The organism is Pseudomonas sp. BF-R-24 (assembly GCF_019947335.1).
Classification (GTDB): domain Bacteria; phylum Pseudomonadota; class Gammaproteobacteria; order Pseudomonadales; family Pseudomonadaceae; genus Aquipseudomonas; species Aquipseudomonas jessenii.
This window is the reverse complement of record NZ_JAGYGG010000014.1, coordinates 57,672-114,114: the sequence shown is the minus strand read 5'-3', so window position 1 is coordinate 114,114 and position 56,443 is coordinate 57,672. Positions and strand designations below refer to the sequence as shown.

At 59.8% G+C, this 56,443-nt stretch carries 54 protein-coding genes and 2 pseudogenes (2 of these 56 only partly in view); 21 read left to right on the top strand and 35 right to left on the bottom strand.

Annotated elements, in window-relative coordinates; translation table 11 throughout:
- Together KGA98_RS13825 and KGA98_RS13820 are read right to left on the bottom strand one after the other, a co-directional pair.
- On the bottom strand, positions 1-921 hold the 5' portion of the coding sequence (locus KGA98_RS13825; RefSeq protein WP_223502579.1) for a phosphoethanolamine transferase CptA. It extends 816 nt beyond the left edge of the window; only the first 921 of its 1,737 coding nucleotides appear in the window; it begins with the start codon at positions 919-921; its stop codon lies beyond the left edge, outside the window.
- A gap of 198 nt (positions 922-1,119) precedes the next feature.
- Complete coding sequence (locus KGA98_RS13820) at positions 1,120-1,302, bottom strand: DUF6026 family protein (RefSeq protein ID WP_057714730.1); 183 nt, start codon at positions 1,300-1,302, stop codon at positions 1,120-1,122.
- 272 nt (positions 1,303-1,574) lie between these two features.
- Here KGA98_RS13820 and gnd point away from each other — a divergent pair, with 272 nt between their 5' ends.
- A complete protein-coding gene (gene gnd, locus KGA98_RS13815; RefSeq protein WP_090455366.1) occupies positions 1,575-2,555 on the top strand; it encodes a phosphogluconate dehydrogenase (NAD(+)-dependent, decarboxylating) in 981 nt (326 codons plus the stop codon).
- Positions 2,552-4,075: a glucose-6-phosphate dehydrogenase gene (zwf, locus tag KGA98_RS13810; protein ID WP_223502578.1), complete on the top strand. Its 1,524-nt coding sequence runs from the start codon at positions 2,552-2,554 to the stop codon at positions 4,073-4,075. Before gnd ends, zwf begins: the two co-directional genes overlap by 4 nt.
- A gap of 110 nt (positions 4,076-4,185) precedes the next feature.
- Here zwf and nhaB read toward each other — a convergent pair whose 3' ends face one another.
- The 3 genes from nhaB to KGA98_RS13795 form a co-directional block, all read right to left on the bottom strand.
- Positions 4,186-5,688 (bottom strand): sodium/proton antiporter NhaB, encoded by a 1,503-nt coding sequence (nhaB, locus tag KGA98_RS13805; protein ID WP_223502577.1) that lies wholly within the window; start codon positions 5,686-5,688, stop codon positions 4,186-4,188.
- A 78-nt stretch (positions 5,689-5,766) separates the two neighbouring features.
- Complete coding sequence (locus KGA98_RS13800; RefSeq protein WP_223502576.1) at positions 5,767-7,056, bottom strand: hypothetical protein; 1,290 nt, start codon at positions 7,054-7,056, stop codon at positions 5,767-5,769.
- A gap of 286 nt (positions 7,057-7,342) precedes the next feature.
- A complete protein-coding gene (locus KGA98_RS13795; RefSeq protein WP_090455359.1) occupies positions 7,343-7,609 on the bottom strand; it encodes a hypothetical protein in 267 nt (88 codons plus the stop codon).
- Between the two features lie 343 nt (positions 7,610-7,952).
- Here KGA98_RS13795 and KGA98_RS13790 point away from each other — a divergent pair, with 343 nt between their 5' ends.
- Entirely contained in the window at positions 7,953-9,278 is a 1,326-nt protein-coding gene (locus tag KGA98_RS13790; RefSeq protein WP_223502575.1) for a sigma-54 dependent transcriptional regulator, read from the top strand.
- A 60-nt stretch (positions 9,279-9,338) separates the two neighbouring features.
- On the opposite strand, the gene KGA98_RS13785 is transcribed toward KGA98_RS13790, so the two are convergent.
- The 6 genes from KGA98_RS13785 to KGA98_RS13760 all read right to left on the bottom strand — a co-directional run bounded on the left by KGA98_RS13785 (position 9,339) and on the right by KGA98_RS13760 (position 14,146).
- Positions 9,339-10,628: a hypothetical protein gene (locus tag KGA98_RS13785; protein ID WP_223502574.1), complete on the bottom strand. Its 1,290-nt coding sequence runs from the start codon at positions 10,626-10,628 to the stop codon at positions 9,339-9,341.
- 46 nt (positions 10,629-10,674) lie between these two features.
- Positions 10,675-11,436 carry a hypothetical protein gene (locus KGA98_RS13780; protein ID WP_223502573.1) on the bottom strand — a complete coding sequence of 254 codons (762 nt, stop codon included), beginning with the start codon at positions 11,434-11,436 and terminating at the stop codon, positions 10,675-10,677.
- Between the two features lie 26 nt (positions 11,437-11,462).
- Complete coding sequence (locus tag KGA98_RS13775) at positions 11,463-12,143, bottom strand: C39 family peptidase (RefSeq protein WP_090455354.1); 681 nt, start codon at positions 12,141-12,143, stop codon at positions 11,463-11,465.
- 61 nt (positions 12,144-12,204) lie between these two features.
- On the bottom strand, positions 12,205-13,071 hold the full coding sequence (locus KGA98_RS13770; protein WP_223502572.1) for a heme utilization protein: 867 nt from the start codon (positions 13,069-13,071) through the stop codon (positions 12,205-12,207).
- Positions 13,072-13,134: 63 nt separating this feature from the next.
- Positions 13,135-13,713 carry an adhesin gene (locus KGA98_RS13765; protein WP_223502571.1) on the bottom strand — a complete coding sequence of 193 codons (579 nt, stop codon included), beginning with the start codon at positions 13,711-13,713 and terminating at the stop codon, positions 13,135-13,137.
- A gap of 1 nt (position 13,714) precedes the next feature.
- Positions 13,715-14,146: a hypothetical protein gene (locus tag KGA98_RS13760; RefSeq protein WP_223502589.1), complete on the bottom strand. Its 432-nt coding sequence runs from the start codon at positions 14,144-14,146 to the stop codon at positions 13,715-13,717.
- On the opposite strand from KGA98_RS13760, the gene KGA98_RS13755 reads away from it, so the two are divergent.
- Entirely contained in the window at positions 14,027-14,377 is a 351-nt protein-coding gene (locus KGA98_RS13755; RefSeq protein ID WP_223502590.1) for a hypothetical protein, read from the top strand. The two genes, KGA98_RS13760 and KGA98_RS13755, sit on opposite strands and share 120 nt — an antisense overlap.
- Positions 14,378-14,509: 132 nt before the next feature.
- Here the strand turns inward: KGA98_RS13755 and KGA98_RS13750 are convergent, their stop codons facing one another.
- Positions 14,510-15,034 (bottom strand): AAA family ATPase, encoded by a 525-nt coding sequence (locus KGA98_RS13750; protein ID WP_057714743.1) that lies wholly within the window; start codon positions 15,032-15,034, stop codon positions 14,510-14,512.
- The gene (pnuC, locus tag KGA98_RS13745; RefSeq protein ID WP_154859887.1) at positions 15,031-15,594 is read right to left on the bottom strand and encodes a nicotinamide riboside transporter PnuC; all 564 of its coding nucleotides are present in this window, start codon (positions 15,592-15,594) and stop codon (positions 15,031-15,033) included. Before pnuC ends, KGA98_RS13750 begins: the two co-directional genes overlap by 4 nt.
- A 295-nt stretch (positions 15,595-15,889) precedes the next feature.
- On the opposite strand from pnuC, the gene KGA98_RS13740 reads away from it, so the two are divergent.
- Both KGA98_RS13740 and KGA98_RS13735 read left to right on the top strand, forming a co-directional pair.
- Entirely contained in the window at positions 15,890-16,720 is an 831-nt protein-coding gene (locus KGA98_RS13740) for an undecaprenyl-diphosphate phosphatase (RefSeq protein ID WP_150815222.1), read from the top strand.
- Complete coding sequence (locus tag KGA98_RS13735) at positions 16,717-17,145, top strand: DUF1294 domain-containing protein (RefSeq protein WP_090455345.1); 429 nt, start codon at positions 16,717-16,719, stop codon at positions 17,143-17,145. Before KGA98_RS13740 ends, KGA98_RS13735 begins: the two co-directional genes overlap by 4 nt.
- 11 nt (positions 17,146-17,156) lie before the next feature.
- Here the strand turns inward: KGA98_RS13735 and KGA98_RS13730 are convergent, their stop codons facing one another.
- A complete protein-coding gene (locus KGA98_RS13730; RefSeq protein ID WP_057714747.1) occupies positions 17,157-17,516 on the bottom strand; it encodes an MmcQ/YjbR family DNA-binding protein in 360 nt (119 codons plus the stop codon).
- A complete protein-coding gene (locus KGA98_RS13725; RefSeq protein ID WP_090455344.1) occupies positions 17,513-18,421 on the bottom strand; it encodes a LysR substrate-binding domain-containing protein in 909 nt (302 codons plus the stop codon). The genes KGA98_RS13730 and KGA98_RS13725 overlap by 4 nt, the downstream gene beginning before the upstream one ends.
- A gap of 131 nt (positions 18,422-18,552) precedes the next feature.
- Between KGA98_RS13725 and KGA98_RS13720 the strand changes: the two genes are divergently transcribed.
- Both KGA98_RS13720 and KGA98_RS13715 read left to right on the top strand, forming a co-directional pair.
- Positions 18,553-19,164, top strand: coding sequence for an FMN-dependent NADH-azoreductase (locus KGA98_RS13720; RefSeq protein ID WP_223502570.1), 612 nt, complete (start codon positions 18,553-18,555; stop codon positions 19,162-19,164).
- A 167-nt stretch (positions 19,165-19,331) separates the two neighbouring features.
- Positions 19,332-20,369, top strand: a complete 1,038-nt coding sequence (locus KGA98_RS13715; RefSeq protein WP_090455340.1) for an alpha/beta hydrolase family protein — start codon at positions 19,332-19,334, stop codon at positions 20,367-20,369.
- Between the two features lie 104 nt (positions 20,370-20,473).
- Here KGA98_RS13715 and KGA98_RS13710 read toward each other — a convergent pair whose 3' ends face one another.
- Positions 20,474-21,661, bottom strand: a complete 1,188-nt coding sequence (locus KGA98_RS13710) for an MFS transporter (protein ID WP_223502569.1) — start codon at positions 21,659-21,661, stop codon at positions 20,474-20,476.
- A 296-nt stretch (positions 21,662-21,957) separates the two neighbouring features.
- The gene (locus KGA98_RS13705; RefSeq protein WP_223502568.1) at positions 21,958-23,544 is read right to left on the bottom strand and encodes an ABC-F family ATPase; all 1,587 of its coding nucleotides are present in this window, start codon (positions 23,542-23,544) and stop codon (positions 21,958-21,960) included.
- A gap of 488 nt (positions 23,545-24,032) precedes the next feature.
- On the opposite strand from KGA98_RS13705, the gene lpxO reads away from it, so the two are divergent.
- Positions 24,033-24,932, top strand: a complete 900-nt coding sequence (gene lpxO, locus KGA98_RS13700) for a lipid A hydroxylase LpxO (RefSeq protein WP_150815283.1) — start codon at positions 24,033-24,035, stop codon at positions 24,930-24,932.
- A 226-nt stretch (positions 24,933-25,158) separates the two neighbouring features.
- Here the strand turns inward: lpxO and KGA98_RS13695 are convergent.
- Positions 25,159-25,437 (bottom strand): annotated as a pseudogene (locus KGA98_RS13695) (Ku protein); the annotation flags it as partial.
- A 192-nt stretch (positions 25,438-25,629) separates the two neighbouring features.
- Between KGA98_RS13695 and KGA98_RS13690 the strand changes: the two are divergent.
- On the top strand, positions 25,630-25,977 hold the full coding sequence (locus KGA98_RS13690; protein ID WP_057714754.1) for a hypothetical protein: 348 nt from the start codon (positions 25,630-25,632) through the stop codon (positions 25,975-25,977).
- A gap of 67 nt (positions 25,978-26,044) precedes the next feature.
- Positions 26,045-27,196 carry a PQQ-dependent sugar dehydrogenase gene (locus KGA98_RS13685; RefSeq protein ID WP_223502567.1) on the top strand — a complete coding sequence of 384 codons (1,152 nt, stop codon included), beginning with the start codon at positions 26,045-26,047 and terminating at the stop codon, positions 27,194-27,196.
- A gap of 140 nt (positions 27,197-27,336) precedes the next feature.
- Here KGA98_RS13685 and KGA98_RS13680 read toward each other — a convergent pair whose 3' ends face one another.
- Complete coding sequence (locus KGA98_RS13680) at positions 27,337-27,672, bottom strand: DUF2834 domain-containing protein (protein ID WP_223502566.1); 336 nt, start codon at positions 27,670-27,672, stop codon at positions 27,337-27,339.
- A gap of 247 nt (positions 27,673-27,919) precedes the next feature.
- On the opposite strand from KGA98_RS13680, the gene ilvA reads away from it, so the two are divergent.
- The gene (gene ilvA / locus KGA98_RS13675) at positions 27,920-28,933 is read left to right on the top strand and encodes a threonine ammonia-lyase, biosynthetic (protein WP_223502565.1); all 1,014 of its coding nucleotides are present in this window, start codon (positions 27,920-27,922) and stop codon (positions 28,931-28,933) included.
- A 64-nt stretch (positions 28,934-28,997) separates the two neighbouring features.
- Here ilvA and eco read toward each other — a convergent pair whose 3' ends face one another.
- Positions 28,998-29,480 (bottom strand): serine protease inhibitor ecotin, encoded by a 483-nt coding sequence (gene eco, locus KGA98_RS13670; protein WP_154859892.1) that lies wholly within the window; start codon positions 29,478-29,480, stop codon positions 28,998-29,000.
- A 278-nt stretch (positions 29,481-29,758) separates the two neighbouring features.
- On the opposite strand from eco, the gene KGA98_RS13665 reads away from it, so the two are divergent.
- On the top strand, positions 29,759-30,025 hold the full coding sequence (locus KGA98_RS13665) for a DUF1652 domain-containing protein (RefSeq protein ID WP_223502564.1): 267 nt from the start codon (positions 29,759-29,761) through the stop codon (positions 30,023-30,025).
- Here the strand turns inward: KGA98_RS13665 and KGA98_RS13660 are convergent.
- The 12 genes from KGA98_RS13660 to KGA98_RS13605 form a co-directional block, all read right to left on the bottom strand.
- Positions 30,022-30,417: a hypothetical protein gene (locus KGA98_RS13660; RefSeq protein ID WP_223502563.1), complete on the bottom strand. Its 396-nt coding sequence runs from the start codon at positions 30,415-30,417 to the stop codon at positions 30,022-30,024. The genes KGA98_RS13665 and KGA98_RS13660 overlap by 4 nt on opposite strands.
- Positions 30,418-30,508: 91 nt before the next feature.
- Complete coding sequence (locus tag KGA98_RS13655) at positions 30,509-30,775, bottom strand: DUF2790 domain-containing protein (RefSeq protein ID WP_223502562.1); 267 nt, start codon at positions 30,773-30,775, stop codon at positions 30,509-30,511.
- A gap of 311 nt (positions 30,776-31,086) precedes the next feature.
- Complete coding sequence (locus KGA98_RS13650; RefSeq protein WP_223502561.1) at positions 31,087-32,031, bottom strand: carbohydrate kinase family protein; 945 nt, start codon at positions 32,029-32,031, stop codon at positions 31,087-31,089.
- A 13-nt stretch (positions 32,032-32,044) separates the two neighbouring features.
- A complete protein-coding gene (gene xylB, locus KGA98_RS13645) occupies positions 32,045-33,541 on the bottom strand; it encodes a xylulokinase (RefSeq protein ID WP_223502560.1) in 1,497 nt (498 codons plus the stop codon).
- A 153-nt stretch (positions 33,542-33,694) separates the two neighbouring features.
- Positions 33,695-35,167 carry a mannitol dehydrogenase family protein gene (locus KGA98_RS13640; protein WP_223502559.1) on the bottom strand — a complete coding sequence of 491 codons (1,473 nt, stop codon included), beginning with the start codon at positions 35,165-35,167 and terminating at the stop codon, positions 33,695-33,697.
- Positions 35,168-35,183: 16 nt separating this feature from the next.
- Positions 35,184-36,287 (bottom strand): ABC transporter ATP-binding protein, encoded by a 1,104-nt coding sequence (locus tag KGA98_RS13635; RefSeq protein ID WP_223502558.1) that lies wholly within the window; start codon positions 36,285-36,287, stop codon positions 35,184-35,186.
- 164 nt (positions 36,288-36,451) lie between these two features.
- Entirely contained in the window at positions 36,452-37,282 is an 831-nt protein-coding gene (locus KGA98_RS13630) for a carbohydrate ABC transporter permease (protein WP_223502557.1), read from the bottom strand.
- 8 nt (positions 37,283-37,290) lie between these two features.
- On the bottom strand, positions 37,291-38,217 hold the full coding sequence (locus KGA98_RS13625) for a carbohydrate ABC transporter permease (RefSeq protein WP_411736665.1): 927 nt from the start codon (positions 38,215-38,217) through the stop codon (positions 37,291-37,293).
- 145 nt (positions 38,218-38,362) lie between these two features.
- A complete protein-coding gene (locus KGA98_RS13620) occupies positions 38,363-39,673 on the bottom strand; it encodes an ABC transporter substrate-binding protein (protein WP_223502555.1) in 1,311 nt (436 codons plus the stop codon).
- A 360-nt stretch (positions 39,674-40,033) separates the two neighbouring features.
- Positions 40,034-40,939: an AraC family transcriptional regulator gene (locus KGA98_RS13615; RefSeq protein WP_223502554.1), complete on the bottom strand. Its 906-nt coding sequence runs from the start codon at positions 40,937-40,939 to the stop codon at positions 40,034-40,036.
- 109 nt (positions 40,940-41,048) lie between these two features.
- Complete coding sequence (locus tag KGA98_RS13610) at positions 41,049-42,347, bottom strand: glycosyltransferase (protein WP_223502553.1); 1,299 nt, start codon at positions 42,345-42,347, stop codon at positions 41,049-41,051.
- A gap of 74 nt (positions 42,348-42,421) precedes the next feature.
- Positions 42,422-42,784 carry a response regulator gene (locus KGA98_RS13605; RefSeq protein ID WP_223502552.1) on the bottom strand — a complete coding sequence of 121 codons (363 nt, stop codon included), beginning with the start codon at positions 42,782-42,784 and terminating at the stop codon, positions 42,422-42,424.
- A gap of 247 nt (positions 42,785-43,031) precedes the next feature.
- On the opposite strand from KGA98_RS13605, the gene KGA98_RS13600 reads away from it, so the two are divergent.
- From KGA98_RS13600 to KGA98_RS13580, 5 genes and pseudogenes are all read left to right on the top strand, one after another.
- Positions 43,032-46,523, top strand: coding sequence for a response regulator (locus KGA98_RS13600; RefSeq protein ID WP_223502551.1), 3,492 nt, complete (start codon positions 43,032-43,034; stop codon positions 46,521-46,523).
- On the top strand, positions 46,523-47,356 hold the full coding sequence (locus tag KGA98_RS13595) for a CheR family methyltransferase (RefSeq protein ID WP_057714771.1): 834 nt from the start codon (positions 46,523-46,525) through the stop codon (positions 47,354-47,356). The genes KGA98_RS13600 and KGA98_RS13595 overlap by 1 nt, the downstream gene beginning before the upstream one ends.
- Positions 47,353-47,481 (top strand): annotated as a pseudogene (locus tag KGA98_RS13590) (chemotaxis protein CheB); the annotation flags it as partial. The gene KGA98_RS13595 and the pseudogene KGA98_RS13590, both read left to right, overlap by 4 nt.
- 41 nt (positions 47,482-47,522) lie before the next feature.
- Positions 47,523-48,704 carry a hybrid sensor histidine kinase/response regulator gene (locus KGA98_RS13585; RefSeq protein ID WP_223502550.1) on the top strand — a complete coding sequence of 394 codons (1,182 nt, stop codon included), beginning with the start codon at positions 47,523-47,525 and terminating at the stop codon, positions 48,702-48,704.
- Positions 48,705-48,780: 76 nt separating this feature from the next.
- Positions 48,781-49,158 carry a response regulator gene (locus tag KGA98_RS13580; RefSeq protein ID WP_223502549.1) on the top strand — a complete coding sequence of 126 codons (378 nt, stop codon included), beginning with the start codon at positions 48,781-48,783 and terminating at the stop codon, positions 49,156-49,158.
- A gap of 4 nt (positions 49,159-49,162) precedes the next feature.
- On the opposite strand, the gene KGA98_RS13575 is transcribed toward KGA98_RS13580, so the two are convergent.
- The 3 genes from KGA98_RS13575 to KGA98_RS13565 all read right to left on the bottom strand — a co-directional run bounded on the left by KGA98_RS13575 (position 49,163) and on the right by KGA98_RS13565 (position 53,504).
- Entirely contained in the window at positions 49,163-50,833 is a 1,671-nt protein-coding gene (locus KGA98_RS13575) for a response regulator (protein ID WP_223502548.1), read from the bottom strand.
- Entirely contained in the window at positions 50,830-52,332 is a 1,503-nt protein-coding gene (locus tag KGA98_RS13570) for an ATPase domain-containing protein (RefSeq protein ID WP_223502547.1), read from the bottom strand. The genes KGA98_RS13575 and KGA98_RS13570 overlap by 4 nt, the downstream gene beginning before the upstream one ends.
- A 116-nt stretch (positions 52,333-52,448) precedes the next feature.
- Positions 52,449-53,504 carry a tetratricopeptide repeat protein gene (locus tag KGA98_RS13565; protein ID WP_223502546.1) on the bottom strand — a complete coding sequence of 352 codons (1,056 nt, stop codon included), beginning with the start codon at positions 53,502-53,504 and terminating at the stop codon, positions 52,449-52,451.
- A 215-nt stretch (positions 53,505-53,719) separates the two neighbouring features.
- On the opposite strand from KGA98_RS13565, the gene KGA98_RS13560 reads away from it, so the two are divergent.
- The 3 genes in view from KGA98_RS13560 to KGA98_RS13550 are tightly spaced (at most 4 nt apart) and all read left to right on the top strand, a layout consistent with a single transcriptional unit that may run on beyond the window.
- Complete coding sequence (locus KGA98_RS13560; RefSeq protein ID WP_223502545.1) at positions 53,720-55,855, top strand: FUSC family protein; 2,136 nt, start codon at positions 53,720-53,722, stop codon at positions 55,853-55,855.
- Entirely contained in the window at positions 55,845-56,045 is a 201-nt protein-coding gene (locus KGA98_RS13555; protein WP_032829912.1) for a DUF1656 domain-containing protein, read from the top strand. Before KGA98_RS13560 ends, KGA98_RS13555 begins: the two co-directional genes overlap by 11 nt.
- 4 nt (positions 56,046-56,049) lie before the next feature.
- Positions 56,050-56,443, top strand: the 5' portion of a protein-coding gene (locus KGA98_RS13550; RefSeq protein WP_223502544.1) for an HlyD family secretion protein. Its footprint extends 554 nt past the window's final position; 394 of the gene's 948 nt are visible here — the first part of the coding sequence; the start codon lies at positions 56,050-56,052; its stop codon lies beyond the right edge, outside the window.

Here is a 56,443-nt window from a genome sequence, read left to right as displayed (position 1 = left end):
CGACAGGTACAGGTCGGGGTTTTCTTCGTCGGCGAAGGTCAGGACCTGCTGCAGCGCCTCAATGGTGTAGGGGCGCGGCGTAATGACGTTGTCGAAAACGTCCAGTTGATCCTTGAGCTTGTCCAGTTCCGGCGTGGTTGCCCGGGGGTAGCCGTACAGGCTCATGCGCTGACGGTTGGTGGACTCACCGATCACCAGCACCAGGGTCGCAGGCGTGTTGGCCATTGCGTCCTTCAGGTTGTGCAGCGGTGGAATCTTGCTGGCGTTATTGAGCATGTCCTGCATGCCGGCCAGGGTTTCCAGGTAGCGGTGATAGGCCACGGCCATCTGCCATGGCACCGCCGGCTCGATGCGGGTTTCGAACTTGTCGAAGCCTTCGGCGAAACTGCCGGTGCGTGCGGTTTGCTTGATCAGCGGATAACCGACTACCGCGACGACAATGGCCACCGCGGCCACGATGGCCTTGCCACGGGGCAGGTACACCGGGCGCAGGCGTGTCCACAGGAACCAGGAAAAAGCGGTGTGTGCCAGGAACGCCGGCACCATCCACCAGGCAAAGTACTGGGTCATGTATTCGCCGGCTTCAGCCACGTTCGACTCAAACATGATGAAGATGACGCTCTGGGAAAACTCCTGCTGATAAATGAAGAAGTAACCCAGGCTCGCCATGGAGCACGCCCACAGTACGACGCCGATCACGGCAGCCATGACGCGGGTTTGCCGGGGGAAGAGCAACATCGGCGCCAGCCAGAAGGCGCTCATGACGAAGGCCTGGCGGAATCCGCTAAAGCCGGAGGTGCCAGTCAACTGGATGAGTAGTTGGGTGATGCCGGAAAAGTACCAGAAGAATACAAACAGCCAGACAAATCCGGCCCAATCAAAACCTGCCGCAGTCGTGTTGCTGCGTTTAAACAAAGACATTCAGCGCTCCAGCCGAGAGTTCACTACCACCGCCGGGACTTGGATATCACGGACGACGAACGAGGGCCGCGCGGAATCGGGCGACCTAAACGAGTAATTGTCGTGTAACAATTGTGAAAATTTTGTGAGTTGCCAGGGGTGGCAAGGCGTGAGCCGGTGCGGAAGCAGTGCAGACTGCTCCCGCTTCAAAGGAGGGAGTCAGGCGAATGGGGTGTGTTGCACCACAGCCAGGGGCTGCACTTGATTGGTTTGCAGCAGCAGCCGCAATTGCGCCAGTTCCTGCTTCAACTGATCGCGTTCGTCTTTCAACTGGCGCAATTCGTCGCGACGGATTGTGACGTAAAGGGTTTGTGCTGGCAGTGCGGTATGTACTGTGCCCATTGCTCACCTCGCAAATGGCGTGTCTCAACTGTAGGTACGCCTCGAAATCCGGGGCTGACCTACTATCGGCGCCAATTTTGATTTCTTTTGCCCCAGAAGGGAACTTTTTTATTTTTCATGGTCGTTGTGTCTTCGGTTTGATTCCCGACGTTATCCATCAGGATCGGGCACAATGCCCGGAAACTTCGTGCCAACGCTCTGGACTAACCTCATGAGTCGCGTTGGGCTATAACCTTTGACACACTTTAATTTGTAGTAGGGAGCATCAGCACATGCAACTCGGGATTATTGGACTGGGCCGCATGGGCGGCAATATTGCGCGGCGCCTGATGCTCAACGGGCACACCACCGTTGTTTACGACCGCAATACCGCCTTTGTCGAAGCCTTGGCTACAGAGGGCTCCACGGGCGTCACCGATCTGCCGGCGCTGGTCGCCGGCCTGGCCAGGCCGCGTGCTGTCTGGGTCATGCTGCCAGCTGGCGCGCCGACCGAAGAAACCATCGACACCCTGAGCACCTTGCTCGACGCCGGCGATACCATCATCGACGGCGGCAACACCTTCTATAAAGACGATATCCGCCGGGCGAAGACCCTGTCGGAAAAAGGCCTGCACTACATCGACGTCGGTACCTCCGGCGGTGTCTGGGGCCTGGAGCGCGGTTACTGCATGATGATCGGCGGCGATGCCGAGACGGTTAAGCGCCTCGACCCGCTGTTCGCAACCCTGGCCCCTGGCCTGGGCGACATCCCGCGCACCAAGGACCGCAAGTCCGACGACGATCGTGCCGAGCGTGGTTACATTCATGCAGGTCCGGCCGGTTCCGGGCACTTCGTGAAGATGATCCACAACGGCATCGAATACGGAATGATGCAGGCGTTCGCAGAAGGCTTCGACATCCTCAAGACAAAAAACAGCGAGAACCTGCCGCAAGACCAGCGTTTCGACCTGAACGTCGCCGATATCGCCGAAGTGTGGCGCCGTGGCAGCGTGGTGTCCTCGTGGTTGCTGGACCTGACTGCCGACGCCCTGGCCAGCGATCCGAAACTCGACGGTTTCTCCGGGTCCGTGGCCGACAGCGGTGAAGGTCAATGGACCATCGAAGCTGCCATGGAACAAGCGGTGCCGGTGCCGGTGCTGTCGAACTCGCTGTTCTCGCGCTACCGTTCCCGTGGGCAAGGCACCTTTGGCGACAAGATTCTCTCGGCCCAGCGCTTCGGCTTCGGCGGCCATGTGGAGACCTCGAAAAAATGACCCACGCGATCCGCAGAAAATCCAAGGCTGAACCCGCGCCGCCGACCACGCTGTTCCTGTTCGGCGCCCACGGCGATCTGGTCAAGCGCCTGCTGATGCCGGCGCTGTACAATCTCAGCCGTGACGGTTTACTCGGGAATGGACTGCGGATCATCGGCGTTGACCACAATGCCATCAGCGATGAAGGCTTCGCGAAAAAACTCGAAGACTTCATCCGCAACGAGGTGGCCACCAGGACCGGCAAGGGCGATCAAGCCCTTGACCCGGCGCTGTGGGCCAAACTCGCCAAAGGCATCAGCTACGTCCAGGGCGATTTCCTGGACGACAGCACTTATCAAGCGCTGGCGGCAAAAATCGCCGACAGCGGTACTGGCAATGCGGTGTTCTATCTGGCCACCGCGCCGCGTTTCTTCAGTGAAGTGGTGCGCCGTCTTGGCTCGGCCGGCTTGCTGGAAGAAACCCCCGAGGCCTTCAGAAGGGTGGTGGTCGAAAAACCCTTCGGCTCCGACCTGCATACGGCCGAAGCCTTGAACGCTTGCCTGCTCAAGGTGATGACGGAAAAGCAGATCTACCGCATCGACCATTACCTGGGCAAGGAGACCGTACAGAACATCTTGGTCAGCCGGTTCTCCAACAGCCTGTTCGAAGCGTTCTGGAACAATCACTACATCGACCACGTGCAGATCACCGCCGCCGAAACCGTGGGCGTGGAAACCCGTGGCAGTTTCTATGAGCACACCGGCGCGCTGCGGGACATGGTGCCCAATCACCTGTTCCAGTTACTGGCGATGGTGGCGATGGAACCGCCCGCCGCGTTCGGCGCCGATGCGGTGCGCGGCGAGAAAGCCAAGGTCGTTGGCGCGATCAGGCCCTGGACGGTGGAGGAAGCCCGCGCCAATTCGGTACGGGGCCAATACGCCGCGGGTGAGATCGACGGCAAGGCACTGCCGGGCTACCGCCAGGAAAACAACGTCGCACCCGACAGCAATACCGAAACCTATGTGGCCCTCAAGGTCATGATCGATAACTGGCGATGGGTCGGCGTGCCGTTCTATCTGCGAACCGGCAAGCGCATGAGTGTGCGTGACACCGAGATCGTGATCTGCTTCAAGCCGGCGCCCTATGCGCAGTTCCGCGATACCGAGGTCGATGAGCTGCAGCCGACCTATTTGCGCATTCAGATCCAGCCGAACGAAGGCATGTGGTTCGACCTGCTGGCCAAGCGTCCCGGTCAGGCCTTGAAAATGGACAACATCGAGCTGGGGTTCGCCTACAAGGACTTCTTCGAGATGCAGCCGTCCACCGGCTACGAAACCCTGATCTACGATTGCCTGACGGGTGACCAGACGCTGTTCCAGCGCGCCGATAACATCGAAAACGGCTGGCGCGCCGTGCAGCCGTTCCTGGATGCCTGGCAGCAGGATTCCAGTGTGCAGAGCTACGCTGCCGGGGAAAACGGCCCCAAGGCCGGCGAAGAACTGCTCACCCGTGACGGTCGCGTCTGGCACCGCCTCGGATAACACGGATCTTCTGTGGGAGCGAGCTTGCTCGCGATGGCGGCGGCACATTCAACATCCCTGTGTCTGACAGACTGCTATCGCGAGCAAGCTCGCTCCCACAGGGTCGGGGGTTACAGCCAGTAGCTCACCGCATACCACCCGAGCAAGCCCATCACCACGGTGTACGGAAGCGCCATCCAGACCATCCGCCCATAAGACAGACGCACCAGCGGTGCAATTGCCGAGGTCAGCAGGAACAGGAACGCCGCCTGACCGTTGGGCGTCGCCACGCTCGGCAGGTTGGTACCGGTATTGATCGCAATGGCCAGGGTTTCGAAGTGCTCACGGGTCATCTCACCCGCCATGAACGCGCGCTTCACTTCGGTGATGTAAATGGTTGCCACGAACACGTTGTCGCTGATGGCGGACAGCAGCCCGTTGGCAATGAACAGCATGCCCGGTTGTTGGTCTGCCGGGAGCGTCAGCACCCAGTGGATCAGTGGGGCGAACAGTTGCTGGTCGTGAATCACCGCGACAACGGCGAAAAAAACCACCAACAATGAGGTGAACGGCATGGCGTCCTTGAACGCTGTACCCAGGCGGTGTTCGTCGGTGATGCCGGTAAAGGCGGTAATCAACACGATCACCATCAAACCGATCAAACCCACTTCGGCGATGTGGAACGCCAGCCCGGCAATCAGAATCAATGCGGCAAAGCCTTGCACCAGTAGCGCTGCACCTTGGCGCGTGGTGCGCTCGGCATTGTCTTCGGCGGCGTAGTTGGCCAGCACCGCACGAACGTTATCCGGCAGCAGCGTGCCGTATCCGAACCAGCGCAGCTTTTCCAGCAGGACGCAGGTTACCAGCCCGGCAACCAGTACCGGCAGGGATACCGGCGCAACCCGGGTGAAGAACTCAGCGAAGTGCCAGCCCATTTCATGGCCGATCAGCAGGTTCTGCGGTTCACCGACCAGCGTACAGACACCGCCCAGCGCGGTGCCCACGGCGCCGTGCATCAGCAGGCTGCGCAGAAAGGCGCGGAACTGTTCCAGATCACCGTGATGCAGGGTGGGCAGATGTTGGTCGTCGCTGAACTCGCTGTCCTGGCGCGGATCGTTGCCCGAGGCGACGCGGTGATACACCGAGTAAAAACCTACGGCGGCACTGATGATCACGGCGGTCACAGTCAAGGCATCGAGGAACGCCGACAGAAAGGCCGACAGAAAGCAGAACATCAGGGACAGCAGGGCTTTGGAGCGGACCCCGAGCAGCAGGCGCGAGAACAGGTAAAGCAACAGGTCCTTCATGAAATAGATACCCGCTACCATGAACATCAGCAGCAGGATCACCGGGAAGTTGTGCAGCAACTCGTCGTACAGCGCCTGGGGCGTGGTCATCTTCAGCAGCAGGGCTTCAATCAACAACAGGCCGCCGGGCATCAGCGGATAGCATTTGAGGGCCATGGCCAGGGTGAAGATGAACTCCAGCACCAGTAGCCAGCCGGCAGCCACCGGGCCTGCGGTCCAAAGCACCAGGGCATTGAGGATGAGAAAGCCGACGATGCAGGCCTTGTACCAACGGGGCGAGTGCCCGAGAAAGTTGTGCGCGAACGCCTGGGCCATTGAACCGGACATCGGCTGCTCCTTGTCTTGAGAAGCGCGCAAGTTGCCGCAAGCGCGCGAGAAGATCAAGCGCAGGAAAAATGCCGGTGTTTATCCCTGGAAGCGAGCGATGACCGCCTTGTAGTTTCCGTGCAGCGAATAGCCTCCCACTACAATGTTTCCATCGGCGTGCGCGGCGACACAGGTGGCGGTATCCAGGCTTGGGCCCAGGCGCGTACGTGTATAGCCGCTGCCTTTGCCAAAACGGCGATCGGGAAGGCCGTTGGCCAGGTATCGCCCGAGAATGAAGTCTGCTTCGACGCCGCCGATGGTGGCGCCCGCCGTGAGCACACTGCCATCAGGCTGTAACTGCGCGGCGGTCCACTGGCACCCGCTGTAACCGATTTCCCGCCGCTGCGGATGTCCTCCGTTGCAATGACTGTCGGGGCGGCCGTTGCTGTGCATTTTAAATGTCAGGCAGTGCATCGGCTCGCGACTGCTGCCAAAACACAGGATTTCGCCTTCGTTTTGCTGGACCACCCGACAGACCCGGGCGCCATGCCCTTGGGCCTTGAAGGTCATGAATCCATCCACGGCAAATCGGTCGTCGAGGCGCCCGTCCGGGTGATAGCGTGCCAGCAAGCCTTCCTCGGGAAAATTGATCGATCCACCGACCAGGATTCGGCCATCACGTTGTACCGTCAGGCTGCTGAGCCAGGTATTCATCAGCAGGTGCCTGACCATCACGAAGCCGCGGTCGTTGAACGAGCAGTCCAGCGAGCCTTCGACATCCAGGCGTATCAGCATGCCGACGTGATCGGCCAGTTCGTAGTGATGGTTGGCCAGGATCAGGATCCGGCCGTCTTGCTGTATGGCCACATCGCAGGCTTCTGCGCCCGGCACACCGAGAGGCAGCCGGATATCGCGCATGCCCAGGGACAGATCGCCAGGTAATCGCACGACACGGTGGCCATTATCGCCAAAGCCTTGCACCAGGCGGCCATCTTGATCCAGCAATGCCAGGGCCGGGAGCGTGCGGTGCGCGTTTACGTATTGCAGGCCAGCCAACAGGATGTTGCCGTCGGGCAGGATCAGGACCTTGGTGCCCATGGCTTCGAACCCCGGTTCGAATTGCCCGATGACACTGCCTTGTTTGCCGAACGTCAGGTCTGCGCAACCATCCGCCAGCAAGCGGGCCAGGCCAAAGCGGGTGCCATCGGCCATGCCGACTTTTGCGGCTACCAGCAAGCGACCTTGCGCATCGATCGCAACGTCATTGGCCAGGCTGAAAAGGCTGTCGGCGAAATAGACCTGGGTTTTGCCGTTGACGGCAAACGTCGTATCGAGGGCCCCGGCGTTTTTCCGGGTCGCGGAGTAGGCAAAAGCGGACTGGCTTGACATGCACCGCATCTCCTTGCGAGTCGTCCTGATCCGGAAGTTTGGGTGGCGACTTGATAGGGAGATTATTCAATCCCTGAATGAAGGGATGCACAACAGTAAGAACTAACAGACGGAGGGTCGCTGTGTGCCACAACAGTGTCTTTTCGAACCAATGGCGAGCCTGCAAAGTATCAGGCGTATGTAAAGTTCGAATTAAACAGTGTCACGTAGTGTGCGCGGCCAGAAAAAACTGCGAACTAAAGACAGGGAAAGGGCGCGGATTACCCCGGAGTAATCCGCAAAACGATTAGTGCGGCATCGACCACGACTGCAGTGTGTAACCTTCCTCGCTCAATTCGGCGCGAGCCTGTTCCAGCAGCCGTTCGAGTTGCGCGGGATCGGAATAGGCGCTGCTTGGGATCTGCTTGCGGCCAATGTTGGTGCTGGTGCGGTCGATAACGGTCAGGCTGAGTTCGCCATTGCCGTCTTGTGGAGCCCAGGCCACGCATTTGAATGGTTTAAATGCGCAGTCGGCAATCAGAAGTGCTTCGTTGATACGGAGCGGGGCGTTCATAGGGTCTTCTCTCTGTATGCCCAATCAAGTGATAGGCCGACGGTTGGGCTTACCGTTCAGCTGGTTACTTGTACTGATGCCCGCAACCGGGGTTCGGGTCACACACAATCAAAAGAAATTTCCACTTTATTTTCACTGATTCAAGGAAGAGCCTGACATTGAAAGCTGAATGAAAGGAAACAGTCGTTAGGTGACTAACATAATCGCAACTTATAACTGGTTTTGTGACATCCCTATAGTCAAACAGTACAAGGCCCTGTCAAATTCTTGCTAATGTTACAGCCAGGCCTGCCAAATGACTGTTTTTATTAAATTTTCATAAATTTGGCGCCAAGGATCAGTCATGAATGATGCGCCTGCCTTACGACGTTTGTTAGTGGTGGACCCCTGTGACGATTGCTATCGCCTGCTCCCTGGATTGCGCGCCATCGGTTGGGACGTTGACAGCTGCACGCTGGAGAACGCCGTTGACCGAACCTGTGACGTGGGCTTGCTGCGCTTGCAGCCTTATCACCTTGAGCACCCGGAGGCCGTCAAAGAGCTGATCAGCCGCAGCGGCACCGAGTGGATAGCCGTACTCAACCAGGATGTACTGCGGCTGCAAAATGTCGGCGACTTCGTCTGTGAATGGTTTTTTGACTTTCATACCTTGCCGTTCGATGTGTCCCGGGTTCAGGTAACACTGGGGCGCGCGTTTGGCATGGCGCGCTTGCGCGGGCAGGGCACGGTCTATGTCGACCAGCCCGAGCACGAATTGCTGGGCGACAGCAAACCTATTCGTGAGCTGCGAAAGCTGTTGAGCAAACTGGCTCCGACCGAATCTCCGGTGTTGATTCGCGGTGAAAGCGGCACTGGCAAGGAACTGGTCGCACGAACCCTGCATCGTCAGTCCCAGCGTCACAGCAAACCCTTCATTGCGATCAATTGTGGTGCGATTCCCGAGCATTTGATCCAGTCCGAGTTGTTCGGCCATGAGAAAGGCGCATTTACCGGCGCGCACCAACGCAAGGTCGGACGGATAGAAGCCGCCAACGGTGGCACCCTGTTTCTCGACGAGATCGGTGACCTGCCACTGGAGTTGCAGGCCAACCTGTTGCGGTTCCTCCAGGAAAAACACATCGAGCGGGTCGGCGGCAGTCAGCTGATTCCGGTGGATGTGCGGGTTCTGGCGGCAACGCATACCGACCTTGAAGCCGCCATCGAAAAGAAACGCTTTCGCGAAGACCTGTATTACCGCTTGAACGTACTGCAAGTGGCGACCGTTCCGCTGCGCGAGCGCCATGGCGACCTGGCGGTGTTGGCCAACCACTTCTCCCATTTCTATAGCCATGAAACCGGGCGCCGCCCACGCAGTTTCAGCGAAGACGCGTTGATTGCCATGGGCAAACACGACTGGCCAGGCAATGTTCGCGAACTGGCCAACCGCGTTCGTCGCGGGCTGGTGTTGGCCGAAGGCCGGCAGATCGAGGCCCGTGACCTGGGGTTGATCAGTCAGCATACGCTCGCAGCGCCGATGGGCACCCTCGAAGAATACAAGTCCCGGGCCGAACGCCAGGCGTTGTGCGATGTATTGAGTCGCCACAGCGATAACCTGAGTGTCGCCGCCAAAGTATTGGGTGTGTCGCGACCGACCTTCTACCGGTTGTTGCACAAGCACCAGATTCGCTGAACCCCGGCCGCAAACCAAAACCCCGCTGCGATTGCAGTTGCAGCGGGGTTTTTGTTCGGGTCAGAAGTAGTAGGGGAGTTTCAGGCTGAACTGGAAGTCCGGGGCATCGTCCGTCATGCCGATGGACAGGTTGGGCACGATGGTCAGGCTGTCGGTGGCCGCAATGGTCATGCCGATGTTGAAGTAACCGGCGTTGGCATCGCTGGAGACCACCGCTTGCCAATCCCCGCCATCTTCCTTGAGCTTGCTTTTGCGTTGCACCAGGTCAGAGACCGAGAACGACATACTCATCTTTTCGTTCAAGGCGAACGCAATGCCGGCGCCGATCTGGAAGCTGTCGCCAATGCGGACTTTGCCCGGTGTCTCGACCGCCGGGTTGGAGCTGATGTCGTCGAAAGACTCTTCCATGTTGTACGTGTAGGACAGGCTGCCGAACAGCACCGCCGGGTCGAACGTCTTGACCAGGGAGATCCCCGGCGTAATCGACCAGACGCCGTTACCGGTAGGCAAGGATTCAGGCACGGCCAGGTTTGAGTTATCGGCCACCCGAACCAGCTTGATGCCGAACGGGTCTTTGCCGGTAGGCGCCTTGACGCGCAAGGTCACCACGGCATCCGGCGTGTTGGCCGATTCGTCGAGGAATTTGTAGGCGACACCGAAGTTGACGTCGCCTATGGTCGGGTCTTCCTTGACGGTGTCTTCGGTCGTGACGTTTGCGGCGCCGCTATTGCCGCCACCGGACTGGTACGTGGACTCACGGTAGACCACCGGTACGTTCAGGTCGAACTGCCAGCGATTGTTGAAGTTGTAGCGACCGGTGAGGTCAAGCGTCCAGGTGTCGGCCTTGATCCGGTCCAGGTTGATAGCGCCCAGGAAGATCGAGTCCAGGGCAAGAAAACCGTTGAGGACCAGTTGGCGGGAATCGTAGCGGGAGTAGGTTATCCCGGTTTCGACGCTGAACTTGCCACCGCCGAAAAACCCGCTGGCCTCGTCATACAGGTTCGAAACGCTTTGCGCCGGTTGCGAGTCATTGGCCAGCGATTGTCCATAAGAGCTGCCGCTCCCCCCCGAGGCGACTGCGGCGCCGGTGCCGACGCCTGGGTTGCCCTTGAGATCCGCTGGCGACTTGGCCAGGCGTTTGGGAGGGGGCGAGGCGGGCTGCTCTTCGACCTGGCGGACCCGTTGTTCGAGAACCGCCAGGGCTTTTTGCTGCACTTCGTATCGTTGTTTCAACTCCAGGAGCTCTTGTTTGAGAGCCTCCAGTTCCGGGTCAGGTGCTGCCTGCAACATCGCCGCCGGGAGTAGAGCACTCAAGCATGCAACTGCACGCAGTGATACTGATCGGTACATGAAATATGCCGTCCATTTGTGCCCAATGGTCCAGACTCAGCGTAGTTCAATAGCCCATGGTCCGTAATGCAGCGAGTTGGTTGAGGTTGCAGTCCAATGCCCCCGCACTCGGGCCATTATTGTTGAGCACTACGTTGAGTTGAGTCATGTTGTCGACCACATTGCTGCTGCCCAGCAACCGGGTGTTTTGCAGCAACCCGCCCTGGGCGACTTGTTGCAGGCTGGTGCCCTGGTTGTTGTTGGCGGTAATGGCCATCTGAACGCCGCCGCTGGTCGCGGATACCGCGACACTGCCTGCGGCATTGCTGCCGGTGATGGTTTGACCGGCTATCAGCGCCTGGCCCTGGCCCGCCACCAGTGCCGGGGCCGTGCTGGCCTCTTTGACGTTGATGGCGATGTTGTTGTTTGCGCTGTTGCCATCACCTGCGGCCCGTGTGACCTGGGTTATCCCCCGGGAAGTGCTCAGGGCTGCGCCCCCCGACACGTGACCGCTGCCCGACCTGGACGTACCGCCATGACCCGATTGCTTGATGGTTGAAACATAGAACTCCGGCTTGACCGTTGCGGCTTGAAGCTGCATCGAGGTGGAGGCTCCGATCAGGTCACCACTGGCATTGCGCCAGGTACTGCTCATGACGACACCGAAGCTGATGACCCGCCCCGGCATCACATATCGGCCACGCAACTCGGCCAGTTCCTCGTCCTTGATTTCGATGGGTCTGAACTCATCAGCAAAACCTGAAGTGTTCGCTGCCAGACAGACAGCGACCACCCAATACGAGGTTTTCATTTGCTGCTCCCGGAGCATCCTGCCCCCTATCATCTTGTTGGCGATTAAAAGAAGTCGCTCTGTATGAAACCAAAATCCATCAATTCGGCATCTTTGACCGGGTTGAAGTTATCCATCTTGTTCTTGGCTGTCAGCGGTTCCGGTGGACTGCGTAACGCATTGGTCTTGTCGTAACCGGGACCGACGATAGCGAAAATAATGCCATTCCAGCCTTTGACAAAGTCATCATGGGAGTAGCGTTTGTGACCGAGTACCGGATCGCCGATATACACCCAGTTCTTGTCCGCCCGCTGCAACACCACGAAGTGCTTGTAGCCGCGAATTTCCATCAATACCACCACCGGAATCGTCACGGCTTCGAGTCTTTCCGGCGGGATCCTGTAGCCCCGGGCGCGCATGCCGATGCGCTCTATGTAGCGCTTCATGTCCAGCATGGAAAAACCCTGGGTACGCACAAGGTCCTGGTCTGCGGTGACCAGCATGCCCTTGATGATGTGCTCCTCATCGACGTCGAGCCAATAGGCCTGGCGCAGTATCGTTGCCAGCGCGGCGGCGCCACAGCTGAAATCGGTTTTTTGTTCGACGATGTCGCTGAACTTGCGCTCGCGCAAACTCTGTACGTGCTTGTACACCAGCACGCCGCCCGGCAGGGCGGCAACCGGCATCTGTGCAGCCTGGGTCAGGCCAGACAGGCAGAGCAGGGCGAAAAGGACAGTCTTACGCATGATCGATACGCCTTGGGACTGTGGAAAATCCCCGTCGCCGGGGCTTTCATTGCAATCGCGATTACAGACAGGACTTGCAGCCCGCGGCGATGGACAGCGAGTTGCTTTGCTGGTTGCCCACACCAGACGATACGTTGGCTCCGCCGTTGCCGGAGAAGTTGTTCATCGAGCCCGTTATCGACGCATTGTTGGTTACAGGGGCTTTCCAGCCCTCTGGCGTGATCACTTGTTGAGTGGTTACACCTGCCAGACCGAGTACACCCACGGTTGCGAAATCAGTCTGGGTGCTGTCGTCATGGTTGGCGTTGTTGGTGACGTTCAGCCCGGACGTGCTTTGGTTGGCCGCCGCCGCCGCTTGCGCTACACGACCGCCCGAAACGGCAATCGCCAGGTTGTTTTTCTGTTGGTTGAAGTCGCCGGTGGTCACGTTGATGCCGATGTTGCCGGAACCGCTGTTGCCTGCGTTGTTGAGCGTTGTGTTGTTGGTGTTGGAGTGGTTCCTGGCGGTGTTGCCGGTGCTCTTCTGAGTCGCGCTGGAGACGGCAGCCGCGGTGCCGAAGATGAAGGCTTCGTCAGCAGTGGCAAGGGCGGCGGCGTTGTCTTGCTGGTTGCCGTTACCGGCTGCAACGTTGGCGCCCATGTTGCCGTTGGAGTTGTTCAGGGAGTTATCGATTTTAGCGTCGTTCCTGGTGCCCCGGTTCACTACGGTGCTGTCGCTGCTTTCCTGCGAGTCCATCACGGCGGCCCCGGCGCCTGCTGTAATCTGCAGAATTTGTTCCAGCGTCGGGCCTTTAGGCTGATGGTTGTTGCTCTGGCCATCGCTCTGGCCGCTGCCTTGATCATCATCAAGGCTGCCTGCTTGTGCTGCAAATGCCATCACTGCTGCCAGAGCGAAAGCCAAAGGTTTGAGAGCAGTTGTCGGGTTCATGGTGTTTCTCCGTGCTCATTAGTTGGTCAGGTGTTGGTACTTCCCTAATCGCACTGTTTCGGGTCAGTCAGCGACCCGGATACTCAGGGTGTTAGCCATTCGGTTCCCCACCCCGGCACTCTGGTTTACCTGGATCACTCCCCGGCTGCCGGTGAAGGCCTGGTCGCTTGTCACGACCTGGCGACTGCCATTTGGGGCGCCAGTTGCTCCCGAGTTCGGGAACAACGCCACGTTCTGTTGAGAAAGGGCACTATCGTCGATGGCTTGCGGTGCGGCGCTGATGCTGATGCGCATGGCGTTGGCCATCTGGTTGTTCGCCCCGGCGCTCTGGTTGACGCCCAGTACGCCGTTGCCATTACTGAAGGAGGAGCCGCCGATAGTGACCGTCGCATCCATCGACGGATTGGCGGGCGTAGTGATTTTCTGCCGGACGCTGGTGATCGCACCGGCCTGGGTGCCAATGGCGATCGCGCGGACGTTGGCCTGCTGTTGTTGATCGCCAGCCGCCTGGTTGACGTTGAAGTTGCCGCGGTATTGAGCACCCGAATCCTGGAGGGTGGCGTTGTTCACCGAACTGACGCCCGAGTCGGCCATCACACTGGTGCAGCCGAGCAGGGCAAGTAACAGCAGGGATCGACTCATCTCATTGGCCTCCCGCCATTCTGCCCAGTGAACCGAGGCCGCTGCTCATGGCGCGGTTGATGGTTCCGGAAATGGCGCTGCCACTGCCACCACCGTGACCGACAGACATGCCGGGCATACCGTTGGGGTTGGTGACGGCGTTGAGGCCTTGCAGGCCACCCAGGCTTTGCCCGTTGTTGTGGCGAAGGGCGGTTCCGGTGGTAACTCCGGCGATGTCGGCGTCACTGAGTTCGCCGGTGACGCGGGCCGATGGGTTGGCATTAAGGGTGTTGGGGTTTGGATCCCTGCCGCCGCTGCGACCGATGGGCGTCGGGTGAATGGTGCGATCAAGCACGATGACGCCGTTGCCTTCGGCTTGAACGTCAAAACTGAAAACCGCGCCTGCAGCGCTCGCGAAAAGCAGAAGGCACGTCAAGGCATGTTTATCGAGTATCCCCACGACGGTCTTTCCTTCTCATGTGGGCTGGCTCTGGTCGGCTTTTTGAAGGAGAGAGCGAAAGCTGTGCCGGTTTTTGAATATCTCGTTGATTCAATGGCTTATGGATATTGTCCGGATAGCCTTTGCCGAGAATGTTTCAAAGGTGAGACGAAACCCTGCGCAGGCAGCCCTTATTTGCGGATAAATCGCTCTGGAACAAGGGTTTCAGCGGTGCTGTATCAATGACTTAACAAATCCGATGATCCAGCGGTGAAGGGCGCTTAAACAGGCGGTTTGAGGCGGGAAGGGTGTTTCAGGACCGGACACTTTTCCCCCGGGACAGGGGGGGATAGTGGGGAAGTTGCCCCAAAAGGCCGGTCAGGCGCCGAGCAATCGGGTCACGGCGTTCAGTGCCTGGAATCGGCGTTCTGCCCAATCTCCGCGCAGTACTTGAACCGGTTGGGCGTGGTGCTCAAGCCAGGCCAGGGTCTGCTCGAAAAATGCCTGGCGCTCACACAATCGGGGTTGGCAACGCTGGCCATCGTCCGTCCATTCGACGTGTTCCGGCGACAGCAGCAAGTGCAAGTCGTAATGCCGGGCCAGTAGCGCTTGTTCGAGCCAGGCGGGGCAGTCGCCAAACAGGGTTTGGCTCCAGAGGATATTGCTCAGCAGGTGCGTGTCGAGGATGAGCAAAGACGGTTGTTGCGCACGGGCTTCGTCTTCCCATGCCAATTGACCGCGGGCGATGTCCGGAATGTCGGCCAAGGTGGTGTCCCGGGGATTGTGCTCGATGAACCAGCGCACATACTCGTCGACCAGAATCCCGCCGAAACGCTGTTGCAACTCGGCCGCCAGCCAGCTTTTACCGCTGGATTCAGGGCCTGTGAGTACCAGGACTTTCATGCGCGCAACGCCGGATCGGCGCGCCATTGGCGCCAGCCCTGCACGGCGATAACGGCGAACAGCCCGTACAGGGTGGCGGTCAGGTACAGGTCCTTATAGATGAACAGGCCGACGAAAATCACATCCAGGGCGATCCATAGCGGCCAGCACTGGACACGTTTTTGCGCCATCCAGACCTGCGCCACCAGGCTGAATCCGGTCAGCGCCGCATCGAGCCAGGGTTGCGCGGCGTCGGTCCAGTGGGCCATGGCCGCCCCCAGCAACAGGCTGCCGAGTGCGCCGATGGCCAGGCTCAACGCCACGGAACGGGAATCGAGCCAACTGACTTCGCGGCCATGGGTCGTTTCGCCAGCCCGTGTCCACTGCCACCAGCCGTAAAGCTGCAAGGCGGCATAGACGACTTGCAGCAACATGTCCGAATACAGTTTCACCTCAAAAAAGATCCAGCTATAGAGCAGCACCATGACCAGACCGATGGGCCAGCACCAGGCGTTCTGTTTGACCGTCAGCCAGACGGCAATGACACCGAGGGCGGCGGCAAACAGTTCAAGCCCGGACATGGAGGTTCCTTGGTGAAATCGAAGAGGGGGCCGATTGTAACCGGATTGGCGTCGGGAATCCCGTTGAGCAGGGTTTGCTTCAATGGCGCGCGATAACGCGGCAGCGCCAATCGGACTTGTCTGATAGGATTCCGGCCCCGCGCGGGTAAACCCGGATCAGGATTGTTTTTTCACAGGATTTTGACGGTTCCGTGGTGATCCTTGATGTGCGGGGCTTCAGCTAGGCTGATCGCAATTCAAGCTTTGGAAAAATACTAACGGGGCATGCCGGCGCGCATAGCCTTTTGGGGGATTGATGGATCTTTGGACCGCCTTTCAGGCATTGATACTTGGGGTTGTAGAAGGACTGACCGAGTTCCTGCCCATTTCCAGCACCGGCCACCAGATCATCGTGGCCGACATGCTCGGCTTCGGGGGCGAGCGGGCGATGGCGTTCAACATCATTATCCAGCTGGGTGCCATCCTGGCGGTGGTATGGGAATTTCGACGCAAGATCTTCGATGTGGTCATCGGCCTGCCGACTCAGCCGAGCGCTCGGCGGTTTACCGCGAACCTGTTGATTGCATTCTTGCCGGCCGTGGTGCTGGGCGTGATCTTCGCCGACATGATCCACGAGTACCTGTTCAATCCGATCACCGTGGCAGCGGCGCTGGTCGTGGGCGGGTTCGTCATGTTGTGGGCCGAGCGCCGGCAGCATGAAGTCCACGCCGAAACGGTGGATGACATGACCTGGAAAGATGCCCTGAAAGTCGGCTTCGCCCAATGCCTGGCGATGATTCCGGGCACTTCGCGTTCGGGCTCGACGATCATCGGCGGGTTACTGTTCGGCCTGTCACGCAAGACCGCTACCGAGTTTTCGTTCTTCCTGGCGATGCCAACCATGGTCGGCGCAGCGGTGTACTCGGGCTATAAATACCGTGACCTGTTTGTCCCGTCCGATTTTCCGGTGTTCGCGATCGGCTTCGTCACGGCGTTCGTCTTCGCGATGATCGCGGTCCGCGGGCTGCTCAAGTTCATCGCCAACCACAGCTATGCGGCGTTTGCCTGGTATCGCATTGTGTTCGGCCTGATCATCCTGGCGACCTGGCAGTTCGGTTGGGTCGACTGGAGCGCGGTCAAGTCGTGAGTGACTCAAGCTCGCGCAATAACCCCGGGCGCCAGCCCGGGGGACAGATCCGTCATCCACGGCTGAAGTGGCTGGTGTTTGCAATCCTGTGTGCGTTGCCGCTGTCGGGGTCGGTGTCTTCATGGCTGCACGGGGTGTCGCTGATTCCCTTGGCAGCCTACGGCATCGTCAGCGTCGTGACGTTTTTCCTGTACTGGAGCGACAAGCGCAAGGCCCGCGCCGAGCAATGGCGTACGCCGGAGAATGTCCTGCATGCGCTGGAGCTCGCCGGCGGCTGGCCCGGTGCCTTGCTGGCGCAGCAAGCGTTCCGGCACAAAACCCGCAAAATCTCCTACCAGTTGGTGTTCTGGATCATCGTGCTCATGCACCAGGTGTTCTGGATCGACCACCTGTTCCTCGGCGCACACCTGTTCGCCTTGTTCTGATCGACAAGGTCCTAAAGCAACAAGCCGACTTGAGTGCGCTTGGGCAGTTTGCTCACCACCAACTGGTGGGAACGCTGCAACAAGCCTTGTAGTTCTTCGTTGCCGAGCGGGTAGGGCGTTTCCATGATGATCCACTGGGCGCGCGCCAGATAAGGCGCCGGATGAATCCCCGGGCGGTCGCAATGACCGAGAAACAGATCCTTGTCGACCTTGAAGGCCAGGGAATCACCCCGCAGGCCCTGCAAGGCGAACATCTTGTTCCCGGCAATCGAAAACACCCGCACGCCGCCCCATTTATAGTCTTCCCGTGCTCCGGGCAGGGTAAGGCAGAATTTCGCGACATCCTCTTCGCTCATCCGTCCGGCTTTCATAACAATCGTTCCCCACAGGCATTGAATGACTCGACCAGATGGTCAATCCAGGCGCGTACCGCCGGCATGACCCCGCGCCGATGAGGATAGACCGCTTGCAGCCAGCCACCGGGCAACGACCAGTCGGGCAACAACTGCACCAGTGCGCCGTTTTCCAGTTCCTGCTCGCAATACATCATGGGCAGCATCGTAAAGCCCAGGCCAGAGAGGGTGCTGGCCTTGCGCACGATAAAGTCATCGATGCCCAGCCGGGCCTCGAGCGCCAGTTCGCAACTTTTGCCTTTTTGATCCAGCATGCGGATGTGCACCATGCGGTCGGCTTCCAGCGCGCCGAGCACCGGCAGGTTTTTCAGATCGTCGGGATGGTTGATCTCACGGCCAACGAGGAAGCCGGGGCTGGCGACCATCAGCATCTGCGCTTGACGCAGGCGGCGTGTCACCAGCAGCGGGTCTTCGTCGCCCAGCTCCCGCACTCGCAGGGCCACGTCAATGCCTTCGTTCACCAGGTCGACCCGGCGGTTGAGCAGCATGACCTCCAGCTGGACTTGTGGAAACCTTTCCAGAAAGTCGCTGATCACCCCCGGCAATATTTCATGGGCCAGCCCAACCGGGCAGGACACCCGCAAACGCCCGCGGGGCTCGCTGGACATGCTGGCCACGGCCTCGTCGGCCATTTCCGCCTCCAACAGCATCGCCTGACAGTGCCTGAGGTAACGCTCACCGACGGCAGTCAGTTTCAGTTGTCGGGTGGTGCGTTGCAGCAGTCTTGCGCCGAGGCGCTCTTCCAGTTCGGCGATGCGCCGTGACAATCGGGACTTGGGGATGCCCAGCAAACGCCCGGCCGCGGCGAACCCCCCGGCTTCCACGACTTTGGCGAAGTAATACAGGTCGTTGAGGTCTTGCATGATGTGAATCCAATTGTCCTATCTGTGGGACGAACTATCGCATTGTTACCGTCTAATCAGCTATTGGTTTCGTGTGTAGGATTAGTCCCATCAGATCGCCCTTGTGGGCGATCCTCACTTGGAGATCCCACATGAAACTGCTGCATATCGATTCGAGCATCCTGGGCGACAACTCGGCTTCCCGTCAGTTGAGCGGTGAAGTCGTTAAAGCCTGGCAAGCCGCCGAGCCAACCGCCGTGGTGACTTACCGCGACCTGGCCGCCGACGCCATCAGCCATTTCTCCGCCACCACCCTGGTCGCCGCCGGCACCACCGCTGAACTGCGCAACGCCGCACAACAGCACGAAGCCGAACTGAGCGCCTCGACCCTGGCCGAATTCCTGGCTGCCGATGCCGTGGTGATTGCCGCACCGATGTACAACTTCACCATCCCGACTCAACTCAAAGCCTGGATCGACCGCATCGCGGTGGCCGGCCAGACCTTCCGTTACACCGAAGCCGGCCCTGAAGGCCTGTGCGGTGGCAAGAAAGTCGTGATCGTTTCGACCTCCGGCGGCATACACGCCGGTCAGGCAACCGGTGTTGCCCACGAAGAGTATTTGAAGTTGCTGTTCGGTTTCATCGGTATCACCGACATCGAAATCGTCCGTGCCGAAGGCCTGGCTTACGGTGACGACGTGCGCAACAAGGCCATGAGCGCCGCCCACTCACAAATCAGCGAGCAGTTGTTCGCCGCTGCGTAAGGCTTGGGTAAACGTAAGCAACCGTTCAGGTAAAGCCCAAAAAACTCTGTATTCTGGCTACGCAAGTACCAGTTACGGAGTTTTTTGTTTCTGGTCGTTTCAGATTGTGGCCCGACTCATGCAGTCCAGGGCGTACGTCTCAAGTCCGGTAACAAGGCGGGGCATCCATGATGCGTCTTTGTGCAACTTTACTGATTTGCCTGCTCAGCAGCTTGAATACAGTGCACGCCGCGCCTGCACCGCATCCTCACTGGAGCGTCGGCTTCCACGAGATGACTTTTCTCGACCCGCTGGACTTGCAGCCGATGCGCGCCATTGCCTTCTATCCTTCCAGTGATCGGGAGCACACCAGCAAGCTCGAGGGTTACACCGTCGAAGCCGGGGAGGACACCAAGGTCGCCATCGGCCGGTTCCCGATGCTGATGCTGTCCCACGGAAATACCGGTACCCCGCTGGCCCTGCACGACCTTGCCACGTCGCTGGCGCGCAAAGGCTTTGTCGTGGTGGCGGTGATTCACCCCGGTGACAACTCCAGGGACCACAGCCGACTCGGTACTTTGAGTAACCTATACGGCCGGCCGATCCAGATTTCCGAAGCCATTACCGCGACCTTGGGCGACCGTATGCTGTCGCCGTTCGTCAATGCCGATCAGGTGGGGGTCATTGGCTATTCGGCCGGTGGCGAGACCGCATTGATTCTGTCCGGCGCGACCCCGGACCTGGATCGCCTGCGCCGTTACTGCCAGGAGCGCCCGGATGACCGCGATGCCTGTAACACCCAGGGCGAATTGATTGTCGACCGCGACGACCTGCAACCGGTGGCCGATCCTCGCGTTCACGCCTTGATGCTGATGGCTCCGTTGAGCCTGAAGTTCGGCCGCCACACCCTGGCCGATGTGCATGTGCCGGTGCTGCTTTACAGCGGCGATGGCGACAAGCTGGTGGCTGTCGACAAGAACGCCGCGGCGCTGGCGCGCAAACTGCCGACGGCGCCTGACTTCAAGTTGTTGGCGGGAGCAGGGCACTTCGTGTTCATGGCGCCGTGCAATGACGAGCAGATCGTAATCATGCCTGCGCTGTGCACCGATGCCGATGGCGTCGACCGGCAGGACATTCATCGCAATCTGATCTCCGAAGCCGGACGCTTCTTCACGCGCACCCTGGGCAGGCCGACCCGGGCGGGGATGCAGACCGCCGACCAGTAATGCGCCACATATTCTGTGGGAGCGGGCTTGCTCGCGAAGGCGGTGTGTCAGCCGACAATGATGCAGTCTGACACTCCCTCTTCGCGAGCAAGCCCGCTCCCACATCAAGCCATCGCGCGGCGCTTGAGTAGCAGGGTCAGCCCCAGCCCCGTCACCGACAACAACGCAGCACTGAAGAAAATCCACGCATAACCCAGGTTCAACGCCACTGCGCCCATCAACGGGCCGGCAATCGCCAGCGCCAGATCGAAAAACACCGCATAAGCACTCAAGCCCGCCCCCCGGCTGGAGTTGGGCACCTGTTTGATGGCCTCGACACCCAGCGCCGGATACACCAGGGACAGGCCAAATCCAGTCAGGCCGGCGCCAATGAGCGCATACCCGGTCGAAGGGGCCAGCCACAACAGCACCAGGCCAACCGTCTCAATGCACATGCAGGCAATGGCCGACGTGAACCCGCCAAACCGGCTGATGGCGGATATGAACAGCAGCCGCGACAGAATGAAACACACGCCGAACACGGTCAGGCAGTAGGCCGCGCCGGTCCAGCCACGATTGACGTAGTACAGAGTGATAAAGGTCGTCAGGGTGCCGTAGCCAATGGACGCCAGGCTCAAGCTCGCGCCAAACGGCGCAATGCGCCCGAACACCGCCCAAAACGGCAGGCGCTCGCCGCGCACCACGGGCACCGAGGGCTTGTTGCGAATCAGCAGCAGTGCGGCCAGGGCCAGCAGCGACAGGGCGATACCCAGGCTGGCGAAGCCCAGTTGTTGCACCATGACCACACCCAGCGGCGCACCAATGGCAATCGCCCCATAGGACGCGATGCCGTTCCAGGAAATCGATCGCGCGGTATGCTCGGCGCCTACCTGGCCCATGCACCAACTGATGGTGCCGACGCCGATCAACCCTTGGGCGATCCCCAGTAGCAGGCGCCCGGCGATCAGGATCACCAGGCTGAGCAAGGGAAAGCCTTGCAACAGGGTCGACAGCAAGGTCAGCACGCCGCTGAGCACAATCCCCACCAAGCCATAGATGATTGCGCGCTTGGTACCAACGCTGTCCGACATCCGCCCGGCCATGGGCCGGCTGAGCAGGGTGGCGAGGTATTGCGAGCCGATGGTCAGCCCGGCCACGATGGCGCTGAACTCGAGTTGTTCGTGGACATAACCCGGCAATACCGCAATCGGCAAACCGATGCAGAGGAAGGCAATGAAGGTATAGAAAACGATGGAGACGATCTGCAGGGTGATCGCCGTGGAGCTTTGAGGGGCAGTTTGCTGCACAGACATGAAGGCTCGTTCGCGGGCGGCGGTGGGAGACCTGCATCATGGCGCGGCATTGGGATAAAAGAAAGCAGGCTAACTACTTTTGCCGTGACATTATCGTTGTTCCTCATGGCCTCATCGCGAGCAAGCTCGCTCCCACATTTTGAAATGCATTCCCCTGTGGGAGCGAGCTTGCTCGCGATGAATTATGCACCAACAAGAAACCTTGGCCCGGAATGCAAAAAACCCCGTCACCAGGACAGGGCTTTTCACTTGAAGCTTGTAGCTAAAGGCTTGTAGCTAAAGGCTTGTAGCTACCTTTAGAACACTACACCCTGGCTGCGCAGGTAATCGTCGTAGGTGCCGCTGAAGTCGGTCACGCCGTTAGGGCTCAGCTCGATGATGCGGGTGGCCAGGGACGATACGAACTCACGGTCGTGGCTGACGAAGATCAGCGTGCCCGGGTAGTTCTCCAGCGCCAGGTTCAGCGCTTCGATCGATTCCATGTCCAGGTGGTTGGTCGGTTCGTCCATCACCAGTACGTTCGGCTTTTGCAGGATCAGCTTGCCGAACAGCATGCGGCCTTGCTCACCACCGGAGATGACCTTGACCGACTTGAGGATTTCGTCGTTGGAGAACAGCATGCGGCCCAGGGTGCCACGGATGATCTGCTCGCCCTGAGTCCACTGGCCCATCCAGTCGAACAGGCTGACGTCGTCTTCGAAGTCGTGGGCGTGGTCCTGGGCGTAGTAGCCCAGCTCCGCGCTTTCGGTCCACTTCACGGAACCGGAGTCCGGGGTCAGTTCGCCCATCAGGGTGCGCAGCAGGGTGGTCTTGCCGATACCGTTCGGGCCGATGATTGCCACGCGCTCGCCGGCTTCTACGGTGAAGCTGAAGTTCTTGAACAGGGTCTTGCCGTCGAAGCCCTTGGACATCTGCTCGATGGTCACGGCCTGGCGGTGCAGCTTCTTGGTCTGTTCGAAGCGGATGAACGGGCTCACGCGGCTCGATGGCTTGACTTCGGCCAACTGGATCTTGTCGATCTGCTTGGCGCGGGAAGTGGCCTGCTTGGCTTTCGAGGCGTTGGCCGAGAAGCGGCTGACGAACGTTTGCAGTTCGGCGATCTGGGCTTTCTTCTTGGCGTTGTCCGACAGCAGTTGCTCGCGGGACTGGGTCGCCGCAGTCATGTACTCGTCGTAGTTGCCCGGGAACAGGCGCAGCTCACCGTAGTCCAGGTCGGCCATGTGGGTGCAGACGCTGTTGAGGAAGTGACGGTCGTGGGAAATGATGATCATGGTGCTGTTACGCACGGTGAGAATCGATTCCAGCCAGCGAATGGTGTTGATGTCCAGGTGGTTGGTCGGTTCGTCGAGCAACAGCACTTCCGGATCGGAGAACAATGCCTGGGCCAGCAATACCCGCAGTTTCCAGCCTGGAGCCACTTCGGACATCGGGCCGAAATGCTGTTCCAGGGGAATACCCAGGCCCAGCAGCAGTTCGCCGGCACGGGATTCGGCGGTGTAGCCGTCCATTTCGGCGAATTCGGTTTCCAGCTCGGCCACGGCCATGCCGTCTGCTTCGCTCATTTCCGGCAGCGAATAGATGCGATCGCGCTCGGCCTTGACCTTCCACAGCTCTTCGTGACCCATGATCACGGTGTCGATCACGGTGAATTCTTCGTAGGCGAACTGGTCCTGGCGCAATTTACCCAGGCGCACGTTCGGTTCCAGCATGACCTGGCCGCCGGACGGCTCGAGGTCACCGCCGAGAATCTTCATGAAGGTCGACTTGCCGCAACCGTTGGCGCCGATCAAACCGTAACGGTTGCCACCGTTGAACTTGACCGAAACGTTTTCGAAGAGCGGCTTGGCGCCGAACTGCATCGTGATGTTAGCTGTAGAAATCAAAGGTTTTTCCTGCGAAGCATTCAGAGTAGCTAGGGTTGCGGCAGTACCGGTTCAGTACCTGTTTCCACTGTTGGGCCCCCGGGACATTCATCCCGATCGGCAGTGGAAGATCCATCTGGCATCAAGTGGACAGCAGCATGTGGCGCGCCTGGCCCGAGACAACGTGCGCTGAAAGGGGATTTTCCCGCTCTCAACCTGGGGGCGCGTAAAGTTTGGCGGCGATTGTACTGGTCTGGCTCTTTAAACGATAGGGCGATGAGGCCTCTGCAACGCTTTGGCGGTTTTTGCGGACACATTTTCACAGTTGCGGGTTAACTATTGGTTACAAACTGTGGCTAAAATGCCATCCATCAGCTGAAGGCCGACCATCGGCGTGGTTCGATGGCACCAAGGGGCCGCTGTTTCGCATTCAGTCGCTGCACAAGACCCGGGGGCCGGCATGCCGGTAAAGGGCGCAGTTTGTTTATTTCCAACCTGTGACGATTTCCGTGAAACTGATCATTGCCGTTATCTACGTTGTCTCTATTGCGTATGTTCACCTGCGTGGTCGAGTGCGCCACAAGCTGGGGCGCCAGTTGAGTGATCACTCGACGTTCCTGGCACCGATCAATTGCTTTCTTTATCTGTTTTCGAAAATCCCCAACAAACCGTATCTCGATCCGGCTGATTTTCCCGACCTGAGCCCGCTGCAGGCGCATTGGGAAGAAATTCGTGCCGAAGGCCAGAATTTGCTTCACGCCGGCGAGATCAAACGTTCGAACCAATACGATGACGTCGGTTTCAACTCGTTTTTCAAGACCGGCTGGAAACGCTTCTATCTCAAGTGGTACGGCGATAGCCACCCGTCGGCCATGAAGCTCTGCCCGCGCACCACCGAACTGGTACAGGGCATTGGCTCGATCAAGGCGGCGATGTTCGCCGAGTTGCCACCGGGCTCCAGACTGGTGCGCCACCGCGACCCGTATGCCGGTTCGTACCGTTATCACCTCGGACTGGACACACCCAACGCCGAAGGTTGCTACATCAATGTCGATGGTCAGAACTACCATTGGCGCGATGGCGAAGCGGTGATGTTCGATGAGACCTACATTCATTACGCAGAGAACACCACGCCACACAATCGCATCATCCTGTTCTGCGACGTCGAGCGGCCGATGAAGTATCGGTGGGCAGCGGCATTCAATCGCTGGTTCAGCCGCACTGTCATGTCGGCGGCGGGTGCACCGAACGAGGACGGAGACCGCACCGGCGGGATCAACCGGCTGTTCAGCAAGGTCTACAAGGTTCGCCTGCGCGCCAAGGAACTGAAAAAGCGCAACCGCAAGCTTTACTACCTCCAAAAATGGTCGATCTTTGCCGGGTTGCTGGCGGTCTTCATTCTGATCTGATTTTTTCGGTGTAGCGTACCAAGGCTTCGCGAGCAGGCTCGCTCCCACAGTGGACCGGTGTAAGGCAGGATTTGCCTTGCTGCGAAAATCCCTGTGGGAGCGGGCTTGCCCGCGAAGAGGCCGGGACATCCAGTGATCACTTACTGGCTTTCTTCCTGGCAACCGGTTTGCTGCCCGCCTTCGGCCTGGACGCTGCTTTACCGCTGCCGAGGCTGCGCTTGAGCAGTTCGGTCAGGTCAATGACATCCGCCGTTTTGCGCTCCAGGATTTCCTCTTCACTGAGCACCACGTACCGGCCCTTTTCGTACTGCACGCCCTTGACGATGTGCTCCTTGGTGACTTCCTTGCCCGTCACCTTGTTGACACGCTTGTAGCCCACCGGGTCCATGCTGCGGCTGTCGAGCCAGTCGAAATCGACGCCTCGGGAGGACGTTGCCGAGACCAGCGCCACAGGGATGTGCACCAGTCCGAAGCTGATTGCGCCTTTCCAGATTGCCCGTGCCATGGTCGTCTACTCGCGAGTGATGTTCAGGTGACCTGCGGTCCTTTGTAAAAGTTTCTGTGGTCTGCGCGCCGGTTCCCCCGCCGGATCAACCGGGTGCCAGATCGTGCCGGGGAGTTTTTGGTTAACAAATCCGAACCTCGGGCGTAGCGTGGTATCGAAGTCCTTACCCACGCGGACGCAGAGAGGCACCCCATGAACCGATACGTGTTTGGCGCCATTGCACTGGCCTTGAGTGGCGTACTTGGCTCCTTGGTCCAGGCCGACGTCTCTGCTTCGTTGCAGTTGGCCCAGAACCTGCCTGGCAGCACCAACAACAATCCTTACAACAGTCCGATTCGACGGGCCAATCCCAACAGCATGCAAGGCACCCAACCCAGCACCCCGGCCATACGGGGACCCAATACCGTGCCAGTCCCGCGTCCGCCGACACTGGACAACGGTGGCATTGGCAATCGCTACCCCGACCGGACAGCCCCCGCCAGCCCACCGAAATTCATTCCCAATCCACCTCCTCGAGACACCGGTAGCAGCAACCGTTGAGTGGCAGGCATGACGTCTACCCGCTACTTTTCACCAAGCCTCATTTCCATCAGAAAAGGAATCCTGCATGTTGCGTAAAAACCTGTTGGCAACCCTCTGCGCCGGCGTATTGATCAGCGCCACTGTCCCTGTGCTTGCCGCGCCGGCCCAGACGATGAAAAGCGAAGACGGCACCCTTGAGGTCACCCCCATCGTGACGGGGCTGGAGCACCCCTGGGCCCTGGCATTCCTGCCGGATAGCAAAGGCATGCTGGTGACCGAACGGCCCGGCAACCTGCGACTGGTGACCGCCGAAGGCAAGTTGTCCGCACCGCTCAATGGCGTACCCACGGTCTGGGCCAAGGGGCAGGGTGGATTGCTCGACGTGGCGCTGTCGCCCGACTTCAAGCAGGACCGGATGGTCTATCTGTCCTATGCCGAAGGTGGCGGTCAGGGCGGCAAGGCCGGCACGGCGGTGGGCCGCGGCCGGCTCTCCGACGATATGACAGCGCTCAAGGATTTCCAGGTGATCCTGCGTCAGGAACCCAAACTCTCGGTGGGCAACCATTTTGGCTCTAGGCTGGTGTTTGATCGCGACGGCTATCTGTTCGTGACCCTGGGGGAAAACAACGACCGCCCGACCGCCCAGGACCTCGACAAGCTGCAAGGTAAAGTGGTGCGAATCTACCCGGATGGCACTGTGCCCAAGGACAACCCCTTTGTCGGCCAGGCCAACGTGCGCCCGGAGATCTGGTCCTACGGGCAGCGTAACCCGCAAGGCGCGGCGCTCAACCCATGGAACGGCACGCTGTGGGAAAACGAACACGGCCCTCAGGGCGGCGATGAAATCAACATCATCGAGCGCGGCAAGAATTACGGCTGGCCGCTGGCGACCCATGGCATCAACTACTCCGGCCAACCGATTCCCGAAGCCAAGGGTGAAATCGCCGAAGGCACCCTTGCCCCGAATCATGTCTGGGAAAAGTCCCCGGGCCTGAGTGGCATGGCGTTCTACGATGCCGATCGTTTCAAGGCCTGGCAGCGCAACGTGTTTGTCGGTGCGTTGATCAGCCAGGAACTGATCCGCCTGGAGTTCGATGGCGACAAGGTGATCCACGAGGAGCGCTTGCTCGGGGAGCTGAAAAAACGCATTCGCGACGTACGGCAGGGGCCGGACGGATACTTGTATGTTTTGACCGATGAGGAGAACGGCGGGTTGTACAAGGTGGGTTTGAAGTAACCAGCCGTTGGCTTGTCCTGCAGCCGCCATAGTGAGCGGCTGCAGAACGGGTATTGAGTTTCAGGGCATCGGTTTTTCAAGTCTCGTGCAGGAGCGAGCCTGCTCGCGATTGCAATTTAAACCTCATTACGGGAGGTCGGTCAGATCTGCCGAGTCGCGGCAACTGAACTCTTTCGATCCTGAAACCCACGTACCACCAGATACAACAATGGCCCAATCGACACGAACACTGCGGTAATCAGTAGATAAGGCACCACCGAAACCGCCGACTGCCCGCGCTTTCGCGCATCCTGGTACATCCAGATCGCCGCCAGCGTCGCCAGCAGGTAAAGATCGATCACCACTTGCGCAGTATCCGGGCGTGACATCAGGCTGATGCCGAAATCGATCAGCGATTGTTCGGCCTGGAGCATCACTGAAACCGTGTAGCCGGCAAAAGCGATCAAGGCGATAAGGGGCAGGGCAATGGCCTTCATGTTTTCCTTCCTTGGGCAATGAATAGAACCGGTAGCCTATAGCGACCACCGCAAACTTGCCATTGACTTGCCATCAACGTCCGGCTAATTTCGAGCCATGACTTCCTCCGTATTGCGCTGCCAGCCAAGCATTATTACCGCCATTCCTCATTTGGCGGGCTAGCTCACGACTGCAGCACCCAACCCGCCCTCGAGGCGGATTTTTACTTTCTGTCTCCCGGGCCCCGATCAATGTCAGGAGACGACGATGAGTTTCACAACCGATCAACAGGCCTTGCTTGAAGGCTACGTGAAAAAAATCCTTGCCGCGCCGGTCTATGAGTTGGCCGTGCGCACGCCTTTGCAACCGGCACCGGCCTTGTCCGAAGCCTTGGGCAACCAGATCCTGCTCAAGCGCGAAGACTTGCAGCCGACCTTTTCCTTCAAGATCCGCGGGGCCTACAACAAGCTGGTGCAACTGAGCGAGGCGCAAAAGGCTCGCGGCGTGGTCACGGCTTCTGCGGGCAATCATGCGCAGGGCGTGGCACTGGCGGCGCGGGAGTTGGGGATCAACGCTACCATCGTCATGCCCTGCACGACGCCGCAGTTGAAGGTCATCGGCGTGCGCAGTCGCGGCGCCGATGCGGTGTTGCACGGCGAAAGCTTTCCGTTCGCACTGGCCTGTGCGCTGGATTTGGCCCGGGAAACCGGTCGCACCTTTGTTTCACCTTTCGACGACCCGGAGGTGATCGCGGGGCAAGGCACGGTGGCGATGGAAATCCTGCGCCAGCATCAGGGGCCTCTGGACGCGATCTTCGTGCCGGTGGGTGGCGGGGGGCTGATCGCGGGTATCGCCGCCTACGTCAAATACTTGCGGCCGGAAGTTCGCGTCATTGGCGTCGAGTCGGAACATTCCGCGTGTCTGCAAGCGGCGATGCATGCCGGCGAACGGGTCGTGTTGCCGAGCGTCGGCACCTTCGCCGACGGGGTGGCGGTGGCGCAGATCGGCGCTTACGGTTTTGAGGTCTGCCGGTTTTGCGTCGATGACGTGGTGACGGTCAGTAACGATGAACTTTGCGCCGCAATCAAGAATATCTACGACGATACCCGCTCGATCACCGAACCTTCCGGTGCGCTGGCCGTGGCCGGGATCAAGAGATACGTCGCGCAGACCGGTGCCTTGGGGCAGACCCTGGTGGCGATCGACTCGGGTGCCAATATCAATTTCGACAGTCTGGGGCACGTGGCCGAGCGCGCCGCGTTGAGTGGCGTCCCGGCATGATGCCTGGGCAGGTCGACAGCGGGCGCCGCAAGCGGGCGCCGCGAGGGTCCGCGCGATGGCAAGGTTATTCCTGAATGGCTTTCTCGACCTTGGTCGACGCCGACCAGATCCGATAGCGCACTTCGATGTCCTTGGGCACGTACAGCACGAGCGGCAGCTTGCTGTTGTAACGCAGCAGGAAGCCGTCACCGACCACCGGTACAAAACCCTGTTTGCTCGTGCCACCCGGGCAGGCCATCAGCGTGCTCATCGGCCCGATGACTTTTTCCAGGCGATAGAACGGATAGCCCCAACCCTCGAGGTTCTTCTCCTCGAGAATACCGCCCAGGCGCGGGTTGTTGCAGTCGACGGTCATCGTCTTGCCGGCCAGGATCTCGACCTGGAAGTCGTTTTCCCGGGTCTGTGGCGCGAGGTGGATCACCTGGCGGGTGAACCCGCTTTCGGCCTTCGGATAGGGTGCGGTGTCTTCGAGTTTGGCGGCGTGCGCCACGCCGGCAAGCCCCAGTGCGAACAGCGCTGTGCAAGCGTTAACGGTCAAAGAATTCATGATGCCTCCTTGCTTGAAGTGAAGGGCGGCATTTTCACTGTCGTGTGCAGTGAATGCAAACCCGGGATCCCCCGCGTGCAAATTGCAGGGTCGCCCGGGGCGCTTATTGCAAACCGCATGGCAGGTTGACAGGTGATTCGTCTAAATCCTTGAAGTGCCGATGAACTGCACTACGAAATTCAGGGTATGTTTTATGCTGTAGGTGCCCTTGAAGCTTGCCGGGATTGCAAATGAGCGAGCATTGATCGTCCGGCAGTCTCACAAAGGAGGGAGTCGCCATGTTTCTTTCTGCCTTGGAAGTTCGCAATATCATCGAAAGCAGTTTTCTGCCCCAGCGCTGCCAGTGCACGCTGTCACCGGATCTGTCGATGACCGTCAAGATCTATGCAGACGGGCAAACCGATCAGCTCGATCTATTGGTCACTGGCATCGATGCCTCCGGGCTCAATGGTTGTCGGGAAATAAACGACTTGATTGTCCAACTGCGTTCCAGACAGCATCACGTCGAGGTCGAACCGCACTCTATGCCGGGCAAAACTCTCTAGCCTGCTGTTTCGAGCTCCACGGACACGCGCCGGGTCTGGAAGAACGCCAGGCCCAGCGCCAGTTCAAACCCGACCGCCAGTAAAATGCCCGGCCCGACATGGCCGTTGAGCCATTCGGCAAAACCCAGCACGGCCAACCCCCAACAGCCGACGACGAAGCCGAGGCTCAGCGCATTGCGGGTTGCGCAAAGAGGGGCGTTGCGAACCAGAAAAGAGAACACGCTCAACGCCCCAAACAGCACGGCGGTGCGTCGCGCGACCAATCCCACCGCGAATGAAAACTCGATATCCCAGAAAGACAACAACCATTGCGGTGTCAGACCCCAGACCAGACTGAGCAAAAGACATAGGGCGGCGGTAAACAACGACAGCGTGCGAAACGACAACTGCATGGCGAATCCTTGCGGGCAGAGAGGGAGGCGCTAGAGCATAGCGCCGCAACCCTCAAAGGAATACTGCCAAATACCCAATCAGACTTTTCGGTCAGCCCTGGTTCTCGCAAGCGTCGGAAAGTTTACGGTAGGAAATTTCTGCGGGTTTTCCCGTGTCATCGATGTACTTCATCTCGGCCTTCACCACCTTGCACTCCAGGGTGTCCGGCTCGGTCAGTGAAATCACTTTGCTGACATGCAATGGCATGCCGTAGTGATAGGGCACGGCTTGAGAGGTCGTGGTTTCATTGGCCTGAGCCAGGCCGGCAAGCGCGGTGCAGGCGAGGGCGGCGGTAACCAGCAGGGTGCGAGTGTTCATCAGCGATCTCCGGTGCGGACGGAATGTCAGTTCGATGTGTCGCTCGTCGAACTTGCCGCACTGGGCGTCAGAACAGTCTGAGGGCGTGCGGTCCAGTGAAGTGTTGGATCGCACGGTTAAGCGAGGGTTAACCCGGCTGAACACCGCCTGTCGCGGATGCGCGATCCTGTGTATCAGTTAAGACCATCGGGCGCCTGATAGAAAGTCATCGCGAGCAAGCTTGCTCCCACAATGCCCGAGCGTCGACACAAATGTTGTGAACGACCCGCAACCCTGTAGGAGTGAGCCTGCTCGCGAAGAGGCCCTCGAATTCAGCGCAAATCCAGTTGCTTGCGATAAGGCAAATCCGGCCCGGTCTTGCTGCACGTCAGCGCCGCCGCCCGGACCGCGAACTTCAGCATGCGGTCGATCTGCTCGCGGCCCAGTTGCTTCACGCCCTCTACCGAATCCAGCTGGTGTTCGGTCAACCAGGTAATCAGCGCCGCCTGAAAGGTATCGCCCGCGCCCACGGTGTCGGCGATTTTTACCGTAGAGGCGGGGGTGGACCACGAACCATGTGCCCGACTGAATACAGTCGCGCCTTCGCCGCCCCGGGTCAGGAATACCAGCTGACAGCGGTGCTGCAACCAGCCCTGGATCACCTGGGCCGGGTCCTGGCCGGGGTACAGCAGATGCAGGTCCTCGTCGCTGACCTTGATCAGGTCGGCCAGTTCCACCAGCGTTGCGATCCGTTCACGCCACAGTTCAATGTCCGGCTCCGGATTCAGGCGCACGTTCGGATCGAGGCTGATCAGGCGCTTGCCGCTTTCCCGGCGCACCAATGCCAATAGCGTGTCGGCAATCGGCTGCACCACCAGGGAAAACGAGCCGATATGCAGGCCGCGTACCTCAGGCCCGAGTGTCGGCAGGTGCTCCGGTTGCAATTGTCGATCCGCGCAACCTTCGCCCCGGAAGCTGTACTGCGGCGAGCCATTGGCGCCCACGGCGACCATCGCCAGGGTGGTCGGTGCGGCAAACTCCAGCAGGTAGTCCAGGCACACGCCCTCATCTTGCAGCACTTGCAGCAGGCGCCGGCCCAAATAGTCGGTGGACAACCCGGCCAACAGCGCCGCGTCCACGCCCAAGCGGCGCAAACCCACCGCCACGTTGAACGGCGAGCCACCGGCAATGGCCTTGAAATTCACTTTGGACGCCAGCCCACTGGCGTCGTGTTCACTGAAAAAATCGAACAGCGCTTCGCCACACACCAGGTACATAGTTGTTCACTCTTCAAAGGGTTGCGACATGCTGTTGATAGCGTTCATACGCCTGCTGACAGGCTTGCACATTGTCGGCGACCGGCAGGGTTTCACTGGCCGGGTCGAGTTTTACGCAGCGCTCGCACAATTGCGCCAGGCTGTCTTCGTGCCCGTTCGCCCGGGATACGCACCAGGCCGCCTGAATCGCCGCACCCAAGGCTGCGGCCTCGCTTTGTTCGGTGCAGATCACCGGTGTATTCATGGTGTCGGCGACGATTTGCCGCCAGACCGCACTTTTTGACCCACCCCCAATCAGCCGAATGCTGCGGCTTTGTAAGCCATTGCGGCGTAGCAGGTCCAGTCCGTAACGCAAACCGAACGTCGTGCCTTCGACCACCGCGCGGCACAGGTTGGCCCGGGTCAGGTTGGTCATGGTCAGGCCCGACAGGCTGGCGCTGGCATGGGGCAGGGCGGGCACACGTTCGCCATTGAAGAACGGCAGCATGCACACACCGTCGGCACCGATTGGCGCCTGGGCAACGAGGTCGTTGAATTGATCGATGTCGAGGTCCAGCAGCTCGCGAATCAGGCTGGTGGCATTGGTCAGGTTCATGGTGCAGATCAAAGGCAGCCAGCCGCCACTGGAGGAACAGAACGTGGCAACCGCGGCATCCGTGGCGACGTTCGGCTGATCGGCGTAGGCGTACACCGTGCCTGACGAGCCGAGGCTCATGGTGATTGCACCAGGCTGGATGTTGCCGGTGCCGATGGCGCCCATCATGTTGTCGCCACCACCACTGGACACCAGTGCCCGAGGGTTGATGCCCAGGTGTTCGGCGATGTCTGGCAGAATCGTGCCGACCGCCTGATGGGGGGCGATCAGTTCCGGCAGCGCCGCTTGCAGGCGCCCGCTGGGGTCGATGTCACGCAACAATTGCCCATCCCACTGGCGCGTACGCACATTGAAATACCCGGTGCCCGAGGCATCGCCGTATTCGCTGCAACTGCGGCCAGTGAGCCAATGGTTGAGGTAGTCGTGGGGCAGCAAGATGCGGGCGATCCGGGAGAACACGTCGGGATGCTGCTCTTTGGTCCATAACAGCTTGGACAGGGTGTAGCCCGGCGCGATGACGACGCCAAGGCGTTTCAGCGAACCCTTTTCGCCACCCAGGTGGGCCAGCAGTCGGTCATTCTCCGGGGTGGTTTCGGTGTCGCACCAGAGTTTAGCCGCACGCAACACCTTGCCCTGATCGTCGAGCAGCACCAGGCCGTGTTGCTGGCCGGACACGCCAATGCCGAGGATCGACTGGCCATTGGCTTTGGCCGCGAGCAATGCACGGCGAGTGGCGGTGGCGAAGGCTTCCAGCCACTGCTGGGTGTCCTGTTCGCGGCGGCCATCGGGGCCGCTGATCAGGCTGTGGCTGGCGGTTCCCTGGCCGAGCACTTCACCATTGGCCGTGTCGAGGATGATGGCTTTGGTGCCTTGGGTTCCGCAGTCGATGCCGAGGAAAAGTTGTCGGGTTGTCATGCAGTATTCCTGGTCGTCAGCTAGATACAAGTCTGGATTCACTATCCCCGGTGCCTGTCAGGCCGCCTTCGCGAGCAAGGAGTTTTGTGAGCAACACCAAACCCTGTGGGAGCGGGCTTGCTCGCGAAGGCGGCAGCAGGTCCACCGCAGGACTTACGCCAGCACCCGTTCCAACGTCCGCGACACCCCAACCTCGCGCAAACTGTTGCAGCACCACTCAAACGCCGCGACAAACTCCGGCGAGCGCGCAATGGCCGTACCAAAAATCTCTTCGACCGCCAGCAAGCGCTGGGTAATCAGCACATCATCGGCCACCAGTGCCTGGCAGAACGCCGCCCGCGGATCCGCAATCGTGTAGGTCTCGCCTTGCTCATCCACGCCTTTGAGGTACAGCGCCCACGCCGCCACCACCAACGCCGCGCGCCGGGTCTCGCGGCCATCGGCGATCAGGCGGTTGATGGTCGGTACGGTGAATTTCGGAAACTTCGACGAACCGTCCGAACACACCCGTTCAAGCTGATCGGCAATCGCCTGATTGGAGAACCGCGCCACCAGGGTGTTCTTGTACTCGGTCAGGTCGATTCCCGGCACCACCGGCAGCTGTGGCGTCACGTCCAGGTCCATGTAGGCGCGCATGTAGCGCACGAACAGCGGGTCGTTCATGGTTTCGTGGACGAAGCGGTAACCCTTCAGGAATCCCAGGTACGTCAGCGCCAGATGACTGCCGTTGAGCAGCTTGATCTTCATTTCTTCGTAGGGCGTGACGTCGTCGGTGAATTGCACGCCGACTTTTTCCCACGCCGGGCGACCGTTGACGAACCTGTCTTCCAGTACCCATTGCGCGAAGGGTTCGCAGACCACCGGCCAGGCATCGTCCACGCCATGCCGGTCCGCCAGTTGCAGGCGATGGAGGGTGCTGGTCATCGGTGTAATGCGGTCGACCATGGCGTTGGGGAAACTGACGTTGGCGTCGATCCAGTCGCGCAACTGGCTGTCGTGCAAGGCGGCAAAGGCCAGCAGGGCCTTGCGGGTGACGGCGCCGTTGTGCGGCAGGTTATCGCAGGACATCAGGGTGAAGGCCGCTGTGCCAGTGGCGCGGCGCTTGGCCAGTGCGGCACACAGGAAGCCGAACACGGTTTTCGGTGCGCCAGGGTGCGCCAGGTCATGCTGGATCTGCGGCAAGTGCGCCATGAACTCGCCGGTGCTGTCGTCGATGCAGTACCCGCCTTCGGTGATGGTCAGCGAGACGATGCGGATCTCGGGGCTGGCCAGTTTGTCGATCAATGCCTGGGCACTGTCCTCGGCCAGCAGCATGTCACGAAGGGCGCCGATCACCCGCACTTCGGTGTCGTCGCTATCGCCGAGTTCGAACAGGGTGAACAGATAATCCTGATCCTTGAGATCGTCACGGGCGCGACGGTCTTCAGCGCGCAGGCCGACACCGCAGATGGCCCAGTCCAGGCCTTCGCCGGTATTCATCAAGGCGTCGGTGTAGTACGCCTGATGGGCTCGGTGGAAACCGCCGACCCCGATGTGCGCGATGCCTTGGCGGGTCTCGCCCAGGGCGTAGGCGGGCAGGACCACTTCAGGGGCGAGGCGGTTGAGGTTGAGTTGGTTCAATTTCATCGCAGGCTCTCTGAAATCAGGCAGCGACGCGTAACGGGCGGGTCAACGCCACGCCGTCGGCATCGAATAAATGGCAGTGTTGCGCATCCAGATGCAGGCTCAGGGTTTCACCGTAGCGGCTGGCCAGATCGCCGCGAACGCGCATGGTCAGGGCTTCGCCGGATGCCGTCCGGACGTGGCAGAAGGTGTCGCTGCCCAGGCGCTCGCTGACATCGGCGGTGACCTGCAAGGCGCAGTCGCCGGGTTTGGCCAGTTCCAGGTGCTCTGGGCGAATGCCCAGCGTCACCGCACTCCCGACGCTCAGATGCCTGCCGCCCAAGGGCAGGCTGACGCGGGTTCCGGCATCAAGCTGCACTTCACAGCCCTGGCTGTCGACGCGGGTGACCTTGCCCTTGAGCAAGCCCATTTTCGGTGTGCCAAGGAAACCGGCGACGAACAGGTTGGCCGGCTGGTGATAGAGATCCAGCGGCGAGCCGACTTGCTCGATCTTGCCGCCATTGAGTACGACCACTTTGTCGGCCATGGTCATCGCTTCGACCTGATCGTGAGTCACGTAGATCATCGTGGCTTGCAGTTCTTTGTGCAGGCGCAACAGTTCCAGGCGCATCTGCACCCGCAGGGCGGCATCGAGGTTGGACAACGGTTCGTCGAACAGGAAGATTTTCGGGTTGCGCACGATGGCCCGGCCAATCGCCACGCGCTGGCGCTGGCCGCCGGACAGTTGCTTGGGTTTGCGCTCCAGCATCGGCCCCAGTTCGAGGATGCGAGCCGCTTCGCTGACCTTCTTCTCTACTTCGGCTTTCGCCACGCCGGCCAGGTCGAGGGCGAACGACATGTTCTTGCGCACGCTCATGTGCGGGTACAGGGCGTAGGTCTGGAACACCATCGCCAGATCGCGCTTGGCCGGGCTCACTTCGGTGATGTCGCGGCCGTCGAGTTCGATGGTGCCGCCGCTGACTTCCTCCAGCCCGGCGATCAGCCGCAGCAGCGTGGATTTACCGCAGCCCGACGGGCCGACGAAGACCACGAACTCCTTGTCGTTCACTTCAAGGTCGATGCCCTTGATGATGGAAAAGCCTTCGAAGCCTTTTTGCAGATTCTTGATTCTCAGGTTGGCCATGGTGATGGGCCTCCGTTTGTTTTTATTCAGTTGAACCAGGTGGGCTTTTTTGTGGGAGCGAGCTTGCTCGCGATGAGGGTGTATCCGTCGGCATTGATGCTGACTGACCCACCGCTATCGCGAGCAAGCTCGCTCCCACAGGAGTCGCATTCGGTTAGCGGTATTCATTTCACGGCGCCGAACGACAGGCCGCGCACCAGTTGTTTCTGGCTGACCCAGCCGAAGATCAGGATCGGCGCACAGGCCAGGGTCGAAACGGCCGACAATTTGGCCCAGAACAGCCCTTCGGGGCTTGAGTACGAGGCGATCAATGCGGTCAGTGGCGCGGCTTTCGACGAGGTCAGGTTCAGCGACCAGAACGCCTCGTTCCAGCACAGGATCAACGACAGCAGCACCGTGGATGCCAGGCCACCCTTGGCGATGGGCAGCAACACCCGGAGCATCTCCTGCGCCAGCGTTGCGCCGTCCAGCCGCGCGGCTTCGAGGATGACCCTGGGGATGTCCTTGAAGTAGGTGTAAATCATCCAGACCACGATCGGCAGGTTGATCAGCGTGTAGATGACGATCAGCGCGATCCGCGTATCGAGCAGGCCGAAACTCTTGGCCAGCAGATAGATCGGCATCAGCACGCCCACCGGCGGCAGCATCTTGGTGGAGAGCATCCACAGCAGCGTGCCTCTGGTGCGCCGGGTTTCGTAGAACGCCATGGAGTAGGCCGCCGGCACCGCGATCAGCAGGCACAGCGCGGTGGCGCTGAAGGAGATCACCACCGAGTTCCAGGCGAAACTGAAATAGTCGCTGCGCTCGTTGATGTGCAGGTAGTTCTCCAGCGTTGGCATGAAGATGAGCTGCGGCGGCGTGGCGAAGGCATCGATCTCGGTCTTGAAACTGGTCAGTACCATCCAGAAGATCGGAAAGAAGATCAGGATCGCGATGGCCCAGGCCAACGTACCGAGCAGCAGGCTTTGCAGGCGACGGGATTGTTGAAGAGTCATGGCAGGCCTCAGGCTTTGTCGGTCAGGTTTTTGCCGATCATCCGCACCAGGATGATCGCGGCGATGTTGGCGATGACCACGGCGATCAGGCCGCCCGCCGAGGCCATGCCGACATCGAACTGCACCAGCGCCTGGTTGTAGATCAGGTAGGCGAGGTTGGTCGAGGCGTAGCCGGGACCGCCGTTGGTGGTGGTGAAGATTTCGGCGAACACCGAGAGCAGGAAGATGGTTTCGATCATCACCACCACCGCAATCGGCCGCGCCAGGTGCGGCAGGGTCAGGTGCCAGAAAATCGCGATGGGCCCGGCACCGTCCAGGCGCGCGGCTTCTTTCTGTTCCTGGTCGAGGGACTGCATGGCGGTCATCAGGATCAGGATCGCGAAGGGCAGCCATTGCCAGGAGACAATGATGATGATCGACAGCAGCGGGTAGTGCGCCAGCCAGTCCACCGGTTGCGCGCCGAACAGCTTCCAGACGTAGGCGAGAATCCCCGACACCGGATGGAAAATCAGGTTCTTCCAGATCAGTGCGCCCACCGTGGGCATGATGAAAAACGGCGAGATCAGCATCACCCGTACGATGCCGCGACCGAAAAACTCACTGGCCTCCAGCAATGCACTGATCAGCACACCGAATACCACACTGATCAGCAGCACGCTGCCCACCAGCAATAGCGTGTTGGTGGCGCCGGGCAGAAAGCCGGAGTCGGTGAGGAAGTAGGTGAAGTTTTCCAGGCCGACGAACTCGTTCTCGCCGGGGTTGAGCAAGTTGTAGCGAATCGTCGAGAAGTAGACGGTCATACCCAGCGGTACGATCATCCAAAACAGTAGCAATGCCACCGAAGGGCTGACCAGAAACCGGCCGGGATTGGCCACGCGGCTTTTGCGCTGCGGCTGGGCAATGTCCATGTGAGCTTTTGCAGTCGATGTATTCATGGTGATCAGAACCGATTGATTACAGGCATATGAAGATCAACTGTGGGAGCGGGCTTGCTCGCGAAGAGGCCAGTACATCCGACACAACTTTCGCGTTTGGAATGCCGCTTTCGCGAGCAAGCCCGCTCCCACACTGGATACGGGGTTACTTGGGATAACCCGCGCGCTTCATCTCGCGCTCGGTGGTTTGCTGGGCCGCTGCCAACGCCTGGTCGACCGTGGTCTGGCCGATCAGCGCTGCCGAGAAGGATTTGCCGACCTGGGTGCCGATGCCCTGGAACTCGGGAATGGTCACCAACTGGATGCCGATGTACGGCACAGGTTTGGCGCCCGGCTTGCTCGGGTCCGCGGCCTTGAGCGATTCCAGCGTGACCCTGGCGAACGGCGCGGCACTCATGTACGTCTCGCTGTAGGTCGAGGCCCGGGTGCCCGGCGGCACGTTGGCGATGCCGTCTTTTTCCGCGACCAGTGCGCCGTATTCTTTGGACGTGGCCCAGGCGCTGAAGGTTTTCGCTGCGTCCTTGGCCTTGGAACTGGTCGGAATGGCCAGCGCCCAGGAGTACAACCAGGCCGAGCCCTTGTCAGTGACCTGATGCGGCGCATAGGTGAAGCCGACGTGATCGGTGACCTTGCTCTGGGACTTGTCGGTGACGAACGAGCCGGCGACGCTGGCATCGACCCAGATCGCGCATTTGCCACTATTGAACAGCGCCAGGTTTTCATTGAAACCGTTGCTCGACGCTCCCGGCGGGCCGGATTTCTTCATGGTGTCGACATAGAAGTTCAGCGCGTTTTTCCATTCGGAACCGTTGAATTCCGGCTGCCACTTTTCATCGAACCAGCGCGCGCCATAGGCGTTGGCCACGGTGCTGATCAGCGCGATGTTCTCGCCCCAGCCGGCCTTGCCCCGCAGGCAGATGCCGTACTGTTCCTGTTCGGGTTTGTTCAGTTTTGCGGCGAATTCACCGATCTGCTCCCAGGTCGGGCGCTCGGGCATGGTCAGGCCGGCGTCCTTGAACAGGTCGGTGCGGTAATAGGTGATCGAGCTTTCGGCGTAGAACGGCAGGGCGTACAGCTGGCCTTTGACAGACAGGCCTTCGCGCACCGACGCAAACACATCGTCGAGGGCGTAAGCAGCCGGCAAATCCTTCATCGGTTCCAGCCAGCCCTTGGCGCCCCAGAGTGCGGCTTCGTACATGCCAATGGTCAGCACATCGAATTGCCCGCCCTGGGTGGCGATGTCGGTGGTCAGGCGCTGGCGCAGGACGTTTTCTTCGAGGACCACCCAATTGAGCTTGATGTCCGGATGCTCGGCCTCGAAGGTTTTCGAGAGCTTTTGCATGCGGATCATGTCGCTGTTGTTGACGGTGGCGATGGTCAGGGTCTGTGCGCCAAGGCTGACGCTGCTGAGGGTCATGCAGGTGAGGGCAAGCAGGGCTTTTACCGAAGGTTGCATCGTGCACTCCTTTTCTGCACCCGGCGGGATACAGAAGGACAGTTATTGTTTTTGTGTCTTCCGAAGGCAGGAAGAATGTGCGCTGATTACATCCTTCAATCGAGGGCGAGACAAATCATCCATCGCACTTCAATCGATACTTTTTTGCACAGAAGTTTTGAGGGATAGACGCAGGGAAGGGCTTTTCAGCGAAGGAGGGGTATTGAATCCGTACAGGTTTCAGGGGGTAACGCTGTACCTGTGGGAGCGAGCTTGGTCCGGGCGGCGATCCGACGATGGCGGTGTATCAGGTTAATAAATGTCGACTGGCACGGCCTCATCGCGAGCAAGCTCGCTCCCACAGGAATTTGAGGCGTGTCTTCAACCCAGGTTTTGCTCGGTCAACCGCTGTACCACCAGCCGCCGGTAATGCGAAGGCGTCATGCCCTTGAGCTGTTGGAAGCGCCGGTTGAAGTTGGAAATATTGTTGAAGCCCGATTCGAAGCAGACGTCAGTCACCGGCTTGTCGCCATCGGCCAGCAACTCGCAGGACTTGCTGATGCGCAGGCGATTGACGAATTCGATGAAATTGCGCCCGGTGGCCTGCTTGAATACCCGGCTGAAATAAGTCGGTTTCATGCCCAGATGATCGGCGACCTCTTCCAGCGTCAAGTCCCGGGCGTAGTGGGCAAAAATGTAATCCACCGCGCGGTTGGTGCGATCGATATTGTGCTCGTCCGCCAGTTGCGGGGTTGTGGCACCAGAGAGCAATTGGTAGTCGTCGGTGGCCGCAAGCAACTCCAGCAGAATGAAAAAGTGCCCGAGCCGGGTCATACCGGTGGTATCGGCGATGCGCTGCATCAGGTCCATCGCCTTGTCGATGGTGTGTTTGCAGCGAAACTCGATGCCGTACTGCGCGCGCTCCAGCAGCGTTGCCAGGGCCTTGAGTTCGGCGAACACCTGATAGCCGCTGTCGAACAACTCATCGGTGAAGTTGACCAGCATGTCGCGCTTGGGCACCACTTCATCCTCGGCCACCTGGCTGATCCAGTTGTGGGGCAGGTTGGGGCCGGTGAGAAACAGTGTCCGGGGATAGAAGTTGCCGATGTAGTCGCCGATGAACACCTTGCCGGAACTGGCGACGATCAGGTGCAGCTCGTATTCCTTGTGGAAATGCCAGCGCACCAGAGGGCAGGGGAAACCGTGCTGGCGATAGATGATGGACAAGCCGTTGTGGTCGTCCATCAACTCATAGGAAGGATCGGTGACTCTGGCGGTACGGGTCATGTCAGGGCGCTTGTGTAGTTATCCCGCCCCGATCATGCCTCTTGCCGGATGGATAGCGCTACTACCGCCGGTGTGTCTGTATCTGCAAGGCGCGCTCAAGGAGGGCGGGCTATTCCTGATTAAGCCGGTTCTTCGCCTCAATCCATTGCGCCATGTATTGAGTGCTCTTGTGCTGGTGATGACGCAGCATGCTGCCGGTAAAGTTATCGCGTCTTATGTTTGCCAGATTCTGTTGGCAATCGACCAGCCGCTGGATCAGGGCCGGGCCATGAACGGATTTTCGGTAGCGACTGGCAAGCAGGATTTTCCCGTGGGCCTGGGCGTCCAGCCAGCGCGTCTTGTCGTTGTGCAGTTGCACGGCATGATCGGCGAACTCGCGTGCCGAACGGGTCACTGCACCGGGCCATGCCTCTTGACCATGCATCGCCTCGGCACCCACTGGCGTCGTCACATTCGGCGTGCCACAGAGCATCGCATCGACAATCTTGCCTTTGATTCCCGCCCCAAAACGCAGCGGTGCCATACAGACCCGCGCCGACGACATGACTTGCAGGGCGTCTTCTGCCCAGTTCATCACATGAAAACCCTGGGCCGGGTTATGCAGGGCCGTCGCCTTGGGTGGTGTGTAGGCACCATAGATATGCAATTGAGCGCCGGGTATCTGCTCGCGAATCAATGGCCAGATAGCGGTTTTCAACCAGAGCACCGCATCCCAGTTGGGCGCATGGCGAAAGTTACCGATATGAAGAAAGTGTGCCCGGTCTTCGAACGGTACCGATGCACGGGACGGAACATCGACCATCAACGGGCACCAGTGCAACAGGTTGCGGGGAAACCTGAACTGCTCGACCAGCAATTCGACTTCCACTTCGGAAACCATCAGCGTCAAATCACAACGATAAAATGAGGCGATCTCGCGCTTCGCCAGATCGGTATCGGCCATGTGTTCGAACTCTTCGCGCGCCGCCGGGGCGAACAGGTCGTTGAAGTCATTGTTGTCGTCACTGGCCTTCAAACGCTCCTTGAGGCGTTGATGCCGACCCAGCCTCAGGCTTTGCAGGTCGCAACTTTCGAGCACGCGCAAGGCGTCGGGGCAATGCTTCTCGACCCGCCAGCCGAACTGTTCCTCCATCATGAATTGATCGAACAACACGATGTCCGGCGCCAGTTCGCTGATGAATGCGTCGAAACTGCTGTTGTTCAGCTCGATGGGTACTTCGTCAATACCCAACGCTGTCAGGTCTGCACGTTGCTCGCCGAAGCCTGCCGGGCTGCTGAACGTGATGTCCCAGCCCTGGTCCAGGAAAACGTCGAGAATCTGCATGACATGCCCGCTGGCCGCGGAAGAGCGGGGCTCGGGCCAGACGTAACCAATGACCAGGACTTTGGTTGCGCGGGGCTCAATCATGTACGGGATTTCCTTGAAGCGAAGACAGGGCAGGGACGAAAAAGGCGCGCATTAAACCACAGCGCAGCGCAGGGTTACTCGAGAATGCTTTTGACCTTGTCGCGTAACTGATCAATGGAGAAGGGTTTGCCGATCAAGTGCATGCCTGGAGGTACTTCAATGTTTTCGGCATAACCGCTGGCGAACAATATCGGAAGGGTTGGACGTAAAGCTCTTGCTTCATTGGCCAGTTCGCGGCCGTCCATGACCGGCAGGCCAACATCAGTCATCATCAGGTCAATTTGATGGTTCAAGTCCTTGAGCATCACCAGAGCCTGTTCGCTGCCATCGGCTTCCAGCACCTTGAATTCCAGTTCTTCCAGAACGTCGACGATCAGCATACGCACGATGGCATCGTCTTCGACGACAAGGATGGTGGAGCCGTTGGCGGATGACATGGTCGAGTTCCCGAAAAAGATTGGCATTGCCGGTCGCTGGAAATCACCGGCCTCTTGCATGAGTAAGTGGCGGATCCCGACAAGTTCCCTGCGCGATGGAAAAAGGATTGGCGGTACAGGCCAGGCAAGGATAACGCGGGAGCAGCTCAATGTAGGACCTTGCGCGCAAACATGTCAGATAATTGGATCAATTTGCCAGTTTTGGGGCAAACTCCTTGCATTCTGACAGTTCGACAAGGCCTGCCCCATGACCTCAGCGTCCTCGGTTGATGAGCAACGATTTCGTAAACTCCTGAGCCGTAACATCAGCCTGCCGTTGGGTCTGGGTCTTATCAGCGCTGTGTTTTTCGTGTCGCTGATCAGCTATTTACTGTCGACCATCCAGTGGGTGGAGCACACCGACCGGGTTATCAATAACGCCAATGAAGCGGTCAAGCTGACCGTGGATCTGGAAACCGGGATGCGCGGTTTCCTGCTCAGTGGCGACGAGCATTTCCTCGATCCCTACGAAACCGCCAAGCCGCGCATCGCCGTGGCGCTCGACACCTTGCTTGAGCTGACCGCCGACAACCCGGTGCAGACTGATCGCTTGCTACGGTTGCGGGCCTTGCAGCTGGAGTGGACCAACTACGCGCAATCGATGATCGATTTGCAGCGCAGCAGCGGCGATTATCGCGCCATCGTCAAGGCCGGACGCGGTAAGCGCCTGACCGATGAAATTCGCAAGCAGTTCGAGGCGGTGATCGACACCGAGCAACAGTTGCGCGCATCGCGCAACGACGAAGTGCGCGGCACCACCATCATGAGCATCAGCCTCTACCTATTGTTCATAGCCGGGGTCAGTGGGTTGCTGGCGTACGTCGGGCGCCGCGATTTGTTGACCCTGTCGCAGAACTACAGCGTCAACCTCGCCGCCCAACAGGCCAGCGCCCATCGTCTGGAGCAACAGGCCTGGCTGCGCAACGGCCAGACCGAGCTGGCCGAGCAGGTGCTGGGACAATTGAGCCTGAGCATGCTGGGTCGCAATATCCTGCAATTCTGCGCGCAGTACCTGGGCACCGCCGTGGCGGCTATTTATGTGCGCGAAGACCATGGCGGCCTCAAGCGCATCGCCACCTATGGTTTTTCCCGTGAACAGGAAGGGCGTGAACAGCAGATCTACAGCGAAGAAGGCATTGTCGGCCAGGTGGCGCAACAGGCACGGCTGATTCGCCTGGACGAGGTGCCGGGAGATTACTTCAAGGTCAGCTCCGGCCTCGGTGACGGTTTGCCGTGCAGTGTGCTGGTGGTGCCAACCAGCGACGACGAGCGGGTCAATGGCGTGATCGAGTTGGGCTTTCTGCGTCCGCTGACCGACCGCGACGTTGAATTGCTTGAGCTGATTGCCGGTAACATCGGCACCTCGATCGAGGCGGCACGCTATCGCCAGCGTTTGCAGGAGGTGTTGGCCGAAACCCAGCAACTCAACGAAGAACTGCAGGTTCAGCAGGAAGAACTCAAGACCGCCAACGAAGAGCTCGAAGAGCAGTCGCGGATTCTCAAGGAGTCCCAGGCGCACCTGGAAACCCAGCAGGTGGAGCTGGAGCAGACCAACGAACAACTCGCCGAGCAGGCAGAAGTACTGGCCGAGCAGCACGACGCCATGGACCTGAAGAATACCGAGCTCAATCAGGCCCAGATCCAGCTCGAAGAACGCGCAGTAGAATTGCAGCGATCGAGCAAGTACAAGTCCGAATTCCTCGCCAACATGTCTCATGAGCTACGCACGCCGCTGAACAGCTCGTTGATCCTGGCCAAGCTGCTGGCGGAAAACCCGGAAGAGAACCTCACTGCCGAGCAGGTCAAGTTCGCCGAGTCGATCTACTCCGCCGGCAACGACTTGCTCAACCTGATCAACGACATTCTGGACATTTCCAAAGTCGAGGCCGGCAAGCTGGAAATCCGTCCGGAGAACACCAGCGTGGCGCGCCTGGTGGATGGCCTGCGCGACCTGTTCCAGCCATTGGCCACGGACAAGCAACTGGATTTCCGGGTGGATATGCAGGACGGTGCGCCGTTGATGCTGTTCACCGACCGCCAGCGTCTGGAGCAAGTGCTCAAGAACCTGCTGTCCAACGCGGTGAAATTCACGCAAAGCGGCAGCGTCAGCCTGTCCGTCGCCACGGCGCCGAATGACGGCATCGCGTTCAGCATCCGCGATTCCGGGATCGGCATCGAAGTGGATCAGCACGAAAGCATCTTCGAAGCGTTCCGTCAGGCCGACGGCACCACCAATCGGCGTTACGGCGGCACCGGGCTGGGGTTGTCGATCTCCCGTGACCTGGCGGCCTTGCTCGGCGGCTCCATCAGCGTAACCAGCACGCCGGGGCAGGGCAGTGTATTTACCCTGGTCTTGCCACAGCAGTACGTGGAACCGGGCGAAGTGCCTGTCGAACCGATGCAAGCGGCTCCTGTTGCGGCTGTGTCGAGTGTATTGCCGCCCACGTTGTCGCCATTGGTGGCCGAAGTCGACATTCCGCGCTTCGACGACGACCGCAACAAAGGGCCGTTCACCAAACGCTGCATTCTGGTGGTGGAGGATGAGCCGAACTTTGCGCACATCCTCTACGACCTGGCCCATGAACTGGGTTATCAGTGCCTGGTGGCTCACGGCGCCGACGAAGGCTACGACCTGGCCAAGGCGTTCATCCCCGATGCGATCCTGCTGGACATGCGCCTGCCGGATCATTCCGGCCTGAGCGTGCTGCAACGTTTGAAGGAACACGCCGAAACCCGGCACATCCCGGTGCATGTGATTTCGGTCGAAGACCGGGTCGAGGCGGCGATGCACATGGGCGCCATCGGCTACGTGGTCAAACCGACCACCCGCGAGGAACTCAAGGACGTGTTTGCACGCCTTGAGGCCAAGTTGACCCAGAAGGTCAAGCGCGTGCTGCTGGTCGAGGACGACGACGTGCAGCGCGCCAGCATTGCCCGCCTGATCGGCGACGATGACATCGAGATCACCGGCGTTGGCCTGGCACAGGAGGCGCTGGACCTGCTGCGCTCATCCGTCTTCGATTGCATGATCATCGACCTCAAGCTGCCCGACATGCTCGGCAATGACTTGCTCAAGCGCATGTCCACCGAAGACATCTGTTCCTTTCCGCCCGTCATCGTCTATACCGGGCGCAACCTGACCCGGGATGAAGAGGCCGAACTGCGCAAGTATTCGCGTTCGATCATCATCAAGGGCGCACGCTCGCCGGAGCGGTTGCTGGATGAGGTGACGCTTTTTCTGCACAAAGTCGAATCACGGTTGTCCCATGAGCGGCAGAAGATGCTCAAGGTCGCCCGCTGCCGCGACAAGGTCTTCGAAGGCCGCAAGGTGCTGCTGGTGGATGACGATGTGCGCAACATTTTCGCCCTCACCAGCGCGCTGGAGCAAAAGGGCGCAGTCGTGGTCATTGGCCGCAACGGCCGCGAAGCGATTGAACGATTGAATGAGGTGCAAGACATCGATCTGGTGTTGATGGACGTGATGATGCCGCAAATGGATGGTTTTGAAGCCACCGTTGAAATCCGCAAGAATCTGCGCTGGCGCAAGCTGCCGATCATCGCCGTGACGGCCAAGGCCATGAAGGACGATCAGGAGCGCTGCCTGCAGGCCGGCGCCAACGATTACCTGGCCAAGCCCATCGACCTCGATCGCCTGTTTTCGCTGATTCGTGTGTGGTTACCGAAGATGGAACGTATCTAGTGGAGCGCAATTTTTCAGTGGATCGAAACAGCGAAATCGAACTGCGGTTGTTGATCGAGGCGATCTATCTCAAGTACAGCTACGATTTTCGCGATTACTCCGGCGCTTCGATCAAACGCCGGGTCGACCATGCGTTGAGTCAGTTCGAGTGCAACACCATCTCGGCGTTGCAGGAAAAGGTCCTGCACGATCCCGCCGCGTTCATGCAACTGCTGCAGTTGCTGACCATTCCGGTCAGCGAAATGTTTCGCGATCCCTCGCACTTCCTGGCCATCCGCAAGGAAGTGGTGCCGCTGCTGCGAACCTACCCTTCGATCAAGATCTGGATCGCCGGATGCAGCACCGGTGAAGAGGTGTATTCGATGGCCATTGTGCTGCGCGAAGAAGGCCTGCTGGACCGTACCATCATCTACGCCACCGACATCAATCCGCGCTCGCTGGAAAAGGCCAGGCAAGGGATTTTCTCGATGGAGAACGTCCGCGCCTACACTGCTAATTACCAGCAGGCCGGTGGCCAGAGTTCGTTTGCCGACTACTATACGGCGGCCTATGGGTACGCGATTTTCGACAAGACCCTGCGCGAGAACGTGACCTTCGCCGATCACAGCCTGGCGACGGACAGCGTATTCTCCGAAACTCAATTAATTTCATGCCGTAACGTACTGATTTATTTTAATAAAAGTCTTCAGGGCCGAGCGTTCGGGCTGTTTCATGAGTCCCTCTGCCATCGCGGTTTCCTGGTGCTGGGCAGTAAGGAAACCCCGGATTTCTCAGCCTTCGGCGATCAGTTCGAGCCGCTGGTCAAACAAGAACGGATCTATCGAAAATCATGAAAAGTGCAACGAAAATGCCGGCTATCGAAGCGATCGTGATCGGCGCCTGCGCCGGTGGCGTCGAGGCGCTGTTGAACATCCCCGGCCCGCTGCGCGAAGGCTTCGCACTTCCGATCATTCCTGTACGCGGCATCGGCCGTCTGCTTGTCGAGCTGGAACGAATCGCATGCTGAGTAATATCCAGGCCAAACTGCTGATCGTGGACGATCTGCCGGAGAATCTGCTGGCGCTCGAAGCGCTGATCAAGCGTGAGGACCGCATTGTGTACAAGGCGCTGTCCGCCGACGAGGCCTTGTCCCTGCTGTTGCAACACGAATTCGCCTTGGCCATCCTCGATGTGCAGATGCCCGGTATGAATGGCTTCGAGCTGGCCGAGTTGATGCGCGGCACGGAAAAAACCAGGAACATCCCGATCGTTTTCGTCAGCGCCGCCGGGCGTGAACTCAACTACGCCTTCAAGGGCTATGAAAGCGGTGCCGTGGATTTCCTGTACAAACCGCTGGATCTCCAGGCGGTCAAGAGCAAGGTCAATGTGTTCGTCGACCTCTATCGCCAGAGCAAGGCGATGAAGGAACAAGTGCTGGCCCTTGAACAAAGTCGCCGCGAACAGGAGACCCTGCTCAAGCGATTGCAAAGCACTCAACTGGAACTGGAGCAGGCGGTACGCATGCGCGATGACTTCATGTCCATCGTCGCCCACGAAGTGCGCACGCCGCTCAACGGCCTGATCCTTGAAACCCAGTTGCGCAAGATGCACCTGGCCCGGGACAACTCCGCCGCCTTCACCCTGGACAAGATGCACGCGATGGTCGACCGCGACGAGCGGCAGATCAAAAGCCTGATTCGATTGATTGAAGACATGCTCGATGTCTCGCGCATTCGCACCGGAAAGTTGTCGATCCGGCCCAAGCGCTTTGACCTTTCAACGCTGGTTGGCGAGCTGTTGCACAACTTTTCCCAGCAGATCGACGCCGCCGAAGCGTCGGTCTCGCTCGATGCCACGCAACCGGTGATCGGAAACTGGGACGAGTTTCGAATTGAACAGGTCATTTCCAACCTGCTGACCAACGCCTTGCGCTACGGGGCCAAGAGCCCGATCTCGGTGAAGGTCTACAGTGACGGTGGCCAAGCGCTGGTGGACGTGCAGGATCGAGGGATTGGCATCAGCGAGGAAAACCAGAAGCGGATCTTCCAGCAATTCGAGCGGGTATCGGCCAGGCACGCCGTCGCCGGGCTGGGCCTGGGATTGTTTATTTCAGAGCAGATTGTGGCCGCCCATGGCGGTACTATTACCGTCCAGAGCAGGATCGGCGAAGGCGCCTTGTTTCGCGTTTGTCTGCCGCTGTAGGAAAACAACCGGATAAACGCAACCTCTGGTCGACCCCACGGTCTATCAGCAGCAATTGACCGAGCAAAGGCTTCCCATGAGCGAAGATGCACAAGATGTAGTACTCGTCGTCGAGGACGATCCCTCGATTCTGATGGTGCTGTCCGCTTATCTGTCGGGCGAGGGTTACCGCGTATTGCAGGCCGAAAACGGCGAGCAGGCTTTCGAAATCCTGGCGAGCAAACCGCACCTGGACATGATGATCACCGACTTCCGCCTGCCCGGAGGAATCTCCGGCGTGCAGATCGCCGAGCCCGCCGTGAAACTGCGACCGGAACTCAAGGTGATCTTCATCAGCGGCTATGCCCAGGAAATCCGCGAGACCGACAGCCCGATTACGCACAAGGCACCGATCCTGGAAAAACCTTTCGATCTGGATACATTGCAGGAATTGATGCAGGACATGCTTTCGTAAGCCTTCAGGCCCTGATCATCTCCCTGACCTTCGCCGTCAACAGGTCGAAGGTAAACGGCTTGGTGATCATCTGCATGCCCGGATCGAGGAACCCGCCACGCACCGCGGCGTGCTCGGCGTAGCCGGTGATGAACAGCACCCTCAACTCGGGACGCAACTGCCGGCCGATTTCCGCCAGTTGCCGGCCATTCATACCGGGCAAGCCGACATCGCTGATCAGCAGGTCGATGCGCTGGGCCGAATCGAGTATCGGCACCGCGCTATCGCCATCACAAGCCTCGACGTAGGCATAGCCCAGATCGCTCAACACCGTGCTGACCAGCACCCGCACCGCCGGATCGTCCTCGACAATCAACACCGTCTCGCCATTCCTGGCCAAAGGTGACTGTTCGACGTCCGATGGATGGTCCCGGGGCAGGTCTCCACCGAAGCGTGGCAGGAACAGGCTCACCGTGGTGCCTTCGCCCACGACGCTTTGGATGGCGACGTGACCTCCCGATTGTTTGCTGAAACCATAGATCATTGATAACCCCAGGCCGGTGCCCTGGCCGATAGGCTTGGTGGTGAAGAAGGGGTCGAAGGCACGGTTGATGGTGCTTTGCGGCATGCCACAGCCGGTGTCCGTCACGCTGAGCACCACATAGTCACCCGCATCGAGATTGCTCTGGCCTTGGGTGAAATCCTCGTCAAAGTGCTGGTTCGAAGTCGAGACCACCAGACTGCCGCCATTGGGCATGGCATCGCGGGCATTGATCACCAGGTTGAGCAGGGCGCTTTCCAGTTGATTGGGGTCGGCTTCGGCCACCCACAGGTGCTCGTCCAGTTGCATGTCCAGACGAATGGTTTCGTTGATGCTGCGTTGCAGCAGTTCATCCATGGAGATCACCAGGGTGTTCATCTCCACGGGTTTCGAATCCAGCGACTGGCGCCGGGAAAACGCCAGCAGGCGGTGAGTCAGGCCCGCCGCGCGGTTGGCCGAAGTCACCCCCAGATCGATCAGGCTGTCCAGGTCTTCGGTTCGTCCCCGGGCCAGGCGTCGACGCAACAACTCCAGGCTGCCGATGATACCGGTCAGCATGTTGTTGAAATCATGGGCGATGCCGCCGGTGAGTTGGCCGACGGCTTCCATTTTCTGCGACTGGCGCAACGCCTCCTCGTTGTGACGCAGTTGCGCGGTGCGCTCTTGCACCTGCTGTTCAAGGGTTTCGAGGGTGTTCTGCAGGCGCAATTCGCTCTGGCTCAGGTCGATCAACCGATCCCTGGCTTCGTACTGTCGTCGCCGTCCGCGCAGGGCCGTGGTGACCAGGCTGATCAGTGTGACCGGGTGAAATGGCCGTTCGAGGAACGTCACGTTGCCCAATTGCGGGCCGAAGCGCGATGCCGGGTTCTGTTGCGGGCCGCCATGGTGTGTCATCAACACGATCGGCAGATCCGACCACGCGGGCTGCTGTTCGATCAGGCGGATCAGCGGTTCCGGATCAGCGCCCAACAACGCCTCGCAAGAGATCAGCAGCAGGCCGGCACCCTGTTCAAGTTCGGCGCACAATCCGGGCAGGTCGGGGCTGATCACCCCGTGAAACCCGGCCTCGTTGAGCATCATCAGGGCGATCTGGCCGTCGCGCCCTCGCGGTGCAAGGATGATTGCGCGCTCGGACGTCGCTTGCATGTCCGTCACGGGATTTCGTCCGCGAGCAACGGGTTGCTGGCGCCGAGATACGTGGGTACGCCGCGCAATACGCCCTGAAAGGCTTCCAGGGGCTCACCGATGGTCATGCCCTGGGCGCTGATGCGGTATTCACGGATGGTCGACTCATGGCTGCCGGTACGTTTCTTGATGATCGAAATGGCCCGGCGCACCTTGCCCAGGGCTTCGAAGTAACGCAGCAGAATGACTGTGTCGGCCAGATAGGTGATGTCGACCGGCGCCTGCATGTCGCCGACCAGGCCGTGCTGGGCGACCGTCATGAAGGTCGCGGCGCCCTGGCGATTGAGGTACAGCAGTAGCTCGTGCATGTGCAGCACCAAGGCGTTCTCTTCCGGCATCGCCGCCTGATAGCCGTTGATGCTGTCGATCACCACGGTCTTGATATTGCCTTCGTCCACGCAGCGTCGGACCCGGTGGGAGAACTCGCCGGGGGACAGCTCGGCCGCGTCCACTTGTTCGATCAGCAAATTGCCGCTGTCTAGCAGGGCCTGCAAATCGATGCCGATGTTCTTCATGCGTTCGAACAACAACCCCAACTCTTCATCGAAAATGAATAGCGCGGCTTTTTCGCCCCGGGCTACGGCCGCGGCGGCGAATACCATGGAGATCAGCGATTTGCCGGTCCCCGCCGGGCCGAGAATCAAGGTGCTGGAACCCGTCTCGATACCGCCGCCCAGCAGCGCATCCATTTCCCGGATGCCGCTGGTCAATTGCTGACGCAGGTATTGACCGCGATGTTCGGCGGCCACCAGTCGCGGGAATACACGCACGCCATCGCCCGTGATGGTGAAGTCATGGAAGCCGCCGCGGTACTTCTGGCCGCGGTACTTGACCACGCGGATGCGACGTCGCTCGGCGCCGTAGTTCGGGGTCAATTCTTCCAGGCGAATCACGCCGTGGGCCACGCTGTGCACGGTTTTGTCCAGGGACTCGGCGGTCAGGTCATCGAGCAGCAACACCGTGGCGTCGTAACGCACGAAATAATGCTTGATGGCCAGTATCTGCCGACGGTAGCGCAGCGAGCTTTGCGCCAGCAGGCGAATCTCGGAAAGGCTGTCCAGGACAACGCGGGTCGGCTTGACCCGCTCGACCACCTCGAAGATCTGGCGGGTGGCTTCGCCCAGTTCCAGGTCGGAGGAATAGAGCAGTGTCTGCTGCTGTTCGGCATTGAGCAGGTTTTCCGGGGGCGTCAGTTCGAAGATATGGACGTTTTCGTCCATCTCCCAGCCATGGGACAAGGCACCCTGGCGCAGCTCGCGTTCGGTTTCAGAGAGCGTGATGTACAAGGAGCGTTCGCCGGCTTGCGCGCCTGCCAACAGGAAGTGCAGCGCCACGGTGGTCTTGCCGGTGCCCGGCTCGCCTTCGAGCAAAAACACATGTCCGCGGGACAGTCCGCCATCGAGGATATCGTCCAGACCTTCGATACCGGTGGCGGCCTTGTCTCGGTTCAAATCGTTGGATAGAGACAAACAAGCGTCCTCATATGGCCAGGTTCAACGAGGCAGCCGCTGCGAAGCGCCACAACGGGCTGCCTGTTCACTTGACCCCTGGCCAGGACGACGGTTCAACGAAATTTCAGTCGGGGTCAAAGCCCTTGTTGCAACGCCGGATCATCGGGGTTCATCTGTTCGAGTTGGGCCAACAGGATCTGCACGTTTTGCAGCTGCCCGCTTTCCTTCCAGTAGTTGATCAGCAGCACCCGGGCCTTGCGATCGTTCGGATGGCGCTGAACGATTTCCTGCAACTGTTTCTGCGCCGCTTCGAGCTCCTGCTCACCGTGCAACGTGGTGGCCAGGTCGTAGCGGTAGTCCCGGTTATTGGGCTCAAGTTCAACGGCCTTGGACAGGCCGAGCAGGGCGAATTCGCTTTGCTCGTGATGCAGCAGCCAGAGCCCCAACGCGTGTTGCAGGTAGGCCGAGTTGGGTTGTGCCTGCAGTTGCCTGGCCAACAGTTGCCGGGCAGCGTCGTTCTGGCCCTGTTTATCCAGTACTTCGATTTGCAGTACCAGCGCCGGCAGGTTGTCCGGCGCCAGGCGCAGGGTGTTGTCCAGCGCCTGTTGCGCTTGCTTGAGCTCGGCGTTGTGCAAGTGCAGTCGGGCCAGCTGGTATTGGTTTTCGGCGCTTTGCGGCGCGCTCTTGAGCACTTGCTCCCAGGCATCGATGGCTTGCTCCAGCGGCCCGAAATACAAACCCAGTTCATCCGGGGACAACCCCAGCAGCGCGTTGATCGCCGCCAGCCGAACGCTTTGTTCGCTGTCATCGAGCAATGGCCCCAGCAGCAGACTGCGCTGGCCATTCGGAACCAGGCCGCTGATGCTTATGATCGCCGCGATACGTACCTCGGGCGACTCGTTCTGCAGGTCGGCATCCGCCAGCTTCAGGGCCACCGAGCTTGGATAGTTGGGCAGCTCGGCATGCAACCCGATACGACGTTTGGGGGACAGGTCCGGACGGGCCAATTGCTGATAGAGCACCCGCGCCGCACCCGGTTGGCCGGCCCTGGCAGCCGCCAGCGCTTCGCTGTAGCCGTGCTGGATGGCTTCGGGAACCACCGGGGTGGTATCGCGCAGGGAAAACCAGACACCGCCGATGACGAGCAGGGCGAAGAGGCTGATAAACAGAAGGCGGCGGGACTTGGGCATGCAGGAATCCGGAAGCTGGCAAGCTTTTGCAAAGGCGCAAGCTTCGGTCAGGCCAGGCTTTGAGTCAAACCTTGACGACGCTCACTGACGATTCAAACCGTTGAACAGCCCTTCAGCCGACAATCCACGGGCCGGCAAGCTGCGTCGACGGCAAAACCTCTCGAGGCACCGCAGCAGTGACTACGCTTGCTGGAGGTGTCTCGACGAGTGTTCCCATGCAAGCGTTGTTGCAATACTTCAAGGCGATTTTCAACCCCGGCCCCGGGGTGTTGCTGTTTGCCTTGCGAACCATCGCGGCCGGGTTGTTGACCCTGTACCTGGCGTTTTTGTTCGATCTGGACCAGCCCAAGTGGTCGATCATGGCCGTGGTCATCATCAGCCAGCCACTGGCTGGCATGGTGCTGGCCCGCAGTTTTGGCCAAGTGATCGGCACCACGCTGGGGGCGGCCGTGGCGGTGTTGATCATGGCGATCTTTCCCCAGGCACCGCTGCCGTTCATCACCACCCTGGCGTTGTGGCTGGCGCTGTGCACCGCCGGTGGCACGCTGTTGCGCTACACCAGTTCCGGGGCATTCGTGCTCAGTGGCTACACCGCCGTGGTCATCGCGTTGCTGGCGATTCCCGATCAGGACGGCACCTTTTTGCTGGCAGTGACCCGCCTCACCGAAACCTTGCTGGCGGTTGCCTGCGTGTGCGTGGTCAGCCTGCTCACCGCCAGGCCGGAAGCCGTGGCCCGTGATTACTTCGCCAAAATCGATCAGATCACCCGGTTGCTGGCCACCCATGCCGGCGCCGTCATCCGCACCGAAGAAAGCGAAGCCGAATTCCAGCAGCGGCAAATGCAGCTGCTGGGCCAGATCAGTGGCCTGGAGGGTGTGCGCAGGCACATGTACTACGATGCGCCCCGGTTACGCAGCGCCAACGGCCTGGTGCAACTGCTGGGCAACCAATTGGTGTTGTTGACCGCGCGGCTGACCGCCTTGCGCCACCAGCGGCTGTTGTTGACCGAGCGCTGGGAGGGCGAGCTGCCTGAAGAGATTCAACGGCTGCTTGCCGAAGAGCTGGCCTTTCTCGATGAACTGGCGCGGGAGGGGCGTTCGCTGTCCAGTGAAAAGCGCCATCATTTCACGTCGCTGCAACAACGCTTTGATGAGCTGGCCTACAGGGCCGAACAATTGACCGAGCCGCTGCCGGCCACCTTGCGTTCGCTGGCCTGGTCGCTGCGCTGGGAGCAGGCGCGCCTGTTGCAGCAGCTTGAGCAGATTCTGGAGCTGAGCGATGCCATCCAGAGCGGGCGACCCGCCAGCAGCGTGTTTCGCGGGCGGGAAAATCCGCTGCATCTGGACTTCACCCTGGCGACGATGAATGCCGTCCGCGCCTTTTGCGCGCTGTTGATCGCCGGCCTGATCTGGATCGAAACCGGCTGGGACGGTGCGCGAGCCGGGATGGTGCTGGTGGGCATCCTTTGCTCGCTGATGTCGACGTTTCCCCGACCGCTACTGGCTGTTCAAAGCTATGCCAGGGGATTCGGGCTGGCTCTGGTGGCCTCGGCGCTCCTTCAGTTCATGTTTGTGCCGATGATCAGCAATTTCGAGATGCTTGCCTTGCTGCTGGCGCCCTTGCTCTACGCCGTAGCGGTGGGGCTGGCCAGTCCACCTACCACAGGTACCGGGATTGGCCTGGGGCTCACGACGTTTTTGTTGCTTGGCCCGTTGAATGTGGGGATTGGTCAAAACACCGCGAGCCAGTGGTTCGAGTTTGCCGGGGCCTATACCTGTGCAACCGTGCTGGCTTTGAGTGTCTATGCGCTGATCTTTCCGTTCAGACCGGATTTTCGCATGCGCCGGCTCTACAAAGAGAGCTGCGAGCAGGTGTACGCCTTGCTGAAAACCTCGGCGAGCGATGAACAGCAGTTTGCGTTCGAGAGCCGTATGGTTGATCGCCTGACCATGATGTTGGGGCTGCTGCCGGCGACCCGGGAGCCACAATCGCGCGAGCTGTTTCAAGTCAGCCTGGCCTGCATGGCATTGGGTATCGCCTTGAATCAGCTGCGGCAGCAAGGGCAGAACAACGCACTGCTGAGTCCGGATCTGCAACGTCGCCTGTTTTCGACAGTCCGGGAAACGGGCAGGCTGGTTGCCGGTCGGCCCGGGGTCGAAGGGGTGCAGGTGCTTGATAGCCTCCACACCTTGGGCGACGACCTGGATGCCCTGCACACCGATGTTCACCAGCACCTGTGGTCGGTGTTCCGCATGCGTGTGGCGCTGCTGATCGTGGTGTCGTTCGTGGAACGCTATCGCGACCACTTTCAACCCTCAGGCCTTGAAGGAGAACCTGTCCTTGCCCATTGATCTGGAAGTGGGTGGTGCCTATCTGCCCCCGATTGCCCAGGCGCTGCTGCTGGGCTTGCCGATTTTCCTGTTGCTGGACTGGACATTGCGGCGCCTTGGCGTGCTGCAGTTTGTCTGGCACGAGGCGTTGTTCGAAGGCGCGTTGTACGCCTGCGTCTGCGCCACGTTGATTCTGGTCATGGGAGCCTGAAGCCTTGAAGAACATCCTTTCCCGACTCACGACGGTGGCGGTGGTATTGCTGGCCTTCATTCTGGGCTGGTTCGCCTGGGAGCATTACACCCGCGCACCCTGGACCCGGGATGCCCGGGTGCGTGCCGATGTGGTGACCTTGTCCGCCGACGTTTCGGGGCGAATCGTCAGCCTGGCCGTGCAGGACAACCAACATGTGAGCAAGGGCCAGGCGCTGCTGGAGATCGATCCGGCGCGTTACACCCTGGCGGTGGAGCATGCCAGACGCGCGGTGGAGGTGGCGAAAGCCTCGCTCGGGCAGGCCCAGGCGGCGATTATCTCTAGCGAAGCATTGCTCAAACAACGTCAGAGCGAGGAGCAGCGCCGGCGCACGCTCAAGGATCGTTCAGCGATTTCCG

What these genes read in the sequence shown, in the direction of transcription:
- KGA98_RS13820 (WP_057714730.1), bottom strand. Translation starts at nt 1,302, where the DNA reads ATGGGCACAGTACATACCGCACTGCCAGCACAAACCCTTTACGTCACA.
- gnd (WP_090455366.1), top strand. Translation starts at nt 1,575, where the DNA reads ATGCAACTCGGGATTATTGGACTGGGCCGCATGGGCGGCAATATTGCG.
- zwf (WP_223502578.1), top strand. Translation starts at nt 2,552, where the DNA reads ATGACCCACGCGATCCGCAGAAAATCCAAGGCTGAACCCGCGCCGCCG.
- nhaB (WP_223502577.1), bottom strand. Translation starts at nt 5,688, where the DNA reads ATGTCCGGTTCAATGGCCCAGGCGTTCGCGCACAACTTTCTCGGGCAC.
- KGA98_RS13800 (WP_223502576.1), bottom strand. Translation starts at nt 7,056, where the DNA reads ATGTCAAGCCAGTCCGCTTTTGCCTACTCCGCGACCCGGAAAAACGCC.
- KGA98_RS13795 (WP_090455359.1), bottom strand. Translation starts at nt 7,609, where the DNA reads ATGAACGCCCCGCTCCGTATCAACGAAGCACTTCTGATTGCCGACTGC.
- KGA98_RS13790 (WP_223502575.1), top strand. Translation starts at nt 7,953, where the DNA reads ATGAATGATGCGCCTGCCTTACGACGTTTGTTAGTGGTGGACCCCTGT.
- KGA98_RS13785 (WP_223502574.1), bottom strand. Translation starts at nt 10,628, where the DNA reads ATGTACCGATCAGTATCACTGCGTGCAGTTGCATGCTTGAGTGCTCTA.
- KGA98_RS13780 (WP_223502573.1), bottom strand. Translation starts at nt 11,436, where the DNA reads ATGCTCCGGGAGCAGCAAATGAAAACCTCGTATTGGGTGGTCGCTGTC.
- KGA98_RS13775 (WP_090455354.1), bottom strand. Translation starts at nt 12,143, where the DNA reads ATGCGTAAGACTGTCCTTTTCGCCCTGCTCTGCCTGTCTGGCCTGACC.
- KGA98_RS13770 (WP_223502572.1), bottom strand. Translation starts at nt 13,071, where the DNA reads ATGAACCCGACAACTGCTCTCAAACCTTTGGCTTTCGCTCTGGCAGCA.
- KGA98_RS13765 (WP_223502571.1), bottom strand. Translation starts at nt 13,713, where the DNA reads ATGAGTCGATCCCTGCTGTTACTTGCCCTGCTCGGCTGCACCAGTGTG.
- KGA98_RS13750 (WP_057714743.1), bottom strand. Translation starts at nt 15,034, where the DNA reads ATGAAAGTCCTGGTACTCACAGGCCCTGAATCCAGCGGTAAAAGCTGG.
- pnuC (WP_154859887.1), bottom strand. Translation starts at nt 15,594, where the DNA reads ATGTCCGGGCTTGAACTGTTTGCCGCCGCCCTCGGTGTCATTGCCGTC.
- KGA98_RS13740 (WP_150815222.1), top strand. Translation starts at nt 15,890, where the DNA reads ATGGATCTTTGGACCGCCTTTCAGGCATTGATACTTGGGGTTGTAGAA.
- KGA98_RS13730 (WP_057714747.1), bottom strand. Translation starts at nt 17,516, where the DNA reads ATGAAAGCCGGACGGATGAGCGAAGAGGATGTCGCGAAATTCTGCCTT.
- KGA98_RS13725 (WP_090455344.1), bottom strand. Translation starts at nt 18,421, where the DNA reads ATGCAAGACCTCAACGACCTGTATTACTTCGCCAAAGTCGTGGAAGCC.
- KGA98_RS13720 (WP_223502570.1), top strand. Translation starts at nt 18,553, where the DNA reads ATGAAACTGCTGCATATCGATTCGAGCATCCTGGGCGACAACTCGGCT.
- KGA98_RS13715 (WP_090455340.1), top strand. Translation starts at nt 19,332, where the DNA reads ATGATGCGTCTTTGTGCAACTTTACTGATTTGCCTGCTCAGCAGCTTG.
- KGA98_RS13710 (WP_223502569.1), bottom strand. Translation starts at nt 21,661, where the DNA reads ATGTCTGTGCAGCAAACTGCCCCTCAAAGCTCCACGGCGATCACCCTG.
- KGA98_RS13690 (WP_057714754.1), top strand. Translation starts at nt 25,630, where the DNA reads ATGAACCGATACGTGTTTGGCGCCATTGCACTGGCCTTGAGTGGCGTA.
- KGA98_RS13685 (WP_223502567.1), top strand. Translation starts at nt 26,045, where the DNA reads ATGTTGCGTAAAAACCTGTTGGCAACCCTCTGCGCCGGCGTATTGATC.
- KGA98_RS13680 (WP_223502566.1), bottom strand. Translation starts at nt 27,672, where the DNA reads ATGAAGGCCATTGCCCTGCCCCTTATCGCCTTGATCGCTTTTGCCGGC.
- ilvA (WP_223502565.1), top strand. Translation starts at nt 27,920, where the DNA reads ATGAGTTTCACAACCGATCAACAGGCCTTGCTTGAAGGCTACGTGAAA.
- eco (WP_154859892.1), bottom strand. Translation starts at nt 29,480, where the DNA reads ATGAATTCTTTGACCGTTAACGCTTGCACAGCGCTGTTCGCACTGGGG.
- KGA98_RS13665 (WP_223502564.1), top strand. Translation starts at nt 29,759, where the DNA reads ATGTTTCTTTCTGCCTTGGAAGTTCGCAATATCATCGAAAGCAGTTTT.
- KGA98_RS13660 (WP_223502563.1), bottom strand. Translation starts at nt 30,417, where the DNA reads ATGCAGTTGTCGTTTCGCACGCTGTCGTTGTTTACCGCCGCCCTATGT.
- KGA98_RS13655 (WP_223502562.1), bottom strand. Translation starts at nt 30,775, where the DNA reads ATGAACACTCGCACCCTGCTGGTTACCGCCGCCCTCGCCTGCACCGCG.
- KGA98_RS13650 (WP_223502561.1), bottom strand. Translation starts at nt 32,031, where the DNA reads ATGTACCTGGTGTGTGGCGAAGCGCTGTTCGATTTTTTCAGTGAACAC.
- xylB (WP_223502560.1), bottom strand. Translation starts at nt 33,541, where the DNA reads ATGACAACCCGACAACTTTTCCTCGGCATCGACTGCGGAACCCAAGGC.
- KGA98_RS13640 (WP_223502559.1), bottom strand. Translation starts at nt 35,167, where the DNA reads ATGAAATTGAACCAACTCAACCTCAACCGCCTCGCCCCTGAAGTGGTC.
- KGA98_RS13635 (WP_223502558.1), bottom strand. Translation starts at nt 36,287, where the DNA reads ATGGCCAACCTGAGAATCAAGAATCTGCAAAAAGGCTTCGAAGGCTTT.
- KGA98_RS13630 (WP_223502557.1), bottom strand. Translation starts at nt 37,282, where the DNA reads ATGACTCTTCAACAATCCCGTCGCCTGCAAAGCCTGCTGCTCGGTACG.
- KGA98_RS13625 (WP_411736665.1), bottom strand. Translation starts at nt 38,217, where the DNA reads ATGAATACATCGACTGCAAAAGCTCACATGGACATTGCCCAGCCGCAG.
- KGA98_RS13620 (WP_223502555.1), bottom strand. Translation starts at nt 39,673, where the DNA reads ATGCAACCTTCGGTAAAAGCCCTGCTTGCCCTCACCTGCATGACCCTC.
- KGA98_RS13615 (WP_223502554.1), bottom strand. Translation starts at nt 40,939, where the DNA reads ATGACCCGTACCGCCAGAGTCACCGATCCTTCCTATGAGTTGATGGAC.
- KGA98_RS13610 (WP_223502553.1), bottom strand. Translation starts at nt 42,347, where the DNA reads ATGATTGAGCCCCGCGCAACCAAAGTCCTGGTCATTGGTTACGTCTGG.
- KGA98_RS13605 (WP_223502552.1), bottom strand. Translation starts at nt 42,784, where the DNA reads ATGTCATCCGCCAACGGCTCCACCATCCTTGTCGTCGAAGACGATGCC.
- KGA98_RS13600 (WP_223502551.1), top strand. Translation starts at nt 43,032, where the DNA reads ATGACCTCAGCGTCCTCGGTTGATGAGCAACGATTTCGTAAACTCCTG.
- KGA98_RS13585 (WP_223502550.1), top strand. Translation starts at nt 47,523, where the DNA reads ATGCTGAGTAATATCCAGGCCAAACTGCTGATCGTGGACGATCTGCCG.
- KGA98_RS13580 (WP_223502549.1), top strand. Translation starts at nt 48,781, where the DNA reads ATGAGCGAAGATGCACAAGATGTAGTACTCGTCGTCGAGGACGATCCC.
- KGA98_RS13565 (WP_223502546.1), bottom strand. Translation starts at nt 53,504, where the DNA reads ATGCCCAAGTCCCGCCGCCTTCTGTTTATCAGCCTCTTCGCCCTGCTC.
- KGA98_RS13560 (WP_223502545.1), top strand. Translation starts at nt 53,720, where the DNA reads ATGCAAGCGTTGTTGCAATACTTCAAGGCGATTTTCAACCCCGGCCCC.